The 57,671-nt window shown below is 39.7% G+C and carries 41 protein-coding genes, 1 tRNA gene, 7 rRNA genes, 1 other RNA gene, 1 pseudogene and 1 other annotated feature (1 of these 52 running past the window's edge); of the genes and pseudogenes, 35 read left to right on the forward strand and 16 right to left on the reverse strand.

All coding sequences use genetic code 11. The annotated features are described in order from the left end of the window. From dnaA to asnB, 16 genes are all read left to right on the forward strand, one after another. Nucleotides 1–1,344 carry a chromosomal replication initiator protein DnaA gene (gene dnaA / locus MKX47_RS00005; protein WP_340769844.1) on the forward strand — a complete coding sequence of 448 codons (1,344 nt, stop codon included), beginning with the start codon at nucleotides 1–3 and terminating at the stop codon, nucleotides 1,342–1,344. A 170-nt stretch (nucleotides 1,345–1,514) separates the two neighbouring features. Beyond that, nucleotides 1,515–2,651 (forward strand): DNA polymerase III subunit beta, encoded by a 1,137-nt coding sequence (dnaN, locus tag MKX47_RS00010; RefSeq protein ID WP_340769845.1) that lies wholly within the window; start codon nucleotides 1,515–1,517, stop codon nucleotides 2,649–2,651. Nucleotides 2,652–2,839: 188 nt separating this feature from the next. After that, entirely contained in the window at nucleotides 2,840–3,076 is a 237-nt protein-coding gene (yaaA, locus tag MKX47_RS00015) for a S4 domain-containing protein YaaA (RefSeq protein ID WP_305037333.1), read from the forward strand. Between the two features lie 3 nt (nucleotides 3,077–3,079). Further along, complete coding sequence (gene recF, locus MKX47_RS00020) at nucleotides 3,080–4,195, forward strand: DNA replication/repair protein RecF (RefSeq protein ID WP_340769853.1); 1,116 nt, start codon at nucleotides 3,080–3,082, stop codon at nucleotides 4,193–4,195. 74 nt (nucleotides 4,196–4,269) lie between these two features. Further along, nucleotides 4,270–6,195 carry a DNA topoisomerase (ATP-hydrolyzing) subunit B gene (gene gyrB / locus MKX47_RS00025; RefSeq protein ID WP_340769855.1) on the forward strand — a complete coding sequence of 642 codons (1,926 nt, stop codon included), beginning with the start codon at nucleotides 4,270–4,272 and terminating at the stop codon, nucleotides 6,193–6,195. 20 nt (nucleotides 6,196–6,215) lie between these two features. Further along, nucleotides 6,216–8,693 carry a DNA gyrase subunit A gene (gene gyrA, locus MKX47_RS00030; RefSeq protein ID WP_340769856.1) on the forward strand — a complete coding sequence of 826 codons (2,478 nt, stop codon included), beginning with the start codon at nucleotides 6,216–6,218 and terminating at the stop codon, nucleotides 8,691–8,693. Between the two features lie 213 nt (nucleotides 8,694–8,906). Beyond that, complete coding sequence (locus MKX47_RS00035) at nucleotides 8,907–10,001, forward strand: HD-GYP domain-containing protein (protein WP_340769859.1); 1,095 nt, start codon at nucleotides 8,907–8,909, stop codon at nucleotides 9,999–10,001. A 400-nt stretch (nucleotides 10,002–10,401) separates the two neighbouring features. Then, nucleotides 10,402–11,955, forward strand: a 16S ribosomal RNA gene (locus tag MKX47_RS00040). Nucleotides 11,956–12,170: 215 nt separating this feature from the next. Next, nucleotides 12,171–15,098 (forward strand): 23S ribosomal RNA (locus MKX47_RS00045). Nucleotides 15,099–15,159: 61 nt separating this feature from the next. Continuing rightward, a 5S ribosomal RNA gene (gene rrf, locus MKX47_RS00050) occupies nucleotides 15,160–15,275 on the forward strand. A 1,952-nt stretch (nucleotides 15,276–17,227) separates the two neighbouring features. Next, a 16S ribosomal RNA gene (locus MKX47_RS00055) occupies nucleotides 17,228–18,781 on the forward strand. A gap of 215 nt (nucleotides 18,782–18,996) precedes the next feature. Next, a 23S ribosomal RNA gene (locus MKX47_RS00060) occupies nucleotides 18,997–21,924 on the forward strand. Between the two features lie 61 nt (nucleotides 21,925–21,985). After that, nucleotides 21,986–22,101: ribosomal RNA gene (rrf, locus tag MKX47_RS00065) — 5S ribosomal RNA — on the forward strand. Together the 16S, 23S and 5S rRNA genes form the textbook arrangement of a ribosomal RNA operon. 367 nt (nucleotides 22,102–22,468) lie before the next feature. Beyond that, nucleotides 22,469–23,935, forward strand: coding sequence for an IMP dehydrogenase (gene guaB / locus MKX47_RS00070; protein WP_340769861.1), 1,467 nt, complete (start codon nucleotides 22,469–22,471; stop codon nucleotides 23,933–23,935). A 139-nt stretch (nucleotides 23,936–24,074) separates the two neighbouring features. Then, nucleotides 24,075–25,409 carry a D-alanyl-D-alanine carboxypeptidase family protein gene (locus tag MKX47_RS00075; protein WP_340769863.1) on the forward strand — a complete coding sequence of 445 codons (1,335 nt, stop codon included), beginning with the start codon at nucleotides 24,075–24,077 and terminating at the stop codon, nucleotides 25,407–25,409. A gap of 114 nt (nucleotides 25,410–25,523) precedes the next feature. Then, the gene (gene asnB, locus MKX47_RS00080) at nucleotides 25,524–27,347 is read left to right on the forward strand and encodes an asparagine synthase (glutamine-hydrolyzing) (protein WP_340769865.1); all 1,824 of its coding nucleotides are present in this window, start codon (nucleotides 25,524–25,526) and stop codon (nucleotides 27,345–27,347) included. A gap of 43 nt (nucleotides 27,348–27,390) precedes the next feature. Here asnB and pdxR read toward each other — a convergent pair whose 3' ends face one another. Then, nucleotides 27,391–28,785 (reverse strand): MocR-like pyridoxine biosynthesis transcription factor PdxR, encoded by a 1,395-nt coding sequence (gene pdxR, locus MKX47_RS00085; RefSeq protein WP_340769867.1) that lies wholly within the window; start codon nucleotides 28,783–28,785, stop codon nucleotides 27,391–27,393. A gap of 150 nt (nucleotides 28,786–28,935) precedes the next feature. Further along, nucleotides 28,936–29,150, forward strand: a binding site (T-box leader). A gap of 96 nt (nucleotides 29,151–29,246) precedes the next feature. Between pdxR and serS the strand changes: the two genes are divergently transcribed. The 4 genes from serS to ltrA all read left to right on the forward strand — a co-directional run bounded on the left by serS (nucleotide 29,247) and on the right by ltrA (nucleotide 34,553). After that, nucleotides 29,247–30,539 (forward strand): serine--tRNA ligase, encoded by a 1,293-nt coding sequence (gene serS / locus MKX47_RS00090; protein ID WP_340769869.1) that lies wholly within the window; start codon nucleotides 29,247–29,249, stop codon nucleotides 30,537–30,539. Between the two features lie 65 nt (nucleotides 30,540–30,604). Then, nucleotides 30,605–31,036, forward strand: coding sequence for a GNAT family N-acetyltransferase (locus MKX47_RS00095; protein ID WP_340769871.1), 432 nt, complete (start codon nucleotides 30,605–30,607; stop codon nucleotides 31,034–31,036). Nucleotides 31,037–31,124: 88 nt separating this feature from the next. Further along, a complete protein-coding gene (locus tag MKX47_RS00100; protein WP_340769873.1) occupies nucleotides 31,125–31,976 on the forward strand; it encodes a hydroxymethylglutaryl-CoA lyase in 852 nt (283 codons plus the stop codon). A gap of 813 nt (nucleotides 31,977–32,789) precedes the next feature. Continuing rightward, nucleotides 32,790–34,553, forward strand: coding sequence for a group II intron reverse transcriptase/maturase (gene ltrA, locus MKX47_RS00105; protein ID WP_340769876.1), 1,764 nt, complete (start codon nucleotides 32,790–32,792; stop codon nucleotides 34,551–34,553). A gap of 136 nt (nucleotides 34,554–34,689) precedes the next feature. On the opposite strand, the gene MKX47_RS00110 is transcribed toward ltrA, so the two are convergent. Next, nucleotides 34,690–36,114 carry a VanZ family protein gene (locus MKX47_RS00110; RefSeq protein WP_340769878.1) on the reverse strand — a complete coding sequence of 475 codons (1,425 nt, stop codon included), beginning with the start codon at nucleotides 36,112–36,114 and terminating at the stop codon, nucleotides 34,690–34,692. 149 nt (nucleotides 36,115–36,263) lie between these two features. Here MKX47_RS00110 and MKX47_RS21415 point away from each other — a divergent pair, with 149 nt between their 5' ends. Continuing rightward, nucleotides 36,264–36,545: a transposase family protein gene (locus tag MKX47_RS21415; protein WP_126992089.1), complete on the forward strand. Its 282-nt coding sequence runs from the start codon at nucleotides 36,264–36,266 to the stop codon at nucleotides 36,543–36,545. Nucleotides 36,546–36,957: 412 nt separating this feature from the next. Here MKX47_RS21415 and MKX47_RS00115 read toward each other — a convergent pair whose 3' ends face one another. Both MKX47_RS00115 and MKX47_RS00120 read right to left on the reverse strand, forming a co-directional pair. Then, nucleotides 36,958–37,953 (reverse strand): alpha/beta fold hydrolase, encoded by a 996-nt coding sequence (locus MKX47_RS00115; RefSeq protein ID WP_340769881.1) that lies wholly within the window; start codon nucleotides 37,951–37,953, stop codon nucleotides 36,958–36,960. 115 nt (nucleotides 37,954–38,068) lie between these two features. Then, nucleotides 38,069–38,452 carry a RidA family protein gene (locus MKX47_RS00120; RefSeq protein ID WP_340725171.1) on the reverse strand — a complete coding sequence of 128 codons (384 nt, stop codon included), beginning with the start codon at nucleotides 38,450–38,452 and terminating at the stop codon, nucleotides 38,069–38,071. Between the two features lie 107 nt (nucleotides 38,453–38,559). Here MKX47_RS00120 and MKX47_RS00125 point away from each other — a divergent pair, with 107 nt between their 5' ends. Together MKX47_RS00125 and MKX47_RS00130 are read left to right on the forward strand one after the other, a co-directional pair. After that, nucleotides 38,560–38,898, forward strand: coding sequence for a winged helix-turn-helix transcriptional regulator (locus MKX47_RS00125; protein ID WP_126992084.1), 339 nt, complete (start codon nucleotides 38,560–38,562; stop codon nucleotides 38,896–38,898). A 220-nt stretch (nucleotides 38,899–39,118) separates the two neighbouring features. Then, on the forward strand, nucleotides 39,119–40,123 hold the full coding sequence (locus tag MKX47_RS00130) for a VanZ family protein (RefSeq protein WP_340769884.1): 1,005 nt from the start codon (nucleotides 39,119–39,121) through the stop codon (nucleotides 40,121–40,123). Between the two features lie 265 nt (nucleotides 40,124–40,388). Here MKX47_RS00130 and MKX47_RS00135 read toward each other — a convergent pair whose 3' ends face one another. Both MKX47_RS00135 and MKX47_RS00140 read right to left on the reverse strand, forming a co-directional pair. Next, nucleotides 40,389–40,781, reverse strand: a complete 393-nt coding sequence (locus tag MKX47_RS00135) for a rhodanese-like domain-containing protein (RefSeq protein WP_126992098.1) — start codon at nucleotides 40,779–40,781, stop codon at nucleotides 40,389–40,391. A 19-nt stretch (nucleotides 40,782–40,800) separates the two neighbouring features. Further along, nucleotides 40,801–41,220, reverse strand: coding sequence for a MarR family winged helix-turn-helix transcriptional regulator (locus MKX47_RS00140; RefSeq protein ID WP_340725173.1), 420 nt, complete (start codon nucleotides 41,218–41,220; stop codon nucleotides 40,801–40,803). A gap of 447 nt (nucleotides 41,221–41,667) precedes the next feature. Here MKX47_RS00140 and MKX47_RS00145 point away from each other — a divergent pair, with 447 nt between their 5' ends. Both MKX47_RS00145 and MKX47_RS00150 read left to right on the forward strand, forming a co-directional pair. Further along, on the forward strand, nucleotides 41,668–41,991 hold the full coding sequence (locus tag MKX47_RS00145; RefSeq protein ID WP_340769886.1) for a PadR family transcriptional regulator: 324 nt from the start codon (nucleotides 41,668–41,670) through the stop codon (nucleotides 41,989–41,991). Then, entirely contained in the window at nucleotides 41,991–42,524 is a 534-nt protein-coding gene (locus MKX47_RS00150; RefSeq protein WP_340769889.1) for a DUF2812 domain-containing protein, read from the forward strand. Before MKX47_RS00145 ends, MKX47_RS00150 begins: the two co-directional genes overlap by 1 nt. Nucleotides 42,525–42,804: 280 nt before the next feature. Here MKX47_RS00150 and MKX47_RS00155 read toward each other — a convergent pair. The 5 genes and pseudogenes from MKX47_RS00155 to tadA all read right to left on the reverse strand — a co-directional run. After that, nucleotides 42,805–43,362: pseudogene (locus MKX47_RS00155) on the reverse strand (recombinase family protein); the annotation flags it as partial. 312 nt (nucleotides 43,363–43,674) lie between these two features. Then, nucleotides 43,675–44,004, reverse strand: coding sequence for an ArsR/SmtB family transcription factor (locus MKX47_RS00160; RefSeq protein WP_010305486.1), 330 nt, complete (start codon nucleotides 44,002–44,004; stop codon nucleotides 43,675–43,677). A gap of 123 nt (nucleotides 44,005–44,127) precedes the next feature. Further along, nucleotides 44,128–44,775 (reverse strand): nitroreductase, encoded by a 648-nt coding sequence (locus MKX47_RS00165; protein WP_340769898.1) that lies wholly within the window; start codon nucleotides 44,773–44,775, stop codon nucleotides 44,128–44,130. A 384-nt stretch (nucleotides 44,776–45,159) separates the two neighbouring features. Then, nucleotides 45,160–45,843: a YwaF family protein gene (locus tag MKX47_RS00170; RefSeq protein WP_340769900.1), complete on the reverse strand. Its 684-nt coding sequence runs from the start codon at nucleotides 45,841–45,843 to the stop codon at nucleotides 45,160–45,162. 9 nt (nucleotides 45,844–45,852) lie between these two features. Continuing rightward, entirely contained in the window at nucleotides 45,853–46,350 is a 498-nt protein-coding gene (gene tadA, locus MKX47_RS00175) for a tRNA adenosine(34) deaminase TadA (RefSeq protein WP_340769902.1), read from the reverse strand. 194 nt (nucleotides 46,351–46,544) lie between these two features. Here tadA and MKX47_RS00180 point away from each other — a divergent pair, with 194 nt between their 5' ends. Then, nucleotides 46,545–47,183 (forward strand): deoxynucleoside kinase, encoded by a 639-nt coding sequence (locus tag MKX47_RS00180; RefSeq protein WP_340769904.1) that lies wholly within the window; start codon nucleotides 46,545–46,547, stop codon nucleotides 47,181–47,183. Next, nucleotides 47,180–47,848 (forward strand): deoxynucleoside kinase, encoded by a 669-nt coding sequence (locus tag MKX47_RS00185; RefSeq protein ID WP_340769906.1) that lies wholly within the window; start codon nucleotides 47,180–47,182, stop codon nucleotides 47,846–47,848. Before MKX47_RS00180 ends, MKX47_RS00185 begins: the two co-directional genes overlap by 4 nt. 46 nt (nucleotides 47,849–47,894) lie before the next feature. Here the strand turns inward: MKX47_RS00185 and MKX47_RS00190 are convergent, their stop codons facing one another. Then, nucleotides 47,895–48,275 (reverse strand): sodium:proton antiporter, encoded by a 381-nt coding sequence (locus MKX47_RS00190; RefSeq protein ID WP_340769908.1) that lies wholly within the window; start codon nucleotides 48,273–48,275, stop codon nucleotides 47,895–47,897. A gap of 146 nt (nucleotides 48,276–48,421) precedes the next feature. Between MKX47_RS00190 and MKX47_RS00195 the strand changes: the two genes are divergently transcribed. Further along, on the forward strand, nucleotides 48,422–49,045 hold the full coding sequence (locus tag MKX47_RS00195; RefSeq protein WP_340769909.1) for an RraA family protein: 624 nt from the start codon (nucleotides 48,422–48,424) through the stop codon (nucleotides 49,043–49,045). A 43-nt stretch (nucleotides 49,046–49,088) separates the two neighbouring features. Here the strand turns inward: MKX47_RS00195 and MKX47_RS00200 are convergent, their stop codons facing one another. The 4 genes from MKX47_RS00200 to MKX47_RS00215 form a co-directional block, all read right to left on the reverse strand. Continuing rightward, complete coding sequence (locus MKX47_RS00200) at nucleotides 49,089–50,327, reverse strand: cation:dicarboxylate symporter family transporter (RefSeq protein WP_340777664.1); 1,239 nt, start codon at nucleotides 50,325–50,327, stop codon at nucleotides 49,089–49,091. Between the two features lie 111 nt (nucleotides 50,328–50,438). Next, nucleotides 50,439–51,317 carry a response regulator gene (locus MKX47_RS00205; protein ID WP_340769910.1) on the reverse strand — a complete coding sequence of 293 codons (879 nt, stop codon included), beginning with the start codon at nucleotides 51,315–51,317 and terminating at the stop codon, nucleotides 50,439–50,441. A 1-nt stretch (nucleotide 51,318) separates the two neighbouring features. Further along, nucleotides 51,319–52,578, reverse strand: coding sequence for an ATP-binding protein (locus MKX47_RS00210; protein ID WP_340769912.1), 1,260 nt, complete (start codon nucleotides 52,576–52,578; stop codon nucleotides 51,319–51,321). A gap of 181 nt (nucleotides 52,579–52,759) precedes the next feature. Then, nucleotides 52,760–52,852: transfer RNA gene (locus MKX47_RS00215), tRNA-Ser, on the reverse strand. Between the two features lie 158 nt (nucleotides 52,853–53,010). Here MKX47_RS00215 and ffs point away from each other — a divergent pair. From ffs to MKX47_RS00250, 7 genes are all read left to right on the forward strand, one after another. Then, nucleotides 53,011–53,278, forward strand: an RNA gene (gene ffs / locus MKX47_RS00220) — signal recognition particle sRNA large type. Nucleotides 53,279–53,474: 196 nt separating this feature from the next. After that, nucleotides 53,475–55,217 (forward strand): DNA polymerase III subunit gamma/tau, encoded by a 1,743-nt coding sequence (gene dnaX, locus MKX47_RS00225; protein WP_340769914.1) that lies wholly within the window; start codon nucleotides 53,475–53,477, stop codon nucleotides 55,215–55,217. 27 nt (nucleotides 55,218–55,244) lie between these two features. Further along, the gene (locus MKX47_RS00230) at nucleotides 55,245–55,559 is read left to right on the forward strand and encodes a YbaB/EbfC family nucleoid-associated protein (protein ID WP_340769915.1); all 315 of its coding nucleotides are present in this window, start codon (nucleotides 55,245–55,247) and stop codon (nucleotides 55,557–55,559) included. 69 nt (nucleotides 55,560–55,628) lie between these two features. Further along, entirely contained in the window at nucleotides 55,629–56,225 is a 597-nt protein-coding gene (recR, locus tag MKX47_RS00235) for a recombination mediator RecR (protein WP_274308696.1), read from the forward strand. Between the two features lie 16 nt (nucleotides 56,226–56,241). Then, nucleotides 56,242–56,457 carry a YaaL family protein gene (locus tag MKX47_RS00240; protein WP_340769919.1) on the forward strand — a complete coding sequence of 72 codons (216 nt, stop codon included), beginning with the start codon at nucleotides 56,242–56,244 and terminating at the stop codon, nucleotides 56,455–56,457. Nucleotides 56,458–56,542: 85 nt separating this feature from the next. Then, complete coding sequence (locus MKX47_RS00245; RefSeq protein ID WP_340777667.1) at nucleotides 56,543–56,794, forward strand: pro-sigmaK processing inhibitor BofA family protein; 252 nt, start codon at nucleotides 56,543–56,545, stop codon at nucleotides 56,792–56,794. A 266-nt stretch (nucleotides 56,795–57,060) separates the two neighbouring features. Beyond that, nucleotides 57,061–57,671: ribosomal RNA gene (locus tag MKX47_RS00250) — 16S ribosomal RNA — on the forward strand; it runs 942 nt beyond the window's last position.

Below are 57,671 nucleotides of genomic sequence, written 5' to 3' on the forward strand. Positions count from 1 at the left end.
TTGGAACATTTAGAAACTCTATGGAACACGGTACTTGCCCAAGCTGAACAAAAAATTTCAAAACCGAGCTTCGATACGTGGCTAAAATCGACAAAATTACTTGCGCATAGCGGCACAAATGTAACGATTTCAGCACCTAACTCCTTTGCCCGTGATTGGCTTGAACAATACTATATTCATATGATTACAGGAATTTTAAACGAGTTAACTGGAGAAGATTTGGTCATTAAATTTGTCGTTCAGAAAGATCAAATCGCAGATGATTTCGAATTACCTCCACCAATTACACAAGCAAAATCAAATGATCATTCAGACAATGCACCAGGTATGCTTAACCCAAAATACACATTTGACACATTCGTAATTGGTTCAGGAAACCGCTTCGCACATGCTGCGAGCTTAGCAGTTGCAGAAGCACCAGCAAAAGCATATAACCCCTTCTTCATCTATGGGGGCGTTGGATTAGGAAAGACACACTTAATGCACGCAATTGGTCACTATGTGAAAGAACATAACCCAAATGCCAATGTCGTGTATCTGTCATCTGAAAAATTCACAAATGAGTTCATCAACTCCATTCGTGACAATAAAGCCATCGATTTCCGCAATAAATACCGAAATGTCGATGTTTTATTAATTGATGACATTCAATTTTTAGCAGGGAAAGAATCAACGCAAGAGGAATTTTTCCATACATTTAATACATTGCATGAAGAATCAAAGCAAATTGTCATTTCAAGTGACCGTCCGCCTAAGGAAATCCCTACATTAGAGGATCGTTTACGTTCACGCTTTGAATGGGGCTTAATTACAGATATCGCACCGCCTGATTTAGAAACACGTATTGCCATTCTACGCAAAAAGGCAAAGGCAGATGGCTTAGATATCCCTAATGAGGTCATGTTGTATATCGCAAATCAGGTGGATACGAACATTCGTGAATTAGAAGGGGCATTAATTCGTGTCGTTGCATACTCATCTTTAGTAAATCAAGATATATCTCCAGAGCTTGCTGCTGAAGCATTAAAAGATATTATGCCTAACTCCAAACCGCGCATGATTTCGATTTTAGATATTCAAACGGCAACTGGAGAGCATTTTAATATTCGTTTAGAGGATTTTTCTGCAAAACGTCGAACAAAGTCCATTGCCTTCCCACGTCAAGTGGCTATGTTCTTATCACGTGAGCTGACAGACTTCTCCTTACCTAAAATTGGTGAGGAATTTGGTGGTCGCGATCATACAACGGTTATCCATGCGCATGAAAAAATTTCTTCGTTACTTAAAACAGATCAACAATTACAGCAAGATATTAAACAAATTCGCAGTATGCTAGGTAAATAATGCTGTGTATAAGATACTTAGTTTTTCACAGGACTATTCACAACTTATCAACATGTGAATAATCCCGTGTTATAGCTCCAAACGATAGTTACCCACAAATCCACAGCCCCTATTACTATATCTATTTATATCTTTTAATAAATAATTAATTATATAAGAGAGGTAAAACAATGAAATTTGATATTTTACGTGATCGTTTATTAGATGGTTTAAACGATGTCATGAAAGCAGTAAGTTCAAAAACAACGATTCCCATTTTAACTGGAATTAAGATTGATGTAACAAACGAAGGAATCAGTTTAACAGGTAGTGATGCAGATATTACGATTCAAACATTCATTCCTGCAGAAGAAGATGGTCAACAAATCATTAATATTACACAAACCGGCTCTATCGTTTTACAAGCCCGTATGTTCAATGAAATTATTCGTAAATTACCAACAAACGAAGTAGAAATCGAAGTTACAAATGGCTTTGCAACAATTATTCGCTCTGGTAAATCTGAATTTAATTTAATTGGCTTAGATTCAACTGAATATCCACAGCTTCCTGAAGTAGCTGCAGATAAGCAATTCGCGATTCCTGCGGACCTTTTAAAATCAATTATTCGTGAAACAGTATTTGCAGTTGCTACTTCAGAAAGTCGCCCCGTGTTGACAGGTGTCAACTGGAAAGTAGAAGGCGATGAATTAATATGCGTTGCAACGGATAGTCACCGTCTTGCTCGACGCAAAGTAAATCTTGAAAATTTACCAACAGATGTGACTTCAGTTGTTATTCCAGGGAAAAGTTTAACTGAATTAAGCAAAATTTTAGATGATACAAATAATCCAGTTCAAATCGTATTAACGAACCAACAAGTATTATTTAAAACAGATGATGTCTTATTCTTCTCACGCTTATTAGAAGGAAATTATCCGGATACATCTCGTTTAATTCCAGATGATTTCAAAACAACAATTACGATTAACGGTAAATTTTTATTACAAGCAATCGATCGTGCTTCACTTTTAGCACGTGAAGACCGTAATAATGTCGTTCGTTTTGAAACATTAGAAAATCAAACAATTGAAATTTCATCGAATTCTCCTGAAATCGGGAAAGTAGAAGAACAAATTCAAGTAGAAAATCTTGAAGGGGAAACATTGAAGATTTCATTCAGCGCGAAATATATGATGGAGGCATTAAAGGCAATCGATGGTCAAGATGTTGTCATTGAGTTTACCGGAGCTATGCGACCATTCATCTTACGCTCTGCTCTAGACGATGCCATTTTACAATTAATTTTACCTGTACGTACTTACTAATCTTTAGTTAAAATTTAAAACTGCTGCGCTACAAAGCATTTTTTTCGCGCAATGTATACCTTATGCAATCATTTTTTGCTAAAGGAGATGTCCCAGAAATTAATCTCGGACATCTCCTTTTTTACTTATGAGCAATCTTTAGGTATGATAGAATGATAAGACTTTCTTTAAGTGGAGGATGGATTACGTTGAATGAATTAGTAATTGATACAGAATTTATTACGCTTGGTCAAGCTTTAAAAATGACAGATGCCATTAGTTCTGGTGGGATGGCCAAGTGGTTTTTAAGTGAACATGAAGTATTTGTGAATGGTGAAGTGGAAGATCGCCGAGGGAAAAAATTACGTCATGGTGATGTTGTTAACATTCCAGGGGTTGGTCGATTTAAGATTGTTGATGCATTTATTGCAAATGGAGAAATGTAATACATGAATATCGAGCGCTTACAGCTAACGAATTACCGTAATTATGAGTCGCTTACTTTAGATTTTTCAAACAAAATTAATGTTTTTATAGGGGAAAATGCCCAAGGAAAAACAAATGTTATGGAATCGATTTATGTATTAGCGATGGCAAAGTCTCACCGCACGGCAAATGATAAAGAATTGATACGTTGGCAAGCGGATTATGGTAAAATAGAAGGTGTAATTAATAAGCGTTACGGTAGTGTCCCGATTGAATTAACGATTTCCAAAAAGGGCAAAAAGGGCAAAATCAATCATCTCGAACAAACAAAATTAAGTAACTATATTGGACAGATGAATGTTGTCATGTTTGCACCAGAAGATTTAAATATCGTCAAGGGAAGTCCACAAATTCGCCGTCGATTTATCGATATGGAAATTGGGCAAATTTCACCTGTTTACTTACATGATTTACTAACCTTTCAAAAAATTTTAAAACAACGTAATCATTTATTAAAAAGTAATCAAGGAAAAGCATCGCTCGCAAATGATGTGATGTTTGATATTTATACAGAGCAATATATAGGCGCTGCTGTGCAAATTATCCGCAAACGGTTTCAATTTATGGAGTTATTGCAAGCTTGGGCAGAGCCAATTCACGAAGGCATCTCGCGCGGATTAGAAAGGCTAGTCATTAAATATCGTCCTGTTTCGGGGATGGATGCCAGCTGGAGTGCAGGACAAATGCATGATTATTTAAAACAAAAGCTAGACGAAATGAAGCAACGTGAAATCGAGCGCGGTGTAACGTTGATCGGACCGCACCGGGATGATTTGCAGTTTTTGGTCAATGACTATGACGTGCAAGTGTATGGCTCGCAAGGTCAGCAGCGAACAACAGCATTGTCCTTAAAGTTGGCAGAAATAGAGCTCATTAAGCAGGAAACAAAAGAAACGCCCATTTTATTATTAGACGACGTATTGTCAGAGCTAGATGATTATCGTCAATCGCATTTATTGAATACGATTCAAGGTGAAGTACAGACATTTGTTACAACAACAAGCGTTGAGGGCATTCATCACGAGACGATTCAGCATGCAAAACTATTCCGTGTCAAACAAGGCACAATTGATCAATAATAACGCGTTTTTAATGCATGAAAATAAATAACAAAGAAGCATACTAATCGTTATGAAAGAGTAGGTGAACTATAGTGACTTTAGAAGATAGTAAAGTCCAGCAATCTTATGATGCCGAACAAATACAAGTTCTGGAAGGTTTAGAAGCTGTTCGTAAACGTCCGGGTATGTATATTGGTTCTACAAGCTCAAAGGGATTGCACCATTTAGTGTGGGAAATTGTGGATAATAGTATCGATGAGGCGTTGGCCGGTTTTTGTACAGATATTAAAATAACAATCGAACAAGATAATTGGATTCGTGTAGAGGATAATGGTCGAGGGATTCCTGTAGATACGCAAGAGAAAATGGGGATGCCTGCTGTTGAAGTTATTATGACTGTATTACACGCTGGAGGTAAGTTTGGCGGTGGAGGTTATAAAGTATCAGGTGGTCTACACGGTGTTGGTGCATCTGTAGTAAATGCATTATCAGTCCAAACAATCGTTCAAGTACATCGTGATGGAAAAGTACATGAAATTATTTTCGAACGTGGTCACACGAAGCAAAAACTAACTGTAATCGGTGAAACAGATCGTACAGGTACAACAACACGCTTTAAAGCTGATACTGAAATTTTCAAAGAAACACAAGTGTACGAATATGACATTTTAGCAACACGTATTCGTGAATTAGCATACTTAAATCGTGGCATTCGTATTTCGATTGCTGATGAGCGTGAAGGTCAAGAGCGCGAAGAAGCATTCCACTTCGAAGGTGGGATTCGTGAATACGTTGAACATATTAACGAAAATAAAGAACCTATTCATGCACCAATTGATGTATTCGGCGAAAAAGAAGGAATTTCTGTTGAAATTGCGATGCAATATAATGCAGGCTTCAATTCAACGATTATGTCCTTTGCTAATAACATTAATACCTATGAGGGTGGTACTCATGAATCAGGCTTTAAAACAGCGCTAACACGTGTCATAAATGATTATGCGCGCAAGGCAAATTTAATTAAAGAAGCCGATGCTAACCTTACTGGGGAAGACGTTCGCGAAGGGTTAATCGCAATCGTATCGATAAAACACCCCGATCCACAATTCGAAGGGCAAACAAAAACAAAGCTTGGTAACTCAGAGGTAAGCCAGATTACAAATGCATTATTCTCAGATGGCTTTGAGCGCTTTTTATTAGAAAACCCGAGCGTGGCACGTCAAATTGTTGAAAAAGGTACGATGGCAGCTCGCGCACGTGTTGCTGCGAAAAAGGCACGTGAATTTACACGTCGTAAAACAGCATTAGAGGTATCTAATTTACCAGGTAAGTTAGCAGACTGTTCTTCTACAAACCCTGCTGAATCCGAAATTTACATTGTAGAGGGTGACTCGGCGGGTGGTTCTGCAAAAAATGGACGTGATCGTCACTTCCAAGCAATCTTGCCGTTGCGCGGGAAAATTTTAAATGTTGAAAAAGCGCGTTTAGACCGTATTTTATCAAACGCCGAGATCCGTGCGATGATTACTGCGTTCGGTACAGGTATTGGTGAGGATTTTAATTTAGAAAAAGCTCGCTATCACAAAATCATCATTATGACCGATGCCGATGTTGATGGTGCGCACATTCGTGTCTTATTATTAACATTCTTCTTCCGCTTCATGCGTCCTTTAATTGAGGCGGGTTACGTATATGCAGCAAAGCCACCACTTTACCAAGTAAAGCAAGGTAAACATGTGGAATACTGCTATTCAGATGTAGAATTAGAGGAAGTTGTAGAACGCCTGCCGAAATTACCAAAGCCTAATGTACAGCGCTACAAAGGGTTAGGGGAAATGAATGCAGAGCAATTATGGGATACTACAATGGATCCAGAGCACCGTACATTAATTCGAGTAGAATTGGATGATGCGATTGAAGCCGATAAAATTTTCGACCACTTAATGGGTGATGAAGTTGGCCCACGTCGTGACTTTATCGAGGAAAATGCAGTTTATGTACAAGACTTGGATGTTTAAATTCGAAGGGGGTCCTTATTTTGTCTGACATTCAACATGGACATATTGAATCTAGAAATATTACATCCGAAATCAAAACATCCTTTTTAAGCTATGCGATGAGTGTTATTGTTTCACGTGCGTTACCAGATGTACGTGATGGGCTTAAGCCTGTACATCGTCGTATTTTATACGGGATGCAGGAATTAGGAAATACTTCGGATAAACCATATAAAAAGAGCGCACGTATTGTCGGGGATGTAATGGGTAAATACCACCCGCATGGTGACTCTTCAATTTATGAAGCAATGGTACGTATGGCGCAGGATTTCAGCTACCGTTATATGCTTGTTGATGGGCACGGTAACTTTGGGTCTGTCGATGGCGATGGCGCGGCTGCAATGCGTTATACAGAATCACGTATGTCAAAAATCGCAATGGAAATGTTGCGTGATATTAACAAAGATACAATTGATTACGAGCCCAACTATGATGGTAGTGAAAACGAGCCAAAAGTATTACCAGCACGTTATCCAAATCTTTTAGTTAATGGGGCATCAGGGATTGCTGTAGGGATGGCGACAAACATCCCACCACATCATCTTGGTGAAACAATTGACGGTGTATTAGCACTTGCCGATAATCCAAGTATTACAACGGAAGAGCTAATGGAAATTATTCCAGGACCAGACTTTCCAACAGGTGGCTTAATCTTAGGCCGCTCAGGAATTCGTCGTGCCTATGAAACAGGGCGCGGTTCATTAACGATTCGTGCAAAAGTAGAAATTGAGCAAGCTTCGAACGGGAAAGAAACAATTTTAGTTTACGAATTGCCGTATCAAGTTAACAAAGCAAAATTAATTGAAAAAATTGCCGAATTAGTACGTGATAAAAAAATCGACGGCATTACAAAGCTTCAAGATGAATCAGATCGTAAAGGTATGCGTATCGTCATTGAAGTTCGACGCGATGCCAATGCCAATGTTGTATTAAATAATCTATATAAACAAACAGCCATGCAATCAAGCTTTGGGGTGAATATGTTAGCATTAGTTGACGGTCAGCCAAAAGTATTAGGCTTAAAAGAAGTGCTCTATCATTACTTAGAACACCAAAAAGTCGTTATAAAACGTCGTACTGCATTTGAGCTTCGAAAAGCAGAGGATCGTGCACATATTTTAGAAGGTTTACGTATTGCGTTAGACCATATTGATGAAATTATTTCCATTATCCGTAGCTCTCGTAGTGGGGAAGAAGCCAAACCACAATTAATGGAGCGCTTTAACTTATCAGAGCGCCAAGCACAAGCAATTTTAGATATGCGTCTTGTTCGTTTAAGTGGTTTAGAGCGTGAAAAGATTGAAAATGAATACAATGAATTACTCGTATTAATTGCTGAATTAAAAGCCATTTTAGCTGATGAAGCAAAGGTAATTGAAATCATTCGTACAGAAATGACCGAAATTAAAGAACGCTTTAATGATACACGTCGTACGGAAATTACGGCTGGCGGCTTAGAAATGATTGAAGACGAGGATTTAATTCCACGTGAAAACTCCGTGTTGACCTTAACACTTAATGGTTATATTAAGCGTTTAGCAGCCAATACATACCGTTCACAAAAACGCGGTGGTCGCGGTGTACAAGGTATGGGTACAAACGAAGATGATTTTGTAGAGCATCTATTATTCACATCAACGCATGATACGATCCTTTTCTTTACATCAAAAGGAAAGGTGTTCCGTGCAAAGGGCTATGAAATTCCAGAGTTCGGACGCCAAGCAAAAGGTTTACCAATCGTCAACTTATTAAATATTGATAAGGGCGAAAAGGTAACAGCGATGATTCGTGTTTCTGAATTTAAAGAAGATGCCTACTTCATTTTCACAACGAAAACGGGTGTAACAAAACGTACACCAGTTGATCAATTCGCTAATATCCGCACAAATGGGTTAATTGCGATTACTTTACGCGAAGATGATGATCTCATTTCTGTCCATTTAACAGATGGCAAGAAAGAAATTATTATCGGTACACGTGAAGGGATGCTTGTTCGTTTCAAAGAGGATGATATTCGCTCAATGGGACGTTCAGCAGCGGGTGTACGCGGTATTAAATTACGTGAAGATGACTATGTCGTTGGGATGGAAATTATTGAGCCAGGTCAAGAAATTCTAGTTGTTACAGAAAAGGGCTATGGTAAACGTACACCTGAAGCAGAGTACCGTTTGCAAAGTCGTGGTGGTCTAGGTCTAAAAACAATGCAAATTACCGACAAAAACGGTAAAATGTGTGCTGTGAAGGCTGTAGATGGCACAGAGGATATTATGTTAATCACGATTAACGGTATGTTAATACGTATGGATGTAAATGATATTTCTATTATCGGTCGTAGCACACAAGGGGTTCGCCTAATCCGTCTTGCAGAAGATGAATTAGTGGCAACAGTAGCACGTGTGAAAAAAGACGAAGATACAGAAGATGAAGAAATAGAAGAGACAGAACAAACAGAACAATAAGATCGAAAAGTAGCCTAGGTGGATTTAACTACCTAGGCTACTTTTTTATATTTGTATTTTATAATGTATTCGTTATAATAGTATAAAAGACATCGGTATTAGGTTGAAATAACCATATTTAATGATTTAGATAATCATTCTAGTGATTAACTTCTCAATAATTATTATTTTCGATACAATTATAGCAATTAATTTACGTTAGGGGTTGTGAAGTTGGAAGCAATCAATATGAGGGTCGAAGAATTACGTTTAGGTAAAGTCATTGCAGAAGACATCTTTGCCAATACACAATATCCAATTATATATAAGGACTCAAAAATAAAAAGAGAGCATTTTCGTGTATTTGAATTATTTAATCTAAAAGCGGTATTAGTTTATAGCGATATTAATGAAGAAAGCTCAACTGAAGAAAACATACAAGTTCAAGCTAATTCAGTTTCACTACCAAAATACACTTCATTTGAAAAGTGTTATAATGATGCGATTGTTCAATTGAAGAAGGAATTCTTAAATTGGGAATCTGGCGGTAAAATTGATATTACGAAGGTTCGTGGCATGATTATCCCTTTAGCTGAAAAAGTATTAGAGGATCGTTCGTATATATTCGACTTAAATAATTATTCGAATCCGAAAGATTACTTGTATCATCATTGTGTGGCAACGGGCTTAATCGCTTCAGTTATGGCCAAGAAACTAGGCTTCGAACGTGGGATAACAAATCAAATAGCGATTGCTGGGATGTTAGCTGATAGTGGAATGGCACGTATTACGGCTCGTATTCGGGATAAAAAGAGCGCACTCACAAAAGAAGAGTTCGATGAGGTGAAAAAGCATCCTACTTATAGTTATATGCTTGTGAAAAACGTCTCTGCAATTAAAGAAGTGATGAAAGAAGCAATTTATCAACATCATGAACGTTTAGATGGTAGTGGTTATCCTAAAGGGGAACGTATTGGCTCTATTTCAAACTTTGCCCAAATTATAGCGGTAGCCGATGTATTCCATGCTATGACAAGTGAACGTTTATATCGCACAAAGCAATCACCATTTAAAGTAATCGAAATGATTAAAGAAGAAGAGTTCGGCAAGTTTGATATAAAGGTTGTACAAGCTTTAATGGATATTGTTGTTGATTTACCGATTGGTACAAAGATTGAAATATCCAATTTCGAATTAGGTGAAGTAATGTTCATTAATAAATATTCTCCTACTCGTCCACTTGTTAAATTAACAAGAACAGGTGAAATTATTGATCTTTCATCTAATCGAAGCTTCTATATATCTCGCGTTATTACAAAAAATAATTAGTGTATAGTAGAAATGATTTTTAATTGATTACTTCTCAATTAAAAATCATTTTTTTATTTTGTAAAAAGGGTTGACGAGAAGGATTTAAATTGTTATTATATTAAAAGTCCTTAAAAGAAGCATAATAAATTAAATATAAGTAAGTATATTTGATTTTTGTTCTAAAGGGTGTTAAAGTATAATAACTGTCATTTCAAGTAGAGATAAAAAACTTTTAAATGAAGTGTTGACATTGATTGGTTGAAATGATAAGATATAAAAGTTGTCACAAACGACAATGATATGAACCTTGAAAACTGAACAAGCAACGTTAATGAATACAGCTTCTTAAATGAAGCAAAAATGATTTCTAACTTAATAGTTAGAATCGCTAGCAAAGCAAATGAGCTTTCAAACTACTTTTATGGAGAGTTTGATCCTGGCTCAGGACGAACGCTGGCGGCGTGCCTAATACATGCAAGTCGAGCGAATGAATAGAGAAGCTTGCTTCTCTATGATTTAGCGGCGGACGGGTGAGTAACACGTGGGTAACCTGCCCTATAGACTGGGATAACTTCGGGAAACCGGAGCTAATACCGGATAATACTTTGAACCACATGGTTTAAAGTTGAAAGATGGTTTCGGCTATCACTATAGGATGGACCCGCGGCGCATTAGCTAGTTGGTGAGGTAACGGCTCACCAAGGCAACGATGCGTAGCCGACCTGAGAGGGTGATCGGCCACACTGGGACTGAGACACGGCCCAGACTCCTACGGGAGGCAGCAGTAGGGAATCTTCCACAATGGACGAAAGTCTGATGGAGCAACGCCGCGTGAGTGAAGAAGGATTTCGGTTCGTAAAACTCTGTTGCAAGGGAAGAACAAGTAGCGTAGTAACTGGCGCTACCTTGACGGTACCTTGTTAGAAAGCCACGGCTAACTACGTGCCAGCAGCCGCGGTAATACGTAGGTGGCAAGCGTTGTCCGGAATTATTGGGCGTAAAGCGCGCGCAGGTGGTTCCTTAAGTCTGATGTGAAAGCCCCCGGCTCAACCGGGGAGGGTCATTGGAAACTGGGGAACTTGAGTGCAGAAGAGGATAGTGGAATTCCAAGTGTAGCGGTGAAATGCGTAGAGATTTGGAGGAACACCAGTGGCGAAGGCGACTGTCTGGTCTGTAACTGACACTGAGGCGCGAAAGCGTGGGGAGCAAACAGGATTAGATACCCTGGTAGTCCACGCCGTAAACGATGAGTGCTAAGTGTTGGGGGGTTTCCGCCCCTCAGTGCTGCAGCTAACGCATTAAGCACTCCGCCTGGGGAGTACGGTCGCAAGACTGAAACTCAAAGGAATTGACGGGGGCCCGCACAAGCGGTGGAGCATGTGGTTTAATTCGAAGCAACGCGAAGAACCTTACCAGGTCTTGACATCCCATTGACCACTGTAGAGATACAGTTTTCCCTTCGGGGACAACGGTGACAGGTGGTGCATGGTTGTCGTCAGCTCGTGTCGTGAGATGTTGGGTTAAGTCCCGCAACGAGCGCAACCCTTGTTCTTAGTTGCCATCATTTAGTTGGGCACTCTAAGGAGACTGCCGGTGATAAACCGGAGGAAGGTGGGGATGACGTCAAATCATCATGCCCCTTATGACCTGGGCTACACACGTGCTACAATGGACGGTACAAACGGTTGCCAACCCGCGAGGGGGAGCTAATCCGATAAAACCGTTCTCAGTTCGGATTGTAGGCTGCAACTCGCCTACATGAAGCCGGAATCGCTAGTAATCGCGGATCAGCATGCCGCGGTGAATACGTTCCCGGGCCTTGTACACACCGCCCGTCACACCACGAGAGTTTGTAACACCCGAAGTCGGTGAGGTAACCTTTTGGAGCCAGCCGCCGAAGGTGGGATAGATGATTGGGGTGAAGTCGTAACAAGGTAGCCGTATCGGAAGGTGCGGCTGGATCACCTCCTTTCTAAGGATATATTCGGAAACCTTCTCTTGGAGAAGGGGCTCATTAACGGTTGCTGTTCAGTTTTGAAGGTTCATTCTTAGTTGAATGAAATACTTCAAAACTTTGTTCTTTGAAAACTGGATAAAACGACATTGATAAGTAATAAACAAACATAGATCAAGAAATTGATCGTGCAATATCCTTAAAATCTTACTTTTTAAGTAAGTTTAACTTTTGGTTAAGTTAATAAGGGCGCACGGTGGATGCCTTGGCACTAGGAGTCGATGAAGGACGGCACTAACACCGATATGCCTCGGGGAGCTGTAAGTAAGCTTTGATCCGGGGATTTCCGAATGGGGGAACCCACTATCTTTAATCGGATAGTATCTACACGTGAATACATAGCGTGATGAGGACAGACGCAGGGAACTGAAACATCTAAGTACCTGCAGGAACAGAAAGAAAATTCGATTCCCTGAGTAGCGGCGAGCGAAACGGGAAGAGCCCAAACCAAAGAGCTTGCTCTTTGGGGTTGTAGGACACTCTATACGGAGTTACAAAAGAATGATTTAGGCGAAGCGACTTGGAAAGGTCCGCAAGAGAAGGTAACAGCCCTGTAGCCAAAAAGTCATTCCCTCCAGAGTGGATCCTGAGTACGGCGGAACACGTGAAATTCCGTCGGAATCCGGGAGGACCATCTCCCAAGGCTAAATACTACCTAGTGACCGATAGTGAACCAGTACCGTGAGGGAAAGGTGAAAAGCACCCCGGAAGGGGAGTGAAATAGAACCTGAAACCGTGTGCCTACAAGTAGTTAGAGCCCGTTAATGGGTGATAGCGTGCCTTTTGTAGAATGAACCGGCGAGTTACGATTACGTGCGAGGTTAAGTTGAGAAGACGGAGCCGCAGCGAAAGCGAGTCTGAATAGGGCGAATTAGTATGTAGTCGTAGACCCGAAACCAGGTGATCTACCCATGTCCAGGATGAAGGTGAGGTAACACTTACTGGAGGTCCGAACCCACGTACGTTGAAAAGTGCGGGGATGAGGTGTGGGTAGCGGAGAAATTCCAATCGAACTTGGAGATAGCTGGTTCTCTCCGAAATAGCTTTAGGGCTAGCCTCGTGATGAAGAATACCGGAGGTAGAGCACTGTTTGGACTAGGGGGGCATCTCGCTTTACCGAATTCAGACAAACTCCGAATGCCGGATATTTATACACGGGAGTCAGACTGCGAGTGATAAGATCCGTAGTCAAGAGGGAAACAGCCCAGACCACCAGCTAAGGTCCCAAAGTAATCGTTAAGTGGAAAAGGATGTGGCGTTGCTTAGACAACCAGGATGTTGGCTTAGAAGCAGCCATCATTTAAAGAGTGCGTAATAGCTCACTGGTCGAGTGACGCTGCGCCGAAAATGTATCGGGGCTAAACGATTCACCGAAGCTGTGGATGCATACCGTTGGTATGCGTGGTAGGAGAGCGTTCTAAGGGCGTTGAAGTCAGACCGGAAGGACTGGTGGAGCGCTTAGAAGTGAGAATGCCGGTATGAGTAGCGAAACATGGGTGAGAATCCCATGCACCGTATGACTAAGGTTTCCTGAGGAAGGCTCGTCCGCTCAGGGTTAGTCGGGACCTAAGCCGAGGCCGATAGGCGTAGGCGATGGACAACAGGTTGATATTCCTGTACTACCTCCCCACCGTTTGAGAAATGGGGGGACGCAGTAGGGTAGGGTAAGCAGAGCGTTGGTTGTCTCTGTTCAAGCAGTAAGGTGTGTGCGTAGGCAAATCCGCGTACTGTAACATTGAGCTGTGATGACGACTCCGTATGGAGGAAGTTCCTGATCTCACACTGCCAAGAAAAGCCTCTATCGAGGTGGGAGGTACCCGTACCGCAAACCGACACAGGTAGTCGAGGAGAGAATCCTAAGGTGTGCGAGAGAACTCTCGTTAAGGAACTCGGCAAAATGACCCCGTAACTTCGGGAGAAGGGGTGCTCTTGAGCGTGCAAGCGCACGAGAGCCGCAGTGAATAGGCCCAGGCGACTGTTTAGCAAAAACACAGGTCTCTGCAAAACCGTAAGGTGACGTATAGGGGCTGACGCCTGCCCGGTGCTGGAAGGTTAAGAGGAGTGGTTAGCGCAAGCGAAGCTGCGAATTGAAGCCCCAGTAAACGGCGGCCGTAACTATAACGGTCCTAAGGTAGCGAAATTCCTTGTCGGGTAAGTTCCGACCCGCACGAAAGGCGTAACGATCTGGGCACTGTCTCAACGAGAGACTCGGTGAAATTATAGTACCTGTGAAGATGCAGGTTACCCGCGACAGGACGGAAAGACCCCGTGGAGCTTTACTGTAGCTTGATATTGAATTTTGGTACAACTTGTACAGGATAGGTAGGAGCCAGAGATCTCGGAGCGCCAGCTTCGAAGGAGGCGTCGGTGGGATACTACCCTGGTTGTATTGAACTTCTAACCCATGCCCCTTAGCGGGGTAGGAGACAGTGTCAGGCGGACAGTTTGACTGGGGCGGTCGCCTCCTAAAAGGTAACGGAGGCGCCCAAAGGTTCCCTCAGAATGGTTGGAAATCATTCGCAGAGTGTAAAGGCATAAGGGAGCTTGACTGCGAGACCTACAAGTCGAGCAGGGTCGAAAGACGGGCTTAGTGATCCGGTGGTTCCGCATGGAAGGGCCATCGCTCAACGGATAAAAGCTACCCCGGGGATAACAGGCTTATCTCCCCCAAGAGTCCACATCGACGGGGAGGTTTGGCACCTCGATGTCGGCTCATCGCATCCTGGGGCTGTAGTCGGTCCCAAGGGTTGGGCTGTTCGCCCATTAAAGCGGTACGCGAGCTGGGTTCAGAACGTCGTGAGACAGTTCGGTCCCTATCCGTCGTGGGCGTAGGAAATTTGAGAGGAGCTGTCCTTAGTACGAGAGGACCGGGATGGACACACCGCTGGTGTACCAGTTGTCTTGCCAAAGGCATCGCTGGGTAGCTATGTGTGGACGGGATAAGTGCTGAAAGCATCTAAGCATGAAGCCCCCCTCAAGATGAGATTTCCCATTACGCAAGTAAGTAAGACCCCTGAAAGACGATCAGGTAGATAGGTTCGAGGTGGAAGTGTGGCGACACATGTAGCTGACGAATACTAATCGGTCGAGGACTTAACCACATGTTTACGAACATCAATGAAACGTTTATCCAGTTTTGAAAGAATGAATCTTTCAACTTAATCTAGTGATGATGGCAAAGAGGTCACACCCGTTCCCATACCGAACACGGAAGTTAAGCTCTTTAGCGCCGATGGTAGTTGGGGGTTTCCCCCTGTGAGAGTAGGACATCGCTAGGTCATTGGAAAGCCACTGAGCAATCAGTGGCTTTTTTGTTTTGCGAAAAAATAACAGCCACCATTTATGTTAAATTTATGATAATTCATTTAAAAGTGCCGTGTTATTTGATTAATAATAGTCAAATCTGAAAATAATCAATTAAATTATTCCAATGGCAAGTAATTATACGTATTCAAATAAGCACAACATGCTTTCCAATTTTTCAGTATATCGGACGGGGCTTTCAAGTTTTTCAGTGTGGTTAGTGGTTGACGTGTATTACAATTCGGGCAGCATTTTCTTTCTAATCAATGCTTGGTCAAGATCATTTTGGTTGATGGTAAGTCGAATACTTTACGATGGTTATACGAACTTACTAGTATTTTTAGAGAAACGTCACATAGATGTAAACAGACTGGGTACCGTAGAGTGACATTCGGTGTATCCACTATGTTTATAATGTATGACCATCTTTTAAATATCAAAACCAAACACTGCATTTTAAATCAAAGAACCCCCCCACACGATGCTATACAACCAAAAGGACGAATGATAATATCAAAATCATCAACAGCCGTGTTCAACTCTCAAAACTAGATCCCTTGAAATTTGTTAAAACCACAGAACTTGCAGAGAAAATCATTAGCCCAACCGTTAGAATAACCCTCATAGGTAAATATTTAATCGTAGTTATTGCTGAAATGAACATCTAAGCTTATTTAAAAACAGCGAAAAGCATAGGCATTGATGTCGACCACAAATAATCTCGATCTTATCAAATAATCCAATCTATACGAATCTGTAGTTTCCGCTACACTAAAGTCAAAATGAGCAAAAGAATAACGTATTATAGTCTGTAAAAAAGGATAGGCAATCAAACGAAACGGTCCATAAGATAAAGTAAAAAACCATCAAAAACAACGTAGAAATTCACAAAGCAATCCGTAATAACCGTCAAGATTATTTACATAAAATCTCCATAAAAAATGTCAAAAAACATGATCCCCACTTGCCAAAGCCATAAGTGAGGTCACCAGGTCAGAATTCCCACATTTGCTGAAATACAAAGTACACAGGTATGGAAAGCAAGTCATTCGAGTAGGGGAAATATTTGCCTCTAGCCAGTATTGATTGCATTGCAGTAATCAACATAAAGACGTAAAGAAACTTGTCATCAGAGCATGGGCGTGCTCAACCTACCAAACGCAAATTGACCGAGTCTCAACGCAAGCATGCTTCAAATTTTAGAGACTAAGGAGTTAGTTCGGTATACCTTAGACTAGCTGAGGGTTCAATCAAGAAACTCGCTTCTCTAAGTAGTAGCCTAGATGAAGTAGTTCAACGGTAATTTTAGTGCTTTACTAAAATCATTGATGTATAGAATGATATATTTCATTGTATAGGCCTCCTTAAAGTAATATTAATATGAGTATTTTACTTTAAAGAAAAGGTTAACTTGTCTATAGTTGATTATTTTCATGCGGAAGATACTCTGTTCATTGGATAAGAAAGATAGTTCATAGAATAGGTGTTGAAAGTGAATTGCTAGAATTTTTAAACATAAAATATGTATGTAGGAATTAACATGTACCAATTTTTACTTGAAGGCTGGGGTTATGGTATGAGTTTATGACAGAAATTACGTTTGTTACGTAAATTATAAGTATTCATTTACCATGTTTTTAAATTTAATTTCAAAGAAACGATAATTTGTATTGCAAAAGCAATAATATAGTGGTATATTATTATAAGTCGCAAGGACAACAAACAATATTGATTGAATCGTTAAAATAAAGTGTTGACATAACACTTTAAAGATGATAAGATATAAAAGTTGTCACAAACGACAATGATATGAACCTTGAAAACTGAACAAGCAACGTTAATGAATACAGCTTCTTAAATGAAGCAAAAATGATTTCTAACTTAATAGTTAGAATCGCTAGCAAAGCAAATGAGCTTTCAAACTACTTTTATGGAGAGTTTGATCCTGGCTCAGGACGAACGCTGGCGGCGTGCCTAATACATGCAAGTCGAGCGAATGAATAGAGAAGCTTGCTTCTCTATGATTTAGCGGCGGACGGGTGAGTAACACGTGGGTAACCTGCCCTATAGACTGGGATAACTTCGGGAAACCGGAGCTAATACCGGATAATACTTTGAACCACATGGTTTAAAGTTGAAAGATGGTTTCGGCTATCACTATAGGATGGACCCGCGGCGCATTAGCTAGTTGGTGAGGTAACGGCTCACCAAGGCAACGATGCGTAGCCGACCTGAGAGGGTGATCGGCCACACTGGGACTGAGACACGGCCCAGACTCCTACGGGAGGCAGCAGTAGGGAATCTTCCACAATGGACGAAAGTCTGATGGAGCAACGCCGCGTGAGTGAAGAAGGATTTCGGTTCGTAAAACTCTGTTGCAAGGGAAGAACAAGTAGCGTAGTAACTGGCGCTACCTTGACGGTACCTTGTTAGAAAGCCACGGCTAACTACGTGCCAGCAGCCGCGGTAATACGTAGGTGGCAAGCGTTGTCCGGAATTATTGGGCGTAAAGCGCGCGCAGGTGGTTCCTTAAGTCTGATGTGAAAGCCCCCGGCTCAACCGGGGAGGGTCATTGGAAACTGGGGAACTTGAGTGCAGAAGAGGATAGTGGAATTCCAAGTGTAGCGGTGAAATGCGTAGAGATTTGGAGGAACACCAGTGGCGAAGGCGACTGTCTGGTCTGTAACTGACACTGAGGCGCGAAAGCGTGGGGAGCAAACAGGATTAGATACCCTGGTAGTCCACGCCGTAAACGATGAGTGCTAAGTGTTGGGGGGTTTCCGCCCCTCAGTGCTGCAGCTAACGCATTAAGCACTCCGCCTGGGGAGTACGGTCGCAAGACTGAAACTCAAAGGAATTGACGGGGGCCCGCACAAGCGGTGGAGCATGTGGTTTAATTCGAAGCAACGCGAAGAACCTTACCAGGTCTTGACATCCCATTGACCACTGTAGAGATACAGTTTTCCCTTCGGGGACAACGGTGACAGGTGGTGCATGGTTGTCGTCAGCTCGTGTCGTGAGATGTTGGGTTAAGTCCCGCAACGAGCGCAACCCTTGTTCTTAGTTGCCATCATTTAGTTGGGCACTCTAAGGAGACTGCCGGTGATAAACCGGAGGAAGGTGGGGATGACGTCAAATCATCATGCCCCTTATGACCTGGGCTACACACGTGCTACAATGGACGGTACAAACGGTTGCCAACCCGCGAGGGGGAGCTAATCCGATAAAACCGTTCTCAGTTCGGATTGTAGGCTGCAACTCGCCTACATGAAGCCGGAATCGCTAGTAATCGCGGATCAGCATGCCGCGGTGAATACGTTCCCGGGCCTTGTACACACCGCCCGTCACACCACGAGAGTTTGTAACACCCGAAGTCGGTGAGGTAACCTTTTGGAGCCAGCCGCCGAAGGTGGGATAGATGATTGGGGTGAAGTCGTAACAAGGTAGCCGTATCGGAAGGTGCGGCTGGATCACCTCCTTTCTAAGGATATATTCGGAAACCTTCTCTTGGAGAAGGGGCTCATTAACGGTTGCTGTTCAGTTTTGAAGGTTCATTCTTAGTTGAATGAAATACTTCAAAACTTTGTTCTTTGAAAACTGGATAAAACGACATTGATAAGTAATAAACAAACATAGATCAAGAAATTGATCGTGCAATATCCTTAAAATCTTACTTTTTAAGTAAGTTTAACTTTTGGTTAAGTTAATAAGGGCGCACGGTGGATGCCTTGGCACTAGGAGTCGATGAAGGACGGCACTAACACCGATATGCCTCGGGGAGCTGTAAGTAAGCTTTGATCCGGGGATTTCCGAATGGGGGAACCCACTATCTTTAATCGGATAGTATCTACACGTGAATACATAGCGTGATGAGGACAGACGCAGGGAACTGAAACATCTAAGTACCTGCAGGAACAGAAAGAAAATTCGATTCCCTGAGTAGCGGCGAGCGAAACGGGAAGAGCCCAAACCAAAGAGCTTGCTCTTTGGGGTTGTAGGACACTCTATACGGAGTTACAAAAGAATGATTTAGGCGAAGCGACTTGGAAAGGTCCGCAAGAGAAGGTAACAGCCCTGTAGCCAAAAAGTCATTCCCTCCAGAGTGGATCCTGAGTACGGCGGAACACGTGAAATTCCGTCGGAATCCGGGAGGACCATCTCCCAAGGCTAAATACTACCTAGTGACCGATAGTGAACCAGTACCGTGAGGGAAAGGTGAAAAGCACCCCGGAAGGGGAGTGAAATAGAACCTGAAACCGTGTGCCTACAAGTAGTTAGAGCCCGTTAATGGGTGATAGCGTGCCTTTTGTAGAATGAACCGGCGAGTTACGATTACGTGCGAGGTTAAGTTGAGAAGACGGAGCCGCAGCGAAAGCGAGTCTGAATAGGGCGAATTAGTATGTAGTCGTAGACCCGAAACCAGGTGATCTACCCATGTCCAGGATGAAGGTGAGGTAACACTTACTGGAGGTCCGAACCCACGTACGTTGAAAAGTGCGGGGATGAGGTGTGGGTAGCGGAGAAATTCCAATCGAACTTGGAGATAGCTGGTTCTCTCCGAAATAGCTTTAGGGCTAGCCTCGTGATGAAGAATACCGGAGGTAGAGCACTGTTTGGACTAGGGGGGCATCTCGCTTTACCGAATTCAGACAAACTCCGAATGCCGGATATTTATACACGGGAGTCAGACTGCGAGTGATAAGATCCGTAGTCAAGAGGGAAACAGCCCAGACCACCAGCTAAGGTCCCAAAGTAATCGTTAAGTGGAAAAGGATGTGGCGTTGCTTAGACAACCAGGATGTTGGCTTAGAAGCAGCCATCATTTAAAGAGTGCGTAATAGCTCACTGGTCGAGTGACGCTGCGCCGAAAATGTATCGGGGCTAAACGATTCACCGAAGCTGTGGATGCATACCGTTGGTATGCGTGGTAGGAGAGCGTTCTAAGGGCGTTGAAGTCAGACCGGAAGGACTGGTGGAGCGCTTAGAAGTGAGAATGCCGGTATGAGTAGCGAAACATGGGTGAGAATCCCATGCACCGTATGACTAAGGTTTCCTGAGGAAGGCTCGTCCGCTCAGGGTTAGTCGGGACCTAAGCCGAGGCCGATAGGCGTAGGCGATGGACAACAGGTTGATATTCCTGTACTACCTCCCCACCGTTTGAGAAATGGGGGGACGCAGTAGGGTAGGGTAAGCAGAGCGTTGGTTGTCTCTGTTCAAGCAGTAAGGTGTGTGCGTAGGCAAATCCGCGTACTGTAACATTGAGCTGTGATGACGACTCCGTATGGAGGAAGTTCCTGATCTCACACTGCCAAGAAAAGCCTCTATCGAGGTGGGAGGTACCCGTACCGCAAACCGACACAGGTAGTCGAGGAGAGAATCCTAAGGTGTGCGAGAGAACTCTCGTTAAGGAACTCGGCAAAATGACCCCGTAACTTCGGGAGAAGGGGTGCTCTTGAGCGTGCAAGCGCACGAGAGCCGCAGTGAATAGGCCCAGGCGACTGTTTAGCAAAAACACAGGTCTCTGCAAAACCGTAAGGTGACGTATAGGGGCTGACGCCTGCCCGGTGCTGGAAGGTTAAGAGGAGTGGTTAGCGCAAGCGAAGCTGCGAATTGAAGCCCCAGTAAACGGCGGCCGTAACTATAACGGTCCTAAGGTAGCGAAATTCCTTGTCGGGTAAGTTCCGACCCGCACGAAAGGCGTAACGATCTGGGCACTGTCTCAACGAGAGACTCGGTGAAATTATAGTACCTGTGAAGATGCAGGTTACCCGCGACAGGACGGAAAGACCCCGTGGAGCTTTACTGTAGCTTGATATTGAATTTTGGTACAACTTGTACAGGATAGGTAGGAGCCAGAGATCTCGGAGCGCCAGCTTCGAAGGAGGCGTCGGTGGGATACTACCCTGGTTGTATTGAACTTCTAACCCATGCCCCTTAGCGGGGTAGGAGACAGTGTCAGGCGGACAGTTTGACTGGGGCGGTCGCCTCCTAAAAGGTAACGGAGGCGCCCAAAGGTTCCCTCAGAATGGTTGGAAATCATTCGCAGAGTGTAAAGGCATAAGGGAGCTTGACTGCGAGACCTACAAGTCGAGCAGGGTCGAAAGACGGGCTTAGTGATCCGGTGGTTCCGCATGGAAGGGCCATCGCTCAACGGATAAAAGCTACCCCGGGGATAACAGGCTTATCTCCCCCAAGAGTCCACATCGACGGGGAGGTTTGGCACCTCGATGTCGGCTCATCGCATCCTGGGGCTGTAGTCGGTCCCAAGGGTTGGGCTGTTCGCCCATTAAAGCGGTACGCGAGCTGGGTTCAGAACGTCGTGAGACAGTTCGGTCCCTATCCGTCGTGGGCGTAGGAAATTTGAGAGGAGCTGTCCTTAGTACGAGAGGACCGGGATGGACACACCGCTGGTGTACCAGTTGTCTTGCCAAAGGCATCGCTGGGTAGCTATGTGTGGACGGGATAAGTGCTGAAAGCATCTAAGCATGAAGCCCCCCTCAAGATGAGATTTCCCATTACGCAAGTAAGTAAGACCCCTGAAAGACGATCAGGTAGATAGGTTCGAGGTGGAAGTGTGGCGACACATGTAGCTGACGAATACTAATCGGTCGAGGACTTAACCACATGTTTACGAACATCAATGAAACGTTTATCCAGTTTTGAAAGAATGAATCTTTCAACTTAATCTAGTGATGATGGCAAAGAGGTCACACCCGTTCCCATACCGAACACGGAAGTTAAGCTCTTTAGCGCCGATGGTAGTTGGGGGTTTCCCCCTGTGAGAGTAGGACATCGCTAGGTCATTGGAAAGCCACTGAGCAATCAGTGGCTTTTTTGTATTTTCTTTCAATTAAATGATAGGATATATTTAGATAAATATGACTTTCTACTATAATTGATATTTAAGTTTATAATTATTATATTTTAAAATAAGAACAAATAATTGATATTAAAAAGAATGAGAACATTTTGATTATATTTCAAATGATTTACAGAAGAAATCCTACATTAATAATAAAAGGATTTAAGTAGTTGATTTTAGGGAATAAAAACATAAAACATAAAATTAATATTCCGAATTATTTTACTTTTCCTAGATTCTTGACAGTCGACCGCTACGTTGTTAACCTTACAATAATATTCTTTTCTAATAGGGGGCATTCTCAAGATGTGGGAAACAAAATTCGCTAAAGAAGGTTTAACATTTGATGACGTATTATTAGTACCAGCACATTCTGAAGTATTACCGAAGGATGTTGATTTATCCGTACAATTAACGCCTAATATTAAGTTAAACATTCCAATGATTTCTGCAGGTATGGACACAGTTACAGAAGCAAAAATGGCGATTGCCATGGCACGTCAAGGTGGTATCGGAATTGTTCATAAGAATATGAGCATTGATGAGCAAGCAGAAGAAGTAGAAAAAGTAAAACGTTCTGAAAATGGCGTAATTACAAATCCATTCTTCTTAACACCCGAACATCAAGTATTTGATGCAGAGCATTTAATGGGTAAATACCGCATTTCAGGTGTTCCTATTGTAAATAACATGGAAGATCAAAAATTAGTAGGGATTATTACGAACCGGGACTTACGCTTCATCTCTGATTACTCTTTAAAAATTGATGATGTGATGACGAAGGAAGATTTAATTACAGCACCAGTAGGAACGACTTTAGAAGATGCTGAAAAAATTCTTCAACAATACAAAATCGAAAAATTACCAATCGTTGATAATGAAGGTAAATTAACAGGCTTAATCACAATTAAAGATATCGAAAAGGTGATTGAGTTCCCGAACGCTGCAAAAGACGTACATGGTCGTTTAGTAGTTGGTGCAGCAGTAGGCGTGTCTAAAGATACAATGTTACGTATTGCTAAGCTTGTGGAAGCACAAGTTGATATTATTGTCATTGATACAGCACATGGCCACTCTCAAGGCGTATTAAATACAATTGCGGATATTCGTGCAGCTTATCCAGACTTAGATATTATTGCAGGTAACGTAGCGACAGCTGAAGGTACGCGTGCATTATTTGAAGCAGGTGCTGATGTTGTTAAAGTAGGTATCGGACCAGGTTCTATTTGTACAACTCGTGTAGTTGCTGGTGTAGGTGTACCTCAAATTACGGCTGTATACGACGCTGCTTCAGTAGCGCGTGAATATGGTAAAACAATTATTGCTGATGGTGGTATTAAGTACTCTGGTGACATCGTGAAGGCTTTAGCAGCTGGTGGACATGTTGTTATGCTTGGTTCCCTTTTAGCAGGTACTTCAGAATCTCCAGGGGAAACAGAAATTTTCCAAGGTCGTCGCTTTAAAGTTTACCGCGGTATGGGTTCACTAGGTGCGATGGAAAAGGGCTCAAAAGATCGTTACTTCCAAGAGGACGCTAAAAAATTAGTGCCAGAGGGGATTGAAGGTCGTCTTCCTTATAAAGGACCTTTAGCAGATACGATTCACCAATTAATGGGTGGTATTCGTGCTGGTATGGGTTACTGTGGAGCTCCTAATTTAGAGTATTTACGTGAGAAATCACAATTCATCAAGATGACAGGTGCAGGTTTACGTGAATCACATCCACATGATGTACAAATTACAAAAGAAGCACCAAACTATTCACTCCAATAATTACTAGGCAACTTTCAAACGCTACTATCGTCAAAATTGATGATAATAGCGTTTTTTTATTAACAACAGGGCACATTCGTGTAGATATGTATGATAAAATGACGTAGACAAGGAAATAATAGATTTTGGAGGTAGCTTTGTGAAAAAAGTAAGTAAACGAACGATGTTAAGCTTAATTTTAATTCCGATGTTATTACTGAGCATGTTGACGTTAGCACCTGCTACGACAAAAGCAGCGGATGATTTAGGCTTAACGGTAGATGCAGCAATCTTAATTGATGCAGACACAGGAAAGATTTTATATGAGCAAAATGCAGAGACAGCTTTAGGAATTGCAAGTATGTCAAAAATGATGACAGAATACTTATTATTAGATGCTATTAAAGAAGGTTCCGTGACATGGGAGCAACAATACAATGTAACGGAGTATACACATAAAATTTCACAAAATCGTTTATTAAGTAATGTTCCACTACGTGCGGATGGTACATATTCGATTAGAGAATTATATGAAGCAATGGCAATCTATTCAGCCAATGCAGCAACCATTGCTATTGCAGAAACTATTGCAGGAACAGAAACTGAGTTTTTAAAATTAATGAATAAAAAAGCAGAAGAGCTCGGCTTAGAAAATTATAAATTCGTGAACTCAACAGGCTTAAACAATTCAGATTTACAAGGCATGCACCCAGCAGGAACAGGGGAAAATGATGAAAATGTAATGCCAGCTCGTTCGGTAGCCAAGTTAGCCTATCATTTATTAAAAGATCACCCGGATATGTTAGAAACAGCAAAAATCCCTAAAAAGGTATTCCGTGAAGGGACAACAGATGCAATTAACATGTCGAACTGGAACTTCATGTTACCAGGACTTGTTTATGAATACGAAGGGGTAGACGGCTTAAAAACAGGAACAACTGATTTTGCAGGCCACACATTCACAGGTACGGCAAAACGTGGTGACACACGTTTAATCGCTGTTGTTATGAAAGCGGTCGATTCAAAAGGTGTTGGGTCGTATAAAGCACGTTTTGATGCGACAGCAAAATTATTCGACTATGGCTTCGGTCAATTCACGAAGCAGGAAATCATTCCAGCAAACTATCAATTTAAAGATCAAAAAACAGTTGCTGTTACGAAAGGGAAAGCAGATGAAGTAAACATCGCTGTAAAAGAACCTATTTCAGTAATGGTAAAAACAACAGACAAAGATGCATATAAACCAACTTTAGTTTTAAATTCAGAAGAGCTTGAAGCGGGCGTTAAGAAGGATCAAGTAGTAGGTCAAGTCATCGTTGAGCGCACAGAAGGCACAGATTATGGCTATATCGACGGTTCTGAAATTACAGCAGAAGTCGTTACAACAGAAGCTGTAGAGCGTGCGGGGAAGGTGTCGTTATTTTTCCAAGGAATCGGTAATTTCTTCGGTAATCTATGGGATGGCGTCTTTGGCTTTGTAAATCCAACTTTATAATGATGAAAGAGTGTTTTTATAAGTGAGGAACTTATAAAAATGCTCTTTTTTATTGGACAAATTTTAATAATGGGATTTAAGTCATACATTATTGCTATGGAGGGGTGGATAGACATGTGTGGAATTACAGGCATCATTGATTTTTCACAAAATCTTTCGCAGCAACGAGCACTCATTGCTCATATGACGGAATCAATCGCACATCGCGGACCAGATGGTGATGGTCATTTTCTATCAAGGCATGCGCTTTTAGGTCATAAACGGTTAGCAATTATTGATTTGGTGACAGGTGCGCAACCGATGACAAAGGGTGCCTTTACAATTGTTTATAATGGTGAGGTATACAATGCGAATGAGCTTCGTGAACAACTACAGCAATTAGGCCATCACTTTTTTTCAACATCGGATACAGAAGTGATATTAGCCTCCTATATCCAGTGGAAGGACCGCTGTGTCGATTATTTAAATGGTATTTTTGCCTTTGCCATTTGGGATGATGAGAAGGAGCAATTGTTTTTGTGCAGGGATCGCTTAGGTGTGAAGCCATTGTTTTATGTGGAGCTGGGTACAGGGCTATTATTTGCTTCAGAAATTAAAGCATTACTTGCACATCCATTTGTAAAGGCAGAGGTGGATAGTGATGGGCTGGCGGCGCTCTTTAGCTTAGGACCATCTCGGATACAGGGACATGCAATTTTTAAAGGGATTAAGGAATTAAAGCCAGGATTTGCATTATATAGAGATCGTGAAAAGTGCAGTAGTTGGCGCTATTGGGATATTGAAAGTATGGAGCATCGGGACAATGAACAGCAAACGATTGAGCGTGTACGGCAATTAGTAACAGATGCAGTATGCCGACAGCTAGTAAGTGATGTACCCATTTGCACCATGCTTTCCGGTGGGCTTGATTCGAGTATTTTAACAGCTATCGCAGCCAAACAACTTTCTGAACGGAATCAAGCACTAGCAACTTACTCCGTAGCCTATGAGGGGAATAATAATCATTTCCAAACAAATGCTTTTCAAACAACACAAGATGAATATTGGATAGAAAAAATGCAACAACACTTTGGCACAAAGCATAGGCAAATCGAATTACAGCAAAGGCAGCTTGTCGATGCTTTAACAGATGCGATGCGTTTAAAAGATATGCCAAGTATGGCTGATATTGATAGTTCACTGTACTTATTTTGTAAGGAAATAAAAAACAACCATGTTGTCGCATTATCGGGTGAATGTGCGGATGAAGTATTCGGTGGGTATCCATGGTTTTATGGACAACAACAAGCCTCATTCCCCTGGCTACGTGCAACCAGTGAGCGAGAAGGGCTGTTAAAGGCTAACTGGCAACAGAGACTACGTTTAGCTGATTATCTACAAAATGCGTATGAAGAAGCAATCACACAAATGCCGTCATTTGTAGGGAATGAAGCACAACGGAAACGTCAGCAATTATTTTACTTAAATAATCAATTCTTTATGCAAACTTTATTAGAACGTAATGACCGGATGTCGATGGGAGCGGGTGTAGAGGTGCGGGTGCCCTTTGCGGATCATACCATTATTGAGTATGTGTGGAATATTCCTTGGGAAATGAAAAATAGTGGTGCAATGGAGAAAGGGATATTGCGTCAAGCATTTCGTGAGGTGTTGCCAAAGGAAGTTGTAGAACGTAAAAAAAATCCGTATCCGAAAACATATCATCCGCTTTATACAAAGCTGGTGTCTGAACGTTTAGCAGAAAATTTGCAGCACAAGAATTCCGTATTGCATGAGCTATTTGAACGAGAGCAGTTGGATCAGTTAATCGCAAGTGGTGGAAAGTCGTTTCAAGTGCCGTGGTTTGGCCAGTTGATGGCGGGTCCCCAATTATTAGCATACTTAATTCAAGTACATGAATGGGTAGAACATTATCGAATTAATATTATTTCCACATGAAGAATCACCTATTGTGAAAATACAATAGGTGATGGAGGTGATGCTATTTTTTAGAAATCTTCCAAACGGTCATTAAATGATGCAATTTCGTTTCAATTTCATCAAGGTCTAAATAGCCAAAGCCTAATAGAAAGGAGCGCTTAGTAGGTTGCTTAGCGGTTAAATAGTAGTTGGATAGCGGCATAATATAAATACCATGTTCGCGCGCGATTGTTTGGAGCGTTAACTCGGAATGCTCATGATCAAACGAAATTAACATATTCGTCCCTGCTGCATCTCCTGAAATCGTTATTTGTGGATAGTAGTTTGCGAATACATCGATGCATTTATCATGCTTTTTGCGATAGGTTTTCCGCATTCGATTTAGGTGCTTTGCAAAATGCCCATCCTTCATAAAATTAGCTAAAATATGCTGTTCAAAGCGTGGAACCGTTGATGAATAATAATTAAAATGCTCCTGATAGCGATAAACAAGTGCTGGGGGTAATACAAAATAGGCAACGCGCAATGAAGGCATAAGTGATTTCGTAAATGTACTCAAATAAATGACACGATCATTGGTATCTAAGCCTTGCAGTGCAGGAATTGGTTTTCCAATATAACGAAATTCACTATCATAATCATCTTCAATAATATAGCGGTTTTCAGTTTCTGCGGCCCATCTTAAAAGTTGTGTACGTCGATTGGCTGACAAAACAGCACCAGTTGGGAATTGATGAGATGGAGTGACATACACAATGTTGGCATTGCTATTTTGAAGTTGCCCGATTATGAGCCCGTCTTGGTCCACATCAATCGGTATGGCTACCTGCTCAAGTTGTGCTCTTGGTATAGGCGAGTAGCCAGGGTTTTCGAGGGCTAATCGCATATTGCCGCCAAGTAGCTTTAAAATCATCGGCAATAGCTGCTCTGTCCCAGAACCGATGACGATTTGTTCAGGCAGACACTTGATGCCACGTGATTGATGAAGATAGTTGGCAATTTCAATGCGCAGTGCAAGCTCTCCTTGGCGTTCCCCAGTTTGAAGAAGATGCTTAAAGGGTGTATCAAGGACGTCTTTTGCGTACTTACGCCAAATGGTAAACGGGAAGGCGTCTTCATCAATTTTGGCTGTAGAAAAATCAGACGTGAAAATAGTTTTTGTTGCGGCCTGCTGTGGAGGTAATACAGATGCTACCTCACGAATGGGTAATGAATCGACTTCCTCCACGAAATAGCCGATGCGTGGCTTGGACATAATATATCCCTCTGCAAGTAGCTGCGCATAAGCAAGTTCCACGGTTGTTTGGCTAATATTGAAAAATTCAGCGAGTTCACGCTTGGACGGAAGACGTGAACCGACATCGAGCTGTTTAGTTGTAATGGCATTTTTAATACCAATATAAAGTTGTTCATAGAGTGGAATCGTTTGTTCTTTATCGAGTTGGAAAAATAGCATGAACAGTCCTCCTTAACTGACTTGGTACAAATGTTCAATTTAATGATAATGAACAATGTTAGCGATGTATAGTGTTTTAGCTGAAATGCGTTTACTAAGCAAAACTTGCATTAATGTATTGTTTATAGTACAGTAAATTTAAATTTATAAATGAATTCGATGATAGGAAGTAGTAGCAAGCACGTCTTTTCAAAGAGAGTCAGCGGCTGGTGGAAGCTGATAAAAGCACTTGTGAATCCGTCCTTGAGATGCCTTTTTTGAAATGAAGTAGATTAAGGCCGGCTTACCAAAGTCGTTATAATGTAAGTGGAATAGAGTCTTTCTATTCAATTAGGGTGGCAACGCGGGTAGCTCTCGTCCCTTTTATGGGATTGAGGGCTTTTTTGTGTTTACTGCGCTAATAGATTAACGTGCGAAAGTGCTCGGGATCATCAATTTCATAAACTTTAGGAGGAATAATTATGTTAGATATTAAACGTGTCCGTGAAAATTTTGACGGCGTAAAGAAAATGCTTCTTACACGTAACGAAGATTTAGGCAACTTAGACAACTTTGAACCACTTGATAAGAAGCGTCGTGAGTTAATCGCAAAAACAGAGGAATTAAAAGCTGAGCGTAACAAAGTATCAGAGCAAATTTCTGTCATGAAGCGCAATAAGGAAGATGCAACAGAAGTCATTGCGCGTATGCGTACAGTTGGTGATGAAATCAAAGCATTAGATGTAGAGCTAAATGCGATTGAAGAAGAATTCAAAGATATGATGATGCGTTTACCAAATATTCCACATGAATCTGTGCCGGTTGGTATGGAAGAGGATGATAATGTTGAGGAATACACTTGGGGTGACGTACCGACATTTGATTTTGAGACAAAAGCGCACTGGGATATCGCAAAGGATTTAGATATCGTAGACTTTGAGCGCGGTGCAAAAGTTACCGGCAGCCGTTTTTTATTCTATAAAGGATTAGGTGCACGTTTAGAGCGTGCGTTAATCAACTTTATGATGGACTTGCATTCTGACAAGCATGGCTACACAGAAATGCTACCACCGCAAATCGTAAACCGCGATTCTTTAACAGGGACTGGTCAATTACCGAAGTTTGAGGAAGATGTATTCAAGCTTGTGCGTGAAGAGGAAGAAATGGATTATTTCTTAATTCCAACAGCGGAAGTACCGGTAACAAACTATTACCGTGATGAAATTTTAGCAGCAGACGTATTACCACAGGCATTCTCTGCATACAGCGCCAACTTCCGTTCAGAAGCAGGCTCTGCAGGTCGTGATACACGTGGCTTAATCCGTCAGCACCAATTCAACAAAGTAGAATTAGTACGCTTCGTGAAACCAGAAGAATCTTATGAGCAATTAGAACTGTTAACAGGTCATGCCGAAAAAGTATTGCAGCTATTAGGCTTACCATACCGTAAATTAAAAATGTGTACAGCAGACTTAGGCTTTACAGCGGCGAAAAAATACGATTTAGAAGTATGGATTCCCGCACAAGATATGTACCGTGAGATTTCTTCTTGTTCAAACTTTGAAGATTTCCAAGCGCGTCGTGCCAACATCCGTTTCCGTCGTGAAGCCGGTGCAAAACCAGAGTACGTGCATACATTAAACGGTTCAGGACTTGCTATTGGTCGTACAGTAGCGGCGATTTTAGAAAACTACCAAACAGCTGATGGATCAGTCGTAATTCCAGAAGCATTACGTCCATATATGGGGGGCGTAGAAGTTATTTCAGCAAAATAATGAACTGTACACCAACTTGTTTTTACAGCAGGTTGGTGTTTTTTCAAATAAAGGAGGATGCTTAAATGGAATTTCTATTATTTGAACATACGTTTCCAGCTAAATATTTAGCAAGCTTTCATGAGGTGCATGAGGCGGTTTTCGCGAGTATCTTTAATGATCAAAAATTAATCGATAAGCCGAATCTGCTTATGATTCTGGCGGTAGAAAAGGAGCGTGTTGTAGGCTTTAAGCTAGGCTATGAACATCCGGATGGTGTATTTTATAGCTGGCTTGGTGGCGTGCATCCTGATTTTCAACAACGGGGTATTGCCGCTAACTGTATGGAAATGCAGCATTCTTGGTGTAAGGAACAGGGTTATCAGCGCGTTCGTACATATGGTCGTAATGAAAAAAGGGCGATGCTGATTGTCAATTTAAAGGCTGGCTTTGAGATTGTCAAAACATTCGTTGATGACAAAGGCCGTCATAAAATAGTCTTTGAAAAGGATTTGTAAGGATAATTAATTTACGCGCCAATTAAAATTTGTTATATTCTAGAAAATTAACGTATTTTCGTATGCATTTTAGTGAGGGGTGTTGAATATGCATTTTCCGAAGCAGGTCGAAATTATCGAAGTAGGTCCACGTGATGGTTTGCAAAACGAAGCAACATTTGTCGCAACAGAGCAAAAAAAACAGTTCATTGAAAAGCTTGCACAAGTTGGATTTAAACGGATAGAAACAGCCTCTTTTGTTCATCCAAAAGCAGTGCCTCAAATGGCAGATGCTGCTGAAATAGCGACATATAGCAAAGAGCTCGGTCTAATATTTTTAGCACTAACTCCAAATATTAAGGCATTAAATCGCGCAATCGAAAAAGGTGTTCCGCAAATTGCCGTTTTTGTTGGGGCAAGTGAAACGTTTAATGAAAAAAACATCAATCGTACAATTGCGCAGTCGCTTGAGGAGTGTGTTGAGCTGTTTCAACTTGCGAAGCAGCACCAATTATTTATTCGCGGCTATGTGTCAATGTGCTTTAGCTGTCCGTATGAGGGGGCTGTATCTTATGAGCAGGTGAAGAGTGTTGTTGGCCATTTTGTCATGCATGGAGTGGATGAAATTTCAATTGGCGATACGAATGGGCAGGCTAACCCGCATATTGTGTATGAGCGATTCACTCAACTAAAGGAGGATTTCCCTAATACAGAATTTGTAGCACATTTCCATGATACAAATGGCTTTGCCTATGCCAATATCATCTCGGCTTTACAAGCGGGGGTAACAAAGTTTGATAGTTCGGTAGCAGGGCTTGGTGGCTGTCCATTTTCACCAGGGGCAACGGGGAATGTTGCGACAGAAAAGGTTGTACAGCTATTTCATGCAATGGGGATTGCAACAGGGATTGATGAGGAGAAGCTAAAGGAAGCCGTACAGTTTGCGAAAACGCTGCGTTAAAAAGCAGTGTTTTTCCGTAAAATAAAGTGACCAAACGACGGTTTGGGAATGTTATACTTCAACTAACGGGGCAGCGCGACAAGTTTTGTTTTAAACACTAATGTGTGAAAAACAAGGGATTTCTTTAGAAATCCTAACTTTATAACCGAGGATAGGAATGACAAAACCATGTATTTTGAAACTATCCCATTAATACTCCTGCATGCGTCATAATGGACAGATTATGGGGTTTGAAGCTCAGGTGAAGTCGGCAGAACAAAGGCTGTAGCCATTCCTCTCGGAAAAGGTATGCCAATGGATATGCCGGATGGCTGAAAAACTAAATATGGTGAGAATCTTCTTGTAGAAAAGAACAGACGAACCTCCGAATGTACGGGTCTAAAGTTAGAGCATAAGGAAACTTGTGTACCATCCAACGATGGGGTGAGCGACGTGAAGTAAAAATTGCTTCTATGAAACACGTTATACCGAACAATGGCGGTATCCAGCTCACAGGCTTACAGGAGGCACCTAAGTTTAGAAAAAAAATAGCTAGGTTATAAGGGACTTGGAAAATAAGGAACGTTGAATCAAGGGCTGTCACCCGAAACGGTTGCTATAAGCCTCATGGCGAAATGCATTTGTCCTTATGAGGGTAGGGGTACGACCAGTGAAACCTCTGTAATGGAGTTGGAGGAACAGCCCCAAGTCTAGCGATAAGTAATAATTATTTTTCAACTGTGCATTGCACCGGTCGGGTAAGAACGTGGGAACATCACTTCAAAGAGGAATGATGCCACAGTGCAAGCTCTACGATATTGGGATTATTACGGAATGACAGACATCTTTACAGACCTACATGAACGAGCTAAAAACAAAGAATCGTTCCATCAGCTATACGACATCATCACGTCGAGGAACAATATTTTATTAGCGTATCGAAAAATCAAGTCAAATAAAGGGTCGAAGACACCAGGGACAGATGGCAAAACTATTGTAGACTTAGAGAAACGATCAGAGAACGAATTAGTAGTAGAAATACAAAGTAAGCTTAAAAATTATCGCCCTAAGAAAGTTAGACGAAAACTAATCGAAAAAGATAATGGTAAGCAGCGCCCATTAGGTATTCCATGCATCCTTGATAGAATCATACAGCAGTGCTTTAAACAAGTGTTAGAGCCGATTGCAGAGGCTCATTTCTTCAATCATAGCTATGGATTTAGACCTTTACGGTCTACTCATCATGCGATGGCAAGAATCCAATTTTTAGTTAATCAATCGAAACTCCATTACGTTGTAGATGTTGATATTAAAGGATTTTTTGATAATATCAATCATACTTTGCTTATTAAACAATTATGGAATATAGGTATTCGGGATAGACAGGTTCTAGCCTGTTTATCCAAAATGTTAAAAGCAGAAGTGGACGGGGAAGGTATCCCAACAAAAGGTTCTCCTCAAGGCGGTTTGCTTTCTCCATTACTGTCTAATATTGTACTTAATGAATTGGACCATTGGGTAGCGAATCAATGGGAACTATTCCCACTCCATAAAAACTTTAAAACTAGAGAAGGTCAACTTCTTGCAAAGAAGCGCACTCACTTAAAAGAAGGCTACATTGTTAGATATGCGGATGACTTTAAAATCATTTGTCGTGATTGGAAAACTGCTGAAAAGTGGTATCATGCTGTTAAACTATTTTTAAAAGACCGTTTAAAACTTGATATTTCACCAGAAAAATCGAAGATTATTAATCTGCGCAAGCATGAGTCTGCTTTTCTTGGCTTCACAATACGTGCAAATCGCAAAGGAAAAAAGCGAATTGCTCATACGTTTGTCAAAGCTGAAAAGATGCAGAAAATTAAGGCGGATGCAAAGAAACGATTAGAAATACTCCGAACATCTCCAACTACTCAAAATGCCATGCGCTTTAATAGTTTTGTCTTAGGGTTACACAATTATTTTAATAGAGCTACTCACGTCAACTTAGCGTTCTCACGACTCGCCTACGAACTAGGTGCATCTATGTACAATCGTCTTAAACCTATCGGTAAATATGAACATCCTAACAACCCGCCACCTGTCTATAAAAAGTTCTATGGCTTGGGCTCTAAAACGTATAAAATCGCAGGGATATACCTCTTCCCTCTTGGAATCATCAAAACTAAAAATGTGATTGCTTTTACTCAAAGTATAACCCCATTTACCGAGGAAGGTCGAGTACAAATATCTACACGGTTGAGTAAAGATATAAGACAGGAAATAGTATTGTTAATGGAATCAAAAATACCGACACAAAGCGTCGAATATATGGATAATCGGATTAGTAGGTACAGTATGAAAAAAGGGAAATGTGAAATAACTGGCATGTTCCTACAAGCACAAGATGTGTATTGTCATCACTACATTCCTAGTCATCTTGGTGGTAGCGACAAATTCAATAATTTACGCATTATCCAAAAAGAAGTACATGAATTAATCCATATGACCGACAAAATTAAGGCGAATACACTCATAAAAACTTTGGGTATCACTGAATCGATGTTAGAAAAAATCAATAAATATCGAGAAAATTGTGAGCTAGAAATAATCAAATAACCCAAATCAATAAGAGTAACTTGAAACTTATAATTAATAATACCATCGCTAGATGGAACGCGGAATGCTGGGAAACTAGCACGTTCCGTGTGGAGTAGGGGAAAAGCTGGAGATAACTTCAAATGCTTACCTATTACTAACAGTTAGTTAAAGATTTCATCATTGCAGGTATTTGAATATTAATGAAGTAATCTTCATTATTTAGATGAACTTCAAAATTATATACTGGTTGATAATAACCTTTTGTATCATAAACATATGAAATATCGACCCCAGTTATATTTAAACTATCACCTTTACTTAAAGCTGGGTAAATTTCAAAATTCCCATTTATTATCTCTTCATATGCTTTTTTAGGGGAAATAATATCGACATTCTTTATAAAATTATTTTCGTTTATTGAGTAAAAGATTGTACTTGGTATCTTCGTTTTAGATGGTGTAATCATGACAAGACCCATCGAAAAATCTTGATTATAATTTTTGATTGATTCAGGTGTTATTACATCCCAACGTAATTCTTTACCCTGAAGAGAATAATTAACATCATCCGGCAACAATTTACTTGTTTTCATCCATTTTTCGAATAATTCTTTTTGTGTTTTCTCAAATGCTGGTGAAATTTCTAGCTCTTCAGAAGCGAAATTTGTAAGCGTCCATGTTCCAGCTGTTAAGACATAATTCAATTGGTATATATTGTATGATTCGTCCTCGAATTTAAAAATTCGATTGCGACTCTCTGTGTATATTTTTCCTTTTTGAGTTAATCCATATTCATTACTCAAAATAGTAGCTATTTTCTTCCCATTCTCTAAATCATTTGCACTTATGTTTTGGTAAATTGCTGCACTTGACGGTTCATCCGAAAAATTTAATTTTGATTCAACTGTTACATGTTCCATATCTTGTCTTTCAGCAGGAAGAATCGGCATGTTCCCAAATTCTTTAATCGAATAGAAAGTAAACGGTATTAATAAAATGATACTAAAAATCGTAGGGAGTGCTATTGCTTTAATCAATGATTTCAATTTTCTTTGTTGAACAAAATCTCTAATACCAATAATTAAATAGAACCCAATAATACCTCCTAATGTGTTATGAAATATATCATCTAATTCAAAAATACCTTTTTGCGTTACAAGTTGAATACATTCAATCAAAAGTGTAACTCCTAATGATACTATTAGTGCTGGGGTAAAACTGTTAAATTTTTTATTGTAAAATGGTAATAAAATTCCTAACGGAACAAACATTATAATATTAAAAATAATTAGTTGAAATTCTGTCAAAGACCAATTATTCCAAGCATTAATATAACCGCTATACAGATTAAGATTGGTCATACTTTCATAATTGGCGCCTCGGCCCAATGTTGTTATACCTAACACAATAGTAAACCAGCAAATCAACAATAAAAGCGTGATAAAAGAATATATTTTTTGTTTGTGTAAATGACCTCTTTTTTTCTGATAAATTAAGAATGAAAAGCCAATTATTCCAAAAATACAACATGCTGTTATAATCCAAGGAAAAAGACCCCTTATTATACTTGTTACGTCCATTGATGCATTCCCCTTATAAGGTGTAAACAAATTATTATATATAACTGTATTTCGCAAGCTAAATTAGGTTCTTACACATAGTCAGTGAATGCTTACATACATCACTACCCGGGTATAGGATCTGAAAAAGACGTGTACCGTATGCTCACATGCTTTTTTATTTCCATTCACGATCCAAATCCGCTTGTTGTCCTAAATGCCAAGAACTCAGCACGCGTCGACATAGTAGCACGAAACGAAAAATTCGCGACTTACCTATTTCAGGAAAAAAAGTCTTTCTGCATCTGCGCTTGCAGAAATGGTTTTGCTTGAATGCTATGTGTAGCACGATTATTTTTACGGAAATAACTGCTGCACCAGCCTATCAGCGTAATAAAAGAAATCGAAAAAAGGTTATAAAGGGAGTTACTCCACTGTTAGAAAAACTGTAGAGCAACTAAAATTAAAAAAGGATACACTGGTTTCTACTACGAAAAAAGTTGGAAATAAAAGAATAATACTTTGTTTTGGCGTTTCTATGAACAGTTAACTGAAAAAGAACATCAAGTTTTACAATCTACTTTAATTGCTTATCAGGGTACACAACCTGTCTATGCATTCGTTCAGCTATTTAGAGCAGCCTTTTCAGAAATCGATCTTCAAACGTTTCTACAACTTACTTAGAGCGTCTTTACCGTGCTTTTCGACATTTACCTGGTGAGAGATGCTTAAATTTAAGTTCTAAACGATACGGTAATCACAATAATCCACGCCAACTTGACCGTTTTTACTATCGGATTTCAGCCAATAACGTCGCACATGCGCTGATGTAATCTCTAGCTTTTCCCTTTCCATTATTCTAATCTACTTTAACCCCTCTACGAATTCATTCAGATTTTCGCTCATTTCCTTATAATGAGTCCAATGTAAATAATGCTGACCTTCTAGAACTACTAATTTATTATTTTTTATATTTTGTAATTGCGTATTATAAAAATCTATTTTTGACTTCCCCTCTACATATTGCTCTTTTGGAGTAAAAATCATCACTGGTAAGTCAGAAGGGAATGTCATATTTGTTGTTAAATCAAAGTTATTCTTTATCTCGTTCGTCTCTTTAACTACAGCTTTATTTATGTATTTCGCAGCAACTATAGATTTTGCCATTTTTAAGTTTACCTCTGTATATGTGCCCTTTTCAGATAATGGCAGAATATTATCTGGCGTTACATATGCCAATAATCGAGCAATACCTATTGGTGCCATATATTCCGTATATTTAGGCATAGTAGGAAAAACGTCATCACCAAAATATTCCGACATCTGTGGTAAGGTTGGATCTATTCCTATGATGGCTTTAACTTCCTCGGAATAGTTATTCGCATAATACAAACTATATATACCGGAAATTGAGTGAGGCATCAATATATATGGACCTTTTATGTTCGACTTTTTTAGTGCAGCCCTTGTTTCCTCTACTATGTTCTCAACTGTTCGTTCTTTGTCTGTTAGATCACTCCAACCATATCCGAAGGGTTCTACGACTACTACTTTATTAGTCTTTGACAATTCATTTATCAATGGCTCAAAATCCAGTGCTGGTGCTGGGGTTGCAAGACCGCTTAATAAAACAATTGTATTGTCTCCTTGGCCCTTTGTATAAATGTGCATATTTTTGCCATTTACTTCGACTAATTCCCCTATTGCTGGATATTTTCTTTGTTCATACACAGCCATTATATTGCTGTAAATGACCCAAATAATAACCACTGCTACTGTAGCTAATAAAATAGTCTTGATAACCTTCCAAAATCTAAACTTCTTTTTAACTTTAATTACTTTCACAACTCCCATTGACATCATTTATTTCCTTGATACAGAGGAAATACTTGCTGTATCAAGGTTTTCTTTTGAGGTGTTTTTGTTCTCCGTTTATAAATTAAGGTACTTACAAAAGTAGTGAATTCACACTCAACTAATCCGTGTACGCAATAGCGCTAATTTCAATTAATTGCTCAGGAGAAGCCAAGTGGTTTACACCGATCAGGCTGCCGGCTGGGCGATGCTGTCCCATATATTCTTTAAAAATTTGGATAGCTGGCCCTGTATCCTCTTGTGCATTCGTTAAATAAATTTCCAAATAGGCAAGGTTCGATCTTGTAATATTAAACCCTTCTAATACACGGTCTAGATTTGCCAGTGTTTGTCGAGTTTGCGCTTCAATATCTCCTTCACCGACAAAGACTCCTTCCGAATCATGAGAAAACTGCCCGGAAATATAGACTGTTCCATCTACGCTGAACCCCTGGGAAATGCCGTGATCCCAAAGATCGTGGTTGACTGTTTTAATTTTTTTCATTTTTACCATTCCTTTACTTGAGAATAGGTTAAATATAAAATAGTCATAAATAAAAAAATAGTACGCACTTTTTTGATAGGTACTATTAGAAAGGATAGTGTAAAAAGATGGGGATGTCTGACTATGTAGAGAAGGGCAACGTTCGAGAGACACCTTTTGGCTATACATTATCAATTATTGGTGGTAAGTGGAAAATGCTAATTATTTATATTTTGGCAGAAAACGAAACAGTCCGCTTTAATGAATTGCAAAGAAAATTGGGGACCATTACCTTCAAAATATTAAGTTCACAGCTTAAAGAGTTGGAAGCAGACGGCATGATTGTACGAAAAGAATATCCGCAAGTCCCACCTAAAGTAGAGTACAGTCTTACACAAAAAGCACAATCCCTATTACCGGCTTTGGAACAGTTATGTGAATGGGGTTTAAAAAATCAAAAAAATTAGTTAAACTTTTTATGCGTTTCATCATATAGATTTTAAAATTGAGAACGAATTTCATTACTAGAAATTCTTTCTCTTATTTACTGTTAAGTATCATGCCAACGATTTTTTATGCAAGGCAAGGAATCCATAAGGTTTGCTGGAGAGTGGAAGACCTATTGAAACTTCATACTTAAAATGGTAAGATGCAATCTTTTACATCAAAGAAAAGAAAGGACATTTTATGAAACAAGTAAATTTACGTAAAATCACAATTGTGCTGTTAACATTATATACAGCTTTGATCCTCTATTTCTTATATCTAGGTTTTAATAGAGGTCTACTGGGGACAGACTCTAGCTTACGATACAATCTAATACCTGAAGGAATCCCATTGCATTATCCAATAGGAAAAGGCTTTCAAATCTGGTTTTTTGAGTACGGGAATTTTTTAGCGTTTATCCCTTTTGGCGTGATTATTCCACTCCTGTTTCGTTGTAGTTTTAAACGCTTTATCGTCGTTTTTATAGTATCAATAACAATTTTTGAAACGATTCAAATGCTTACACATTTAGGAGCTTTTGATATAAATGATATTATTATAAATTCATTGGGTGCTGCAGTAGGGTTTGCAGCACAGCGAATCGTCACTCATAACCGAGATAATCTAAAAGGAGTTATCAAAATCGTATTACTTTCCATGGTGCTTGCCCTTGGAACAATAATAATTGTTGGCGGTATTAATCAATATTTAGAAAAAGGCGAAGGGAAAATTATTGCCCTGAATGACCTGGTACAAGAAGATGAGTCTATCCAATGGGATGAAAACTTGTCCACTTTTACAATTGGCCAAAACGAAGTAGCCCCACAACTAAATTTAATTGATAGAGAGCATACAAAAACCAATGAATTCGTGTATCTATTAGATAGCAAATATAAATATATGACAGGTTATGTTGCAATACCTGACGATGTTTTGAACGCTACAAGCACAAAGAGTATTGAAATAGAGTTCATCAGCGATGGAGAAGTAATTTATTCGGTAGGGTTAACCACTACAAGGGGAAAAAATGGCATAGAGTCGTTTGAAGTCCCTCTTAATGAAGTGAATAATTTAACAATAAAAATAAATAGTGACAGTGCAGATTCAATAACTCATGCCGTAATATGGGACATGACACTTACAGAAGAGAACGTTGGTCAAAAGGTTATTAACAGTATAAAAGAAAAGATAAAATCACTATTCTAAAAAATCTCATCATATAAAAAAATAGACTTGATTCCAGAGAATTAGGAATTGAGCCTTTAATTGTGGCGGTGACCATTTATGTATGAACCGCTGCTAATTTATCTTCTGCGCTCATTTTCCCCATAGAAAAACCGCACCTCCTTGTTAGTATGTCTAACAAATGAGGTGCAGTTCAATGCCACATAGAGAACGTTCAATCCAGCAGTTAAGACTACTACAAAGTGTTAGCTGTTTTTTATTTAATTAGATTCCCTTTGCACCAGAGTTAACACCCACAGCTATCAGACATGTTAACCTCTTGAGAGGAATCTGAAACAGGAAAGTTCATTTCTTTCCACGCTGCAATACCCCCCGTTAGCTCTTTTACCATATATCCACGTTCTAATAAAAACTTTGCTACCTTGGCAGCGGTGTTACACCAGACATCCCAACAGTAAACAATAATTTCCTTGTCTTTTGGTATTTCATTTAAACGAGCTTGCAGTTCTTGTTCGGGTATGACATTAGCATCCTTAATTTTTAAACTTCTTACATGAAGTGGGCCGTTTCTTACATCCAGCAAAAAATATTTATCTGGATCTATTTGTGTCAATCTCAAATAATCCATAGGGCTAATAGTTGCTTCCAAACGGGCATTAAAATAATCAAGTGCATTCATAATTGTGTTACCTCCAGTTTTAAAGTGTAGTCCAAATTTTAATGAGAAAATCCTTTAGCAATTGTCTTTCTTGATTATTTAAAGGGGCTAAAACTTCTAATTCAATATCGTTTAAAAATTCCCAACGCGAATCCAATAAATCCTTTCCTTTTGATGTAATCATAAGGCTGTAGGACCTTCTATCATTAGGATTCCTTGTCCTCTCTACAAAGCCTAAAGTTTCTAAATGATCAATGTGACTTACCATTGTTGTCCGATCAATTTGTAGATTTTCAGAAATATCTTTTTGTGATGAGTAAGGGTTTCCGTTAATAAATAAAAGAACTCCATATTGTCTAGCATTAATGTGATATGGGACAAGCCCCTCGGCGAATTTAGTTTCCATTCGCTGAAGAACCTTTCCGAGTAAAAAACCATAAGATTGATTCCATTTTTCCATTTAAATTATTCACCCCTAAAAATAATCACCTAAATATATAATCAGTTTAACTGATGAATTTTTAAATTTCAAGTTGTTTGTTTTTATATTTAATTTTCAATGAAATAATGTACCTTTTAACTTTATAAAGCATACAAAATAAACTTAACGTTCCCAAATCAAAGCTTGGGAGCATTTCAAACAGCGACAAACACTGATTTAACAGTATTTGTCGCTGTTCTTATTAGAAAAAAACGCGCTGAGACGCTGCGAAAAGTCATTTTAAAGAGGGCTTGCTCGATCCACTTGTTCTGAATGGCGTGTTTGCTTTTGACTTTTCATGAACACAACCTTTTATCCTTGATTTTATAAAAAGTACTATTTATTTCTTTTATATATTGACACTCAATATATAAGGTTGTTATGATATGACCATCGATATATCGACAGTCATTATATGGAGGGTATATGTTTCCTTTATCAGAACCAACGTATTTAATTTTATTAGCTTTATTAAAGGAGCCTATGCATGGCTATGGCATTATTAAAACGGTGTATGACATAAGTGAGCAAGAATATGAAATTGCACCAGGTACGCTATATGGTGTACTTAAAAATTTAGAAAAACAGAAGCTTATAGAAGTAGTAGGCGTAGATTTAGACAATCGAAAGAAGAAAATTTATGCGATTACGGATGTAGGCAAACAAGTTTTACAACAAGAACAGCAGCGTTATGAAAAATTACTGAAGTTTACTTATTATGTAAGAGGAAATGAAAGTGAGGATTTATAATGGTCAAAAAAATCTCAAAGAAATTTGAATCTTTTGAAGCAGAAGAAAAATGGTTAATGGAGTTAGCTCAAGATGGTTGGCGTCTAGTTAGCTATGAAGATAACGATGTGGAGACTAATACATATAAATTCGTAGAAGATGCATCTGCAAGCGAGTTGCACTATCAAATCGACTATCGCATTTTTAACAAGAAGTCGGATTATGAGGAGTACAAAGATTTATTTGAAGAATCAGGCTGGACCATTTTATCAAAAAGTTGGTTCTATAGTAAGCATATTTTCATTTCCACTACAAATAGCAAAATCTTTTCAGATAATATTTCACAAATTGAACGTGATATCAATCGTTATCGTATGGCAAAATTTTATGTAATGTTCTTTATTATCCAATCAATCATTACAGCTGGATTATACTATTACTTTGAGCGTTCATCTTTTATGGGTGCAACAATTTTTGGGATCGGTGCTGCTATTTACAATGTAATTGATGCAAGAAAACGCCGTAAAAAAATCCCTTCTGTGAGTGTGGGGTAAATTCAAACCTTAATACTAAAGAATGCTCTTAAATGAAACTTTGATAACCAACCGCCTCATTACAATAGAATGAGATGGTTGGTTTCAAGAGGTCACAGCATTTAATGGACAAGAAAAAATCGACAAGTAAAACAACGATAGCTTATTATGCTTTTTCAGTTTTATCATTAATTCTATTGTTAATTAACTATTTTTAGGGGTCCCGTCAGAAAAATGCGGATTTACAACGTTAAGGAAAAATGGACACAAAACAAGAGCATGCACAACGTTAACTGTTGGGCTGCTCTTGTTTTAAATAGCGAAAGATTGTAGCACGACTAATCCCTGTCATTTCAACAATTTCACTCACACTATACTGTTCAGATTTATATAAATTGATGGCTTTTTTCAGCTCTCGTTCATTTACTTTCGGACGCCCACCTTGACGCCCTCTTGCTCTAGCACTGATTAGCCCTTCCTTCGTTCGCTGGACAATTAAATCACGTTCAAACTGGCTGAATGCTTGGAAAACCGTCATCATTAATTTTCCTTGTGGTGTTGAAGTATCAAAGTTTTCTTTAATACTCAATAGCTTGATCTCCCGTTCTTCAAAATATGCAACTAATTCAATTAAATCCTTCGTACTTCTACCTAATCGAGAAAAGCTTTCTACAATTACCATGTCCCCAGGTCGCAATTTATCCTTCAGCCGGTTTAACTCCGGACGATCTGTTTTCGTTCCGGATAATTTCTCCGTTAAAATCTCGTGGCAATTGTACTGCCTTAATAAATCTAGCTGTCGATTCAATTCCTGCTGTCGTGTACTCACTCGTGCATAGCCATAAGTATAAGAAGCCATCGTTTTCCCCCTTTGATATACAAATCTATATCACAAAGGGAGCTTTTTGAAACATAGATTTTGAGCAAAGTTTTGAAACAGCATTTGGCAAGTAATACGGGTTAAATGTAACTTTCTTTTTTATTTGGCGTCATTACTTTAGAATTAAATGGCGCTTAGCTCTAAAAATTTTAGTCATACTATTCCAGAAAAGGGCCATATAGTGAAGTAACTCACTTTTAAAATAAATCAATGAACAAATAAACCAAGCTACTCATAAAAAGTTCATTTAAGTAGCTTGGTTAATCGTATAGAAATAGTGTAGACTTTAATTTAAACCTCATTGCTTAGATATTTGCTGATTTGCTGTAGTTTTTCTTCATTGCGACGATAGTATGTCCATTTACCTATTCTTGTGGGGATTAAAATCCCAGCTCTAGCCATAATCGATAAATATTGAGACATTGTTGATTGATTCATGTCAATTTTTTCGGTTATTTGACCCACGCAAACCCCTACTTCAGACGGTTTTGCTTCTGGATATTTAATATTTTCATCTCCAAAATTAGCTTCTGGATCCTTTAGTAATTTTAAAATTCTCAATCTCGTTTCATTTGAAAGTGCTTTAAATATATCCATCATTTCTAAATCGATGTTATCCATAACGTTCCTCCCTTGAATTTAAAATAATTATCTACTACATATTGAAATATTTCAATTTTTTAATCTAAAAACCCCTTTCTATGGTTAAAGCGACTGAACCTAATCATAGAAAGGGGATCTTTTTTATTCTTTAATCTGTAAAATATTATCTAAATTGTCACGAGACATAACTAATGTGCTTAACGGTTTGCCTTCTGTAGGATAACCAATAGCAATTCCCATAAATATAGATTCATCTTCTGGAATATCAAAATGATCACGAATCTCTCCAGGATAACGAATAATTTCGTAAGCAGGAACTGTTCCTAATCCGTGGTGATAAGCAGATAATAAAATACCATAACCGAAAGCTCCAACATCATAAGCTGAGTAATGAGAAGAATCTTTAGGAATTGTAATGTAAATAACTGCTGGGGCATTAAATAAAATAGCATTTTGAGATAGCAAATCTTTAATGCCATTTTCTCCAATAAGACTTTCAGTTTCTTTCATATAATTCTCAACATTATTTTTTGGATGTTCTTGCCAACCAAGAGGTGGTGTAACTTCTGTCCAACTCTTTTCTCTATTTTTAACCTTCTGTTTATGAACCTCACGAATGCTTTCTAAAGTTTTTCCTGTAGCGATGTAAGCTTTCCAAGGTTGACTATTTTCATACGAAGGAGCTCTTTGAGCCTCAAAGATGATTTGTTTTAATAAATCGACATCAATTTCTTTATCCATAAAGTCTCTAACAGAATGACGTCGTAATAAAATATTTGTATTGTCCATTATTAATAACCTCCTAGTATTAACATATTGCAATAATTAAATATGTTATAGTGTTATTATATTGCAATATTGCAATATGTCAATGGATAATACTTAATATTATTTCTAAAGGAATTATACTTAGACAACTATTTAATCATTTTTAATTTGTATCTAATATACATGGCTAATTTAAATAACGTTCCCAAATAAAAGTTTGGGAATAGACAAAAAATCATTAAACATTGATATAACGGCGTTTAATAATTTTTAAATGGAATATTCTTTATACAGCTTTTTATGCAAATTTTTACAAACCTTATAATAACAATGGTTGAGGAGAATTTCGAGCAAAGTAACAGGATTGGCCTTCTGCATAAAATCATGCATAGTTAGGTGCCCCAACTAGTCACGTTTTAACCCTTTAACGAAATAAAGCACAACCCAAATAACAAAAATCACCCCAGCTAAGCTAACTAAATAGCCCGACGCTCCAAATGCATCAAACAGCCATTGCAATGGTGTATTTTCTACAGGCTTATTCAAAAACATAAAGTTCGTATTAAAGGCAGCGTTATAAGCGTAAATGATTGGTACGGTTAATGCTAAAAAAACAACAGCACGCCAGCAATCTTTAAAATCCGTCTGTAATTGGCGCTCTCGCACAAGCACTAACACAAAGACAATAAGTAGTGCATGAAACACAAAGCTATGAATATGCAAAAAGCTACCGACCGCATCTGCTGTCCAGCCAGGGAAAATAAGGGCAATTGCTGCGCCAGGCAATGTTAAGGTAAATAGCAAGGTTGCGGAGGTACGACTTGGAACATAAACATGCCAGCCAATAATCAATATTCCAAGCCCACATAAATGAAGCGGTGGACTCCAATAGGAATATTGATTTGTGCTAACTAAGTATAGTTGTTTAGCGAGCTCTAAAAATAGCAACAGCCAAAAAATCATTTTTTGAAAAAGCTGTTGCTGCTTAGGGGAAATATAATGATAGAAATATAGTGAAATAATAAAAAACAAACAAATACCAATAAGCCATGTGAGATGTACGGAATCGAAAATGGTAAAGCCGTTCATATAAATCACCTACATTTCTTGTTGTTTTCTTAGTAATTTCTCCTGTTTTTTACGTTCGCGTAAGGCGCGGAAAAAGTCGGTTAAAATTTGACCGCATTCATCGGCTAATACGCCCTCTGTTACGTCACATTCGTGGTTAAAGCGCGGGTCATTTAATAATCGATAAAGCGAATCCACACAGCCGGCTTTTATATCGCGTGCACCGTAGACAACCCGTGGAACACGCGATTGTAAAATGGCCCCGGCACACATCGGACAAGGCTCTAATGTGACATATAAAGTCGTATCCTCTAATCGCCAACTCCCTATCTTCCCGCAAGCCTCTTGAATGGCCATGCTTTCGGCGTGCGTTAATGCGTTTTGAGTGGTCTCACGTAAATTATGGGCACGTGCAATAATTTCATCGTTGTATACAAGAACAGCACCAATAGGAACTTCGCCAAGTGCTGCCGCTTTTTTTGCTTCCTCTAATGCTTGTTGCATATAATATTGATCTTTTGTGAGCATGCATGTATCACTCCTTACCAATTAGTGTAGCATGGGTTGAAAGATCTGCGCGACTATCTATAAAAGGAAATTTTCGAACGGCTACGTGCATGCAATCATTTCCTACAATCGGATGGAATTGTTTGTTTTGTTGTCTAAAGAGCGTTGTGTTAAAATGAAACCCATTGACTATAAAAAGAGAAGGAGTACTTCTAATGTCTGTGCCATTTATTACAGTAGAAGGTCCGATAGGTGTCGGGAAGACCTCATTATCTAAGGCCGTATCACAAACGTTTAATTATCATTTATTAAAAGAGATTGTAGATGAAAATCCATTTCTAGGTAAATTCTATGAAAATATTGAAGAGTGGAGCTTCCAAACGGAAATGTTTTTCCTGTGCAATCGTTATAAGCAACTGTCTGATATTCATCGAACTTTAGAAGAGCAGCATCCAGTTGTGGCTGATTATCATATTTTTAAAAATTTGATTTTTGCGAAGCGTACGTTAAAGCCTACCGAGTATGAAAAGTACGAAGCCATTTACAAAATACTAACGGCTGATATGCCAAAGCCGAATATGGTCATTTATTTACATGCCAGCTTAGATACGTTAATGCAGCGAATTGCGATGCGAGGTCGAGAATTCGAAAAAAACATTACACGTGACTATATGGCGCAACTTTCAAGCGATTATCATGAATTTATTGGTCATTTTGAAAAGATGCATCCAGAAATTCCGGTCATCCAGCTCAATGGCGATGCGCTTGATTTTGTAAAAAATGAAGAAGATTTACAGTATGTCCTACAGCTGGTAGGAGAAAAGTTACAACAAAGGAGTTTGCATCAATCATGAATTTACGAGAGAAGTACAATATTCCGGCCAATGCGGTGATTACCATTGCAGGAACAGTTGGTGTTGGAAAGTCGACAATGACAAAGGCACTAGCTGATGCGTTAACATTTCGCACATCTTATGAAAAGGTGGATACAAACCCGTATTTAGATAAATTTTATGACGATTTTGAAAAATGGAGCTTTCATTTGCAAGTGTACTTTTTAGCGGAGCGCTTTAAAGAACAAAAACGTATTTTTGAATACGGTGGGGGCTTTATTCAAGACCGTTCCATTTATGAAGATACGGGCATCTTTGCGAAAATGCATTTCGATAAAGGCACGATGACGCCAATCGATTATGAAACATATACGAATCTATTTGATGCAATGGTGATGATGCCGTACTTCCCGCACCCGGACTTATTGGTGTACTTAGAAGGTCCAATTGATGATGTTATTGGTCGTATTCAAGAGCGTGGCCGTGAAATGGAGCAACAAACCCCCCATACGTATTGGCAAGAAATGCATGGTCGCTATGAGGAGTGGATTAATAACTTCAATGCCTGCCCAGTGCTACGTATCGATATAAACGACTATGATCTAATGAAAAATCCAGCTCAAGTGGAGGATGTGGTCGCGCGCATTGGCCATATGCTTGAGCAAACCACTCATTTACGTAAATAAAACAAGGACGCATCTCTATGAAATGTCTCATAGAAATGCGTCCTTTTCATTTGAGCCAGAGAATGAAAAACACCGGGGCCATGATAAGTAGAAATATGAAAAAACTCCATAAAATTTGCTTGCCAGTCGACATATTTTTAGGCTTTAGGCTAATCGACTCATAGAGTGTGTTAATGGCGCGTTGTTCTTTTTGGTAGAGCATTGTTTGAAAGTCTGTATAGTTTTCGATATAGGATGAGGGATTTTCGAAATGAAAGCGAATTGCACGAATGTCGTCGGTAACATCTTGATCTCGAAGCATGTAGGTGATGGTAGGAGCGATTCCACCAGTTAAGCGTGCCCTAACATCGATATCGAAGGTTTTCATTTTATAAACGGTTTCGCCCGCATCATTGATAGTCTGTTCAATGAGTGGATTATTCATCATAATTCCCCCTTTACTATGTGTTAGGAGTATTCCCCTAATAGGCAAATTTGTAACGGTTCAAAAAAAATATTGCAACGAAAAAGCGATATCACGTATGCTAAAATTGTCTATAAGTTGAGACAGTATAGTCAAAAGGGGATGGAATTATGACAATGACAACGGTAGAACAGCGTTTATTAGCATTACCCACAACAGCCATTTCAGATGCAACAGGGGGACATACAAATGTTGCAGCGAATATTCGCCCGCTAGCAGATCATTTTAAAATTGCGGGTCGGGCATTAACAGTCCGCTTACCAGATGGCGAAAATGGCGCAGTGCTCGAAGCGATTAGCAAGGCAAATATAGGGGATATTTTAGTTATTGATGCAAAGGGTAATACCAATCGCGCAGTAGCAGGTGATTTTGTGATGCAGCTTGCACAAGGGGTAGGTGTGCAAGGTTTTGTTGTCGATGGGGTCATTCGTGATTTAGCGGCAGCGCGTGCCATTGATTTCCCGGTGTTCTCATTAGGTACAACGGTTGCAGCGGGCAATAAAAATGGCGGTGGTGCAGTAGGGGGACCAGTTGCAATTGGTGGTGTAGTTGTACAATCTGGTGACTACGTAATTGGAGATATTGATGGGGTCATTATTGTGCCGCAAGAGGATATTGAACAAATCATTGAAGCAGCAGAAGCAAAGGTACAAAAAGATGAAGCACGCGAGCAAGAGGCATTACATAATGGAGAAGAATCCATTCGTGCGTATTTAGCTAGGGTTGTAAAATAAAAAATGATCCGAGTGCAAAAAATGCATTCGGATCATTTCATGTTTACTTTAAGTTTGCTGCTTGATATTCAGCGAACTGCTGCTCGTCGAAACGTTTTTCCCATTTCGCCATCACAAGCGCTGCTAATGTGTTACCTACTACGTTTACAGCTGTACGTGCCATATCTAAAATACGGTCAATCCCTGCGATGAATGCTAACCCTTCAAGCGGAATACCTACAGAGCCTAATGTTGCAAGTAGTACAACGAATGATACCCCTGGAACACCAGCAATCCCTTTAGATGTTACCATTAATACAAGCATTAATGTAATCTGCTCCATAATCGTAAGGTCAATCCCATACATTTGCGCAATGAAGATCGCCGCGATGGCTTGGTAAAGTGTCGAGCCGTCTAGGTTGAAAGAGTAACCTGTTGGAATAACGAACGATACGATATCCTTTGGTGCACCCATTTTTTCTGTTTTTAACATAATACGAGGTAATACCGTCTCTGATGAAGAAGTAGAGTAGGCTAATAATAGCTCGTCTTTAATCATACGGATTAATTTGAAAATATTAATCCCAAAAATACGTGCCGTAATACCAAGGACAACGATTACGAAGAAAATCATTGTTGCGTATACTAATATCGCTAATTTTCCTAATGGTACAAGGGAAGATAATCCGAATTTGGAAACGGTTACACCAATTAGTGCGAAAACCCCAATTGGCGCAAATTTCATGACTAAGTTGGTAACCCAGAACATGGCATCGGCAGTACCTTGGAAGAATGCGAGTACTGGTTTTCCTCGTTCTCCAATCGCTGCAACACCTAAACCGAAAATAACCGAGAAGAAGATGATGGCAAGCATATCGCCTTCAGCCATTGCGTTTATAATGTTTTTCGGTACGATATCCACGATAATTTGGAAAGTACTTTTATCTTCCTGTGCTTCAGTTGTTTCTACATAAGAAGAGATATCTGTTTGCTGTAGCTCGTTCATATCGATGCCAGCGCCAGGTTGGAAGATATTTGCAGATAATAAACCAACAACAATTGCCACTGTTGTAATAACTTCAAAATAAATGAGTGTTTTACCGCCAAGACGACCTAATTGCTTCATATCGCCCGTTCCAGCAACACCTACGATTAATGTCGAAATAATAATCGGTACAACGATCATCTTAATTAAGTTTAAGAAAATATCGCCAAGTGGTTGTAGGTAAGTTTGTACGTTTGTGTTGCCATAGAACACAGCACCTACAATAATACCTAGAACTAAACCGATTAAAATTTGCATAGCTAAACTAATTTTAATCTTTTTCAAAAGTAGTTCCTCCTAGAAAAATGATAGTTAGGACAAGCCTAATATTAAATTTATCGTAGGGTTACAAAATCCGACAGAATCCGACTAATCTACTTTGCTAATAATTTCTGAATACAAGACCTGAATGAATTTTTTTATATTTACCCTTGCTTTACGTTGCCCACTTTTTTCGATTTGTTGCATTAAAAAACGAATATCCGTTAAGTCAAAATAGCGCGGTGTGTAATATTCGAATTCTGCGTTTGTATAGTCAACAATACCAAGATTGGCTAAGTTGATCATGGCGGCTAAAATAGTACGGCGCACGCGTTGTTCAATCGCTTTAATTTCTTTTGCGATATCATCAGGTGTTGTTTTTGTTAGCATTGCTACCCTCTCATATACTTCTTTTAACGGAGGAAGTGGTGCGATTTTATGTTTTTCGATCAGTAGCTGTTCAATAATGTTTATAATATCTTCACTACCGATTTCTGCTACAATGCCCATATCATTTAAAATCGTTTGAATATGTTCACGTGTTGTTTTTTGTGTATGTTTGATCTCAGGTACTTCAAAATTATTGAGTGATTGACGAATGGCTTGCAATGAATTTTTGAGGCGGTATTGCTCAGCTGTACGCTGTAATACCATTTTCACCTCGACTTTGTTAATAGGCTTATGAATAAAAAATTCGATTCCTTTTGCATAGCTCTCGGCAACCATTTCTTTATTGACGACTTGGGACAGCATAATAAAATGCCCTTTAAATCCACCTTGCAGTAAACGTTCGATCGTTTCAATTCCATCTAAGTTTGGCATTAATAAATCGATAAGGACAAATTCCGGCTGCATCAGTAAAACTTGAGGGATGGCTTCTAAACCATCCTTTGCTTCACCAATAACTGTACCGAGCTCACAATCATTAATAATGGCGCTAAGCATAGCGCGGCTCGCACGGTCATCATCCACGATAAAATAGCGCATATTAAAGCTCCTTTCTTAAATTAACTGTAGGAATATTGATGACAAAGCAAGTCGTAGTCTCACTTGCTACGGCAATCGTACCTTGTAGGTTTTCAATAATGGTTTTTGTATGAGATAGGCCAATTCCTGTAGATGCTAGGCCTTGCTCATTAAATTTGGATGTATAGCCAACATCAAAAATAATGGGCAGCAGCGCAGGCTCAATACCGACGCCGTTATCTTCAATAATAAAGGTTGTGATGTCTTCCTGAATTGATACACTAAGTGTAATAAACCCTTGCTTCGAAATGGCTTCGACCGCATTGGCCATGAGATTATTCAATATCGCTAATAGCGCGATATGTTCCTTTGTAATGAAATCATCTGGACAAATGAGTGTAAACGAAATGGTTTTCTTCAAATGCTTGGCATAGTTTTCATTTGCCTCTACGATAAAACTGAGTATATCGGACAAATAAAAATGTGTTTTATATTCGGTATCGGTAATTTTAGCAAGACCTGCATAAATGCGCTCATGATCCTTTTTTACTTCGTGAATTTCCTGTGCGATGGTCAGTGCTTCTTTACTAAGTGTGCTATCGAGCGGCATGAGCTTTTTATATAATTGATAGCTATTAGCAGTTAGCTGCTCGACTTGATTCATCGATTTTTGAATATAAAGTGCCTCTACATAAAGCTCGGAATGAATGGCAATTAATTGCTGTAGCTGCTTTTTTTGTTCGCTTAATGTAATCATGCTATACACGCCGACAACAAAATAACTACGTAATAAGCCGACAACAATAAATAGTAGAAACGAGGAAAAAGCTTCCTGTTCGTTGGCTAGTAGAAAATCAGTCGTAATATGCTCGGCTGTATTTGAAAGGACCTCAAAAGCTGTACCACAAAGGCCAAGTAATAACGGCTGTTTTTTTAATTCATCTAAATGAATAAGCTTAAAGCAAAGCGCGTACGTTAAATAAAAAACGCCAGCTGGCAAATGTTCCAGTAATTGCGCTGTAAAAGAAGCATCATAAAGCAGCATATCTATAATTGAACGCTCCATAATCACAAATATAGAAGTAATAATGCCGGTCCAAACAATCGGTAATGGCCGAATCAGTAAGGCAAAAAAGAAAATAACGGTCCCTAATCCAAAGCGAAAGGGCATATTTTCAAAAGGAATCATTTTAATTTCGCCACCAATAGAAGTGAACAAGGCAACGAGCATGATAAAAAACAATGTTTTAGTTACTTTTGTTCGTGATGGAATTGTTTCCAAACGGAATACCTCCTTTAATAGGAAGACTGAATAATTTATTGTACTAGAAAACAGCGAGTAAATACAAAAAAGTACTATTTCTTTGCACTAGAAATAGTACTTTTTTGTTAGATAACCTCGTAGTTTCTAAATTTGCAGACAAAAAAACCGTTACAGAGTCGTAACGGGTTAGGTTCAAAAGTGGAGGAGGTAGAGGGATTCGAACCCCCGCGCGGTGTTACCCGCCTGTCGGTTTTCAAGACCGATCCCTTCAGCCGAACTTGGGTATACCTCCATAATATAAGCTGTCTTTTCGACAAGATTTAATTTATCACGAATTAAAACGAGCGTCAATAATATTTGTGAAAATAAATTCAAACTTTTCGGTGGTGAATAAAATTTATTAAGTCATTTCATTGCTTTTTAGTGATGTGCTTAGTATACTAATACTTGCCGTGCTAGATGGGGAGGTAGCGGTGCCCTGTAACTTGCAATCCGCTCTAGCAAGATTGAATTCCTTTTCTGAGGCTGTCCGTATTGTTTGGTCTGCCTTTTGCACGTAGTGTTGACGGTTGGGTCCTGCGCAATGGGCACCCATGAACCATGTCAGGTCCGGAAGGAAGCAGCATTAAGTGGTCCCGCTCATGTGCCGCGGGGTAGCCTAACCTGAGCTGTCGACAGGAGTAACGCTTATGTGCGGCAGTCGAAGAAAGGTGCACGGTATTAATTTTACCAATAAACACGCATTCACTTTTAAAAGTGGGTGCGTTTTTTCTTTTTTAGCGAAAGTATAGTGGAGCAAACGTATAAGGATACAAGCGCTCTTTTTTGTCTTTTGTCCGTTAGATTTCAAAGAGTTTCGAATTACTTTATGCTATACTAAATGTATGTATTTTTAACGAAGGGAGAGGGAAAGGTTGACATATCAAGCGTTTTATCGTGTGTATCGTCCACAGTCGTTTCGTGAAATGTCAGGGCAAACACATGTAAAGAGAACCCTTCAAAATGCTCTCCTTGCTAGCAAGACTACGCATGCCTACTTATTCTCTGGCCCACGTGGTACCGGGAAAACAAGTACGGCGAAAATTTTTGCAAAAGCATTAAACTGCGAAAATGCACCTGCCAAAGAACCATGTAATGAATGCGCGACATGTATCAGCATCACAGAGGGCTCCCATACAGATGTTATTGAATTTGACGCGGCATCCAACTCACGTGTAGAAGAAATGCGCGACATTATTGAAAAAGTTCGCTTTGCACCAGCTGATGCGCGCTTTAAAGTGTACATTATCGATGAGGTGCATATGCTGTCTACAAGTGCTTTCAACGCGTTATTAAAGACGTTAGAGGAACCACCTGAGCACGCGGTCTTTATTTTGGCGACGACCGAGCCACATAAGCTACCAGCAACGATTATTTCACGCTGCCAACGCTTTGACTTTAAGAGACTTTCTTCTATAGATATAGTTGAACGTATGAAAGTTGTGTTAGAGGATATCAGTATGGGCTATGACGAACAAGCGTTAAAGGCGATTGCACAGGCTTCAGCAGGGGGAATGCGAGATGCACTAAGCTTGCTGGATCAAGTCGTTTCCTTTAGTAATGAATCCGTGCAACTGGAAGATGTACTTCTTGTTACAGGTTCAGTGAGTCAAGATGCCTTTTATGAAATCGCACAATCACTTCAGCAAAAAGAAGTTGCACAAGTATTAAGTCGTGTGGAACAGCTTATTTCAGATGGTAAGGAACCGTTACGTTTAGCAGAGGACTTTATTACATTTTTCCGTGATTTACTCCTACTCAAGACAGATGGAACGCTAGAGGATTTACTAGAATTTATTTCTCCTGAAGAAAAGTTCGTGCTGTTAGCGCAACAATTTGATGCAGATATGCTTTATGGATTTATTGATATTTTGGCAAAAACGCAACAAGAAATGCGTTTTTCACATCATACGAAAATCTATTTAGAAACAGCTCTATTAAAAATGGCACAGTATAAAGCGGCTGCTCATACACAGGCGGTAGCACTGGACCCAGCATTAGAAGGAAAAGTAGCCTCACTTGAAAATCGTTTAGGACAGCTTTCTCAGCAATTACAAAATGGCGGAAGTCCAGCTACGGCTAAAGTGCAACCTCGTCAGCGCGTACGTCCACAGGGGAATCAGTACAATGCACCAACTGGTCGTATTCAAGAGGTACTCAAAACAGCAACCAAATCGGATTTACAAAAAATAAAATCAACTTGGGCGCTTGGCTTATCAAGCTTACAAAAATCACAGGCAGCGTTACTTGCGGATGCAGAACCTGTAGCGGCAAATGCAAGTGCTTTTGTGGTAAAATTCAAGTATGATATACATTGTCAAATGGTAGCAGACAACAATGCACTTGTGGCGTCATTTACAGGTCGTATCGCTTCAGAAGCGGGTGTACAGTATGAATTACTATGTATTCCAGAACAAGCATGGGGCACATTGCGAGAAAATTTCATTCGCGATAACGGTTTAGATCAAAAAAATCCAGCGCAAAATGACTCAGCAGATGGATTAGTAGAAGAACCAGCCTTTGCCGATGAAGCCGAACTTAATGCAGCACAAGATCCACTCGTTACAGAAGCCGAAAAGCGATTTGGAAAAGACTTTGTTGATGTTGTCGAAGAATAATTTCATAATTTAAGGAGGAATTTTAATATGCGTGGTATGGGTAATATGCAAGGTATGATGAAAAAAATGCAAAAGATGCAAAAAGAGATGGTTGAGGCACAAGAGGCATTAAACGCACAAACATTTGAAGGCGCTGCTGGCGGCGGTATGGTGAAAGTTGTAATGAACGGCCAACGCCAAATGTTAGAAATCAATCTAGATGATTCTGTAGTAGATCCAGAAGATATCGAAATGCTACAAGACTTAATCGTAATCGCTACAAACGAAGCATTGAAAAAAGTTGAAGAAACAACAAACTCAACGATGGGTAAATTCACACAAGGAATGAACCTTCCTTTCTAATTTGAATCGTGTAACAAGTAACGCACATCTCATTATTTTGGGATGTGCCTTTTTAAAGGAGGGAAATAGATGCACTATCCAGAGCCAATATCTAGATTAATTGATAGTTTTATGAAGTTACCAGGAATCGGACCCAAAACAGCAGCCCGTTTAGCCTTTCATGTATTAACGATGAAGGAAGATACAGTCACAACATTTGCCAAAGCTTTAGTGGATGCAAAGCGTAATTTGATGTACTGCTCACAATGCGGTCATATTACTGATATCGATCCATGTCATATTTGTTCTGATAAACAGCGCGATGTTACTACAATTTGTGTTGTACAAGACCCAAAGGACGTTATTGCTATGGAAAAAATGCGCGATTATCAAGGATTGTATCATGTATTACATGGGGCAATTTCACCGATGGATGGCGTAGGTCCTGAAGATATTAATGTGGCCTCTTTATTAGGTCGCTTACATGACGAGCGTGTACAAGAGCTAATATTAGCGACAAACCCAACAATAGAAGGGGAAGCAACGGCTATGTATATTTCACGTCTCGTAAAACCATCAGGCATTCGTACTACACGTATTGCACATGGATTACCGGTAGGCGGAGATTTAGAATATGCAGACGAAGTAACATTATCAAAAGCATTGGAAGGCCGTCGCGAATTATAATCAGGAGGCTACATGGATGTTGTTCTCGCGTAAAGGGAAACTAAAAAAAGAGTTCGATGAAAAACTAGTTTCTTCTATTAAAGAAACAAAAGAAACATTACAAAGCGCAAAAGTATTTGAAGAATTAATGGATGACTATAATTTAGATGTCATTGCTGAACGAAAAAAAGCCGAAAGCATTCATTTTTACTTATATAAAGAAGCGCGTGTACGTCGTGTATTAATTAAATAAAGATTATAGAAATAAGAAACAAGCCGCTCGCATAAGCTACCATTAAAAAAACGAGGATGGTGCTGTGCGTTACATAGTAATCGCGATGTGTTTTGTTTTCTTATTTCTTTTTTTTATGAACAAAGAGTCCCGGGGGAAAGTAATTGAATATTTTGCGTGGTTCTGGTTCAAATTTGCTGCAGTTATTGCTTTATTATTTGTTATTAACTATGTTTTTAGCTTTGTGAAATGGGGGATTCAACTACCGGTCAACCTATTTTCCGTAGTAACAATCACGATTTTAGGACTTCCAGGCATTATTTGTGTAAGTTTTTTAGTGATAATGAAAAAAATTTAATAAAAGGGGTTGCGATACTAAATAAATAGTGGTATATTATTATAAGTCGCAAGGACGACATACAATATCGATTGAATCATTAAAATAAAGTGTTGACATAACACTTTAAAGATGATAAGATATAAAAGTTGTCATAAACGACAATGATATGAACCTTGAAAACTGAACAAGCAACGTTAATGAATACAGCTTCTTAAATGAAGCGAAAATGATTTCTAACTTAATAGTTAGAATCGCTAGCAAAGCAAATGAGCTTTCAAACTACTTTTATGGAGAGTTTGATCCTGGCTCAGGACGAACGCTGGCGGCGTGCCTAATACATGCAAGTCGAGCGAATGAATAGAGAAGCTTGCTTCTCTATGATTTAGCGGCGGACGGGTGAGTAACACGTGGGTAACCTGCCCTATAGACTGGGATAACTTCGGGAAACCGGAGCTAATACCGGATAATACTTTGAACCACATGGTTTAAAGTTGAAAGATGGTTTTGCTATCACTATAGGATGGACCCGCGGCGCATTAGCTAGTTGGTGAGGTAACGGCTCACCAAGGCAACGATGCGTAGCCGACCTGAGAGGGTGATCGGCCACACTGGGACTGAGACACGGCCCAGACTCCTACGGGAGGCAGCAGTAGGGAATCTTCCACAATGGACGAAAGTCTGATGGAGCAACGCCGCGTGAGTGAAGAAGGATTTCGGTTCGTAAAACTCTGTTGCAAGGGAAGAACAAGTAGCGTAGTAACTGGCGCTACCTTGACGGTACCTTGTTAGAAAGCCACGGCTAACTACGTGCCAGCAGCCGCGGTAATACGTAGGTGGCAAGCGTTGTCCGGAATTATTGGGCGTAAAGCGCGCGCAGGTGGTTCCTTAAGTCTGA

Source organism: Solibacillus sp. FSL R7-0668, assembly GCF_038006205.1.
Taxonomy (GTDB): Bacteria; Bacillota; Bacilli; order Bacillales_A; family Planococcaceae; genus Solibacillus.

Bases quoted from the DNA above. Each gene is read 5' to 3' on its own strand.
- serS (WP_340769869.1), top strand. From the start codon at position 29,247: ATGTTAGATATTAAACGTGTCCGTGAAAATTTTGACGGCGTAAAGAAA.
- MKX47_RS00135 (WP_126992098.1), bottom strand. From the start codon at position 40,781: ATGAATGCACTTGATTATTTTAATGCCCGTTTGGAAGCAACTATTAGC.
- MKX47_RS00190 (WP_340769908.1), bottom strand. From the start codon at position 48,275: ATGATGAATAATCCACTCATTGAACAGACTATCAATGATGCGGGCGAA.
- MKX47_RS00240 (WP_340769919.1), top strand. From the start codon at position 56,242: ATGTTGTTCTCGCGTAAAGGGAAACTAAAAAAAGAGTTCGATGAAAAA.
- MKX47_RS00120 (WP_340725171.1), bottom strand. From the start codon at position 38,452: ATGAAAAAAATTAAAACAGTCAACCACGATCTTTGGGATCACGGCATT.
- MKX47_RS00110 (WP_340769878.1), bottom strand. From the start codon at position 36,114: ATGGACGTAACAAGTATAATAAGGGGTCTTTTTCCTTGGATTATAACA.
- MKX47_RS21415 (WP_126992089.1), top strand. From the start codon at position 36,264: ATGCTTTTTTATTTCCATTCACGATCCAAATCCGCTTGTTGTCCTAAA.
- MKX47_RS00195 (WP_340769909.1), top strand. From the start codon at position 48,422: ATGACAATGACAACGGTAGAACAGCGTTTATTAGCATTACCCACAACA.
- MKX47_RS00245 (WP_340777667.1), top strand. From the start codon at position 56,543: ATGTGTTTTGTTTTCTTATTTCTTTTTTTTATGAACAAAGAGTCCCGG.
- MKX47_RS00230 (WP_340769915.1), top strand. From the start codon at position 55,245: ATGCGTGGTATGGGTAATATGCAAGGTATGATGAAAAAAATGCAAAAG.
- MKX47_RS00145 (WP_340769886.1), top strand. From the start codon at position 41,668: ATGTTTCCTTTATCAGAACCAACGTATTTAATTTTATTAGCTTTATTA.
- MKX47_RS00205 (WP_340769910.1), bottom strand. From the start codon at position 51,317: ATGCGCTATTTTATCGTGGATGATGACCGTGCGAGCCGCGCTATGCTT.
- recR (WP_274308696.1), top strand. From the start codon at position 55,629: ATGCACTATCCAGAGCCAATATCTAGATTAATTGATAGTTTTATGAAG.
- guaB (WP_340769861.1), top strand. From the start codon at position 22,469: ATGTGGGAAACAAAATTCGCTAAAGAAGGTTTAACATTTGATGACGTA.
- MKX47_RS00130 (WP_340769884.1), top strand. From the start codon at position 39,119: ATGAAACAAGTAAATTTACGTAAAATCACAATTGTGCTGTTAACATTA.
- recF (WP_340769853.1), top strand. From the start codon at position 3,080: ATGAATATCGAGCGCTTACAGCTAACGAATTACCGTAATTATGAGTCG.
- MKX47_RS00200 (WP_340777664.1), bottom strand. From the start codon at position 50,327: ATGCAAATTTTAATCGGTTTAGTTCTAGGTATTATTGTAGGTGCTGTG.
- MKX47_RS00125 (WP_126992084.1), top strand. From the start codon at position 38,560: ATGGGGATGTCTGACTATGTAGAGAAGGGCAACGTTCGAGAGACACCT.
- MKX47_RS00170 (WP_340769900.1), bottom strand. From the start codon at position 45,843: ATGAACGGCTTTACCATTTTCGATTCCGTACATCTCACATGGCTTATT.
- MKX47_RS00165 (WP_340769898.1), bottom strand. From the start codon at position 44,775: ATGGACAATACAAATATTTTATTACGACGTCATTCTGTTAGAGACTTT.
- MKX47_RS00115 (WP_340769881.1), bottom strand. From the start codon at position 37,953: ATGTCAATGGGAGTTGTGAAAGTAATTAAAGTTAAAAAGAAGTTTAGA.
- dnaN (WP_340769845.1), top strand. From the start codon at position 1,515: ATGAAATTTGATATTTTACGTGATCGTTTATTAGATGGTTTAAACGAT.
- ltrA (WP_340769876.1), top strand. From the start codon at position 32,790: ATGACAGACATCTTTACAGACCTACATGAACGAGCTAAAAACAAAGAA.
- pdxR (WP_340769867.1), bottom strand. From the start codon at position 28,785: ATGCTATTTTTCCAACTCGATAAAGAACAAACGATTCCACTCTATGAA.
- tadA (WP_340769902.1), bottom strand. From the start codon at position 46,350: ATGCTCACAAAAGATCAATATTATATGCAACAAGCATTAGAGGAAGCA.
- MKX47_RS00095 (WP_340769871.1), top strand. From the start codon at position 30,605: ATGGAATTTCTATTATTTGAACATACGTTTCCAGCTAAATATTTAGCA.
- MKX47_RS00160 (WP_010305486.1), bottom strand. From the start codon at position 44,004: ATGGATAACATCGATTTAGAAATGATGGATATATTTAAAGCACTTTCA.
- MKX47_RS00150 (WP_340769889.1), top strand. From the start codon at position 41,991: ATGGTCAAAAAAATCTCAAAGAAATTTGAATCTTTTGAAGCAGAAGAA.
- MKX47_RS00185 (WP_340769906.1), top strand. From the start codon at position 47,180: ATGAATTTACGAGAGAAGTACAATATTCCGGCCAATGCGGTGATTACC.
- MKX47_RS00180 (WP_340769904.1), top strand. From the start codon at position 46,545: ATGTCTGTGCCATTTATTACAGTAGAAGGTCCGATAGGTGTCGGGAAG.
- MKX47_RS00140 (WP_340725173.1), bottom strand. From the start codon at position 41,220: ATGGAAAAATGGAATCAATCTTATGGTTTTTTACTCGGAAAGGTTCTT.
- MKX47_RS00100 (WP_340769873.1), top strand. From the start codon at position 31,125: ATGCATTTTCCGAAGCAGGTCGAAATTATCGAAGTAGGTCCACGTGAT.
- asnB (WP_340769865.1), top strand. From the start codon at position 25,524: ATGTGTGGAATTACAGGCATCATTGATTTTTCACAAAATCTTTCGCAG.